Source organism: Dyadobacter crusticola DSM 16708 (assembly GCF_000701505.1).
GTDB classification, from domain to species: Bacteria; Bacteroidota; Bacteroidia; order Cytophagales; family Spirosomataceae; genus Dyadobacter; species Dyadobacter crusticola.
The window spans coordinates 362,772-420,442 of sequence record NZ_KL370787.1 but is presented as its reverse complement, the minus strand read 5'-3'; the positions used below and the strand labels follow the sequence as shown (position 1 = coordinate 420,442).

Genomic DNA, 57,671 nt, shown 5'->3' with positions numbered 1-57,671 from the left:
TGAGACACTGTATGTGAAGATTATTTTCGCCGACTACAAGAAACGGTACGCGGTGATCGAGATGTTCGGTGAATGGAACGACGCGCTTCACAATGATATCATGTTCTTCAAAAGGCAGGTGATAGACCCGCTCGTGGATGAAGGTATCAACCAGTTTATCATGATCGGCGAAAACCTGCTTGACTTCCACGGCGGAGAAGACGATTACTATTCGGAATGGTTTGATGATATTGAAGACGGGTGGATCGCAGCCGTCAATTTCCGGGAGCACGTGGAGGAGCAATGGAAGAAGTTCCGGCTAGACTATTTTATCAATTTCGGCGGCACGCTGCACATCGGCAACTGGCGCACATTGCAGCCGGAGCCATTTTTTGAGCTGGTTAAAAATTTGATGGTTAGAAGGTTAGAGTGAAAGAAAGCAAGTGCATTTGTTTGTAACATCCAAACTCCTTTGTAGCTTACAACGCTAAGTAAATCAACTTTTTACCTTAAACCTGTTAGCAATGGCCGAAAACGACAAACCACTTCCGGAAGATGCAGAAGAATCGCTGGGAACTACAACACAACAAATCAAAGCTACGACCGCAGAAGCAGAAGATGAGATAGTGGAGGAGGCGCAGGAGGAGGAGGCAGCAGCAGATGGGATCGAAACAGAAGTTTATGAAACGACGGACGACCTGAAAGCCGAAGCTGAAATGGCCATTCAAGAAACGAAGGATTCGGTCGCGGAGCTTGAAGAAGAGGCTACCGTCGAAGTGGAGGAGGTAAGAGCGGCGGCAGGGGAGAAGGTAGAAGAAACAGAGCGTAAAGCAGGTGGGATTTATGAAGACTTGACTGAAAAGGCTGCGGACCTGAAAGAAGCGGCAGTTGACAAATATGAAGACTTGAAAGAGGATGCGGAAGAAGCTTTCGAAGAGGCGAAGGAAATAGCTGCTGAGAAACTTGCCGAAGCGAAGGTCAAAGCCGCAGAACTGAAAGCAAAAGCCGAGATAGAGATGGAAGAACTGAGGGAAGCCGCTTCAGAGAAAGTTGCCGAGACCCGGACGAAAGCGAAAGGATTTTGGGCGAAGCTTTTTGGTAAATAGTGAATGTTAAGAGCACAATGTAAAGTGCCCGGTCCAAAGCCGGGCACTTTACATTTAATGTGTTTCGTTTACAACTAATTAGCACAGTTTTTCATCTTGATCAGGTATTCCAATTCACCTTATCAATATTCACATGAAAATCTCAAAACCAGTACTTCAGGCCGTTGCCGTTGCAGTTGCACTGAGCACAATTACCGCTTGCGCCGACATGGATATTAAACCTGAAAAGGATAAAAAAGCGAAGACGCGCACCCTGGATCCTTGCCCGGCCTGCGGAATGGGTTGATCGTTACTCCTATGTCGCAAATATTCTCCACAGTCGCCTGTAACCTCGACGCGCACATTCTGCAAGCGTCTATTCCATTGTTTGAAATGGAGCGAGTGGAGGCTATTGAATGGTCTTTCGATGCGCTCTTCAAAGTGGATGTGATACCGGAATGGTTTACTGATTTTATAAAAGAATTCAGTGACCAGAACAGGCTGATTGGTCACGGCGTTTACTTTTCGCTGTTTTCGGGAAAATGGTCGGCAGAGCAGCAAAAATGGCTGGATCAGCTCAGCAAGCTCTGCGACCAGTTTCAGTTTGATCACATCACGGAGCATTTCGGCTTTATGACCGGTTCTGACTTCCACAAAGGCGCGCCGCTCGGCATTCCCTTCAATGCATCTACATTAGCAATCGGAAAAGACAGGCTGGCGCGCATTCAGAATGCGTGTAATTGTCCGGTTGGATTGGAAAACCTGGCTTTTTCCTATTCACTGGATGAGGTAAAACGGCATGGAGACTTTTTGGCCCAACTGGTGGAAAGTGTCAACGGGTTCATCATCCTCGACCTGCACAACCTGTATTGCCAATGCCATAATTTTGAGCTCGACTTCATCGATTTCCTTTCGTTCTATCCACTTGAACGCGTGCGGGAAATGCATATCTCCGGCGGGAGCTGGGACACACAGATTCCGGGAAGGGTAGTACGGCGCGACACCCACGACGAGGCAGTACCATCGGAAGTATTCGAATACCTCAGGCAGGCAATCCCGCGCTGCCCTAACTTGAAGTTTGTAGTAATGGAGCAGCTGGGCACAGCACTCGATACAGCTGAAAAGCAGGCTGGGTTTCAAAAGGACTTTCTTGAAATGGACCGCATTGTCAAATCCGTCGGAGCAACCCTGCCCGATTCAGTAAAGAACTTTCAGCCTCTTTCACAACAGGTGCAAATTGGCCCGCCGATCGAAGACCTTACTTTGCACCAGCAGCAAATGCAATTGTCGGAAATCCTGGAAAAAGCACGGGACCTGCATGAGGCAAAAAACCTCTTGCTTGCGTCTGACCTCAGCAATACAGACTGGCACATTGAACGTTGGGAGCCGCACATGCTGCAAACAGCGATGAACATTGCGCAGAAATGGAAGGCAGGATTTTGAAATAGGTTGATTAACTTGATGGCACAATTTTGTAATCCGTATACTGCCGGTTCGGCTGTCTATTTTCAACAAAACTCCTAGCAATGGTTAAGTCCACGTTTTCACTCCCTTACAAACATCCTTTTACCCCGGATAATCAATACAAAAAATCAGTTGCATACTTTTCAATGGAATTCGCTGTCGACCAGGCGCTGAAAATCTATTCAGGCGGTCTGGGCTTTCTGGCAGGCTCGCACATGCGCAGCGTATATGCATTGAAGCAGAACCTTATTGGTGTTGGTATGCTCTGGAAGTACGGCTATTACGATCAGGGCCGCGCCAAGGACGGGAGTATGCAACCCGAGTTTCGGGAAAAAATGTATTCCTTTTTGACTGACACAAAGATTCGTTTTCAGATACCGGTAATGGGCAAAAAGGTTTGGGTCGCCGCCTATTATTTGGACCCAGAAGTATTTAAAACTGCTCCAATGTTCCTGCTGACGACAGATACGGATGGAAATGATGATACTACAAGAGCAATCAGCTACTCTTTATACGATGCAGACCCAACCTACAAAGTAGCGCAATGCATGGTGCTGGGGATCGGCGGGGCGAGACTTTTGGAAGAGCTGGGATATGAACCCGAAGTATACCATCTCAATGAAGCCCACGCGGTTTCCGCCGTTTTCTCCTTATATAAAAAGTACGGGAAAGTGGATGAAGTGAAGAAGCGGGTTGTTTTTACAACACATACCCCGGAAGAAGCCGGGAACGAGAAGCACGAGATCGGTTTCCTGGATAAGCTCGGGTTTTTCTCGGGACTGGATCTGGCGACGGTTAAAAAGATCAGCGGGATGAAGGATAATATCTTTAACCATTCGCTGGCAGCCCTGAGTCTGAGCCGGAATGCAAATGGCGTTTCCAAGCTGCACGGCGAAGTGTCGCGCGGAATGTGGAAAGCTTATCCTGGTATTGCTCCGATCGGCCATATTACCAATGCACAAAATAATACGTATTGGGTTGATCCACAGCTGGAACAAGCCAGGATCGATAAGGATACTGACCGGATCGCGGCACGGAAGAAGGAGCTGAAAGCTGTATTGTTCAAAACCGTAGCCAATCAATGCGGAAAGATCTTTGACCCGAACGTACTGACGATTGTGTGGGCCCGCAGGTTTGCAGCCTACAAGCGTCCTGATATGCTTGTTTGGGATATGAGCCGGTTCACGAGAATGATGAACAACATACAGCAGCCGGTGCAGGTGATCTGGGCAGGTAAACCTTATCCGAAAGATGAAGACGCTGTCAATACATTCAACCGGCTTTTCTATCTGAGCCACCTGTATCCTAATCTGGCGGTACTGACAGGTTATGAATTAGCGCTTTCAAAATTGTTGAAAGATGGTTCTGATATTTGGTTAAATACGCCCGTAGTTACCCGCGAAGCTTCGGGCACCAGCGGAATGACAGCGGCAATGAATGCATCACTTAACCTTTCTACATTCGACGGCTGGATTTGTGAATTCGCAAAAGACGGCGAGAACTCATTTTTGCTGCCTGTCGCAAAAGGTGACGGTATTAACAAGCAAGATTGCGACAACCTCATGGAGAAGCTCGAACGCGAGGTGATACCAACCTATTATAATGGTCAGAAAAAGTGGAGAGAAATGGTACTCAACAGCATGAACGACGTGAATGAGCCATTCAATTCCGATAGAATGGCGAGAGAGTATTATGAAAAGTTGTATTAGGCCGCAGGATCATTGGTAAAAATAATTGTGAAGCAGGAACTGTAAATTGCTTTATAAAAACTTCCAGATGTTGAAAATGAACATGCCAGCTATCCTAGAAGGTGGGAATCTGATGAGCGAGGATGAATTCTTCCTGTTCTGTCAGACGAACCTCGACGATACGCTCGATTTTGAGCGCGACAGTGAAGGAAATGTCATCATTATGTCTCCATCTGGAAGTTTTACAGACAATTTTACATCTAATATTCTAATCCACTTTGGCAGTTGGTTGCGGAATGAGAAAATTCCAGGGAAGGTTTTTGGTTCCTCGGCTGGTTTTACACTGCCCAATAGTTCTGTTAGATCGCCTGATGTATCCTGGATTAGGCTGGACAAATGGGATTTGTTGCCGGGAACTGATAAAGAGAAATTCGCACATATATGTCCTGATTTTGTGATCGAGGTACGGTCAAAGTCGGACAGTGTGAAATATCTCAAAAACAAAATGCAGGAATACCTGGAAAATGGTTGTGAACTGGGCTGGCTGATTGATCGATTTAATCAGAAGATCTACGTTTACCAGCCCGGGCAGCCTGTTATAGAACATCACCACTTTGACTTCCACCTTTCAGGAGCACCTTTGTTTCCCAGTTTTGAAATCAATTTGCACGAGATAGAAAACTCGTGACTATCCTATTTGCTGCGCCAGCAATGCAATTCCTTCTTTGAACGAATGCGGTTCGTAGCCTAAAATGCTACGTGATTTACTGAGGTCGAAACCGGTACGCGGCGGGCGGCGGGCGGGCTGGGTGAATGCGAAAGCGTCAGTAGGCGAGATCAATGATTTATCAAGATCAAAGTACTCCGCTGCCATGATCGCCATTTCGAATGGGGTTAAAAAGTCTTTTCCGGAAATATGGAAAATTCCCTCGGCTTCTTTATCTGCGATCAGAAAGCAGCCTGTTGCAAGATCTTCGGCGAGGGTAGGTGTGCGAAACTGGTCTGTTACAACCTGGATACTCTTACCAGCTTCCAATGATTTTTTTACCCAAAGAATGATATTGCTCCGGCTCATATCGTGCGCTATCCCATATACGAGTACTGTTCTGGTGATCGCAAAGCGGATATCCGAGCTGAGTACCGCTTTCTCGGCTGCGTATTTGCTCCAACCGTAAAAGCTGATCGGGTTAGGGAGATCTTCCTCCTTGTACGGTCCTGATGTTCCATCAAAAACAAAGTCCGTAGAAAGATGTTGCAGAAATACATTGTACTGGCGGCAGGCAGTGATCAGGATTTCGACGGCAGTTACATTCAGCTTCCAGCACGCTTCTTTTTCCAGCTCGCATTGATCCACATTGGTCATTGCTGCCGTGTGGATAATTACGTGCGGACGAACTTCTCCCACAATCGCATCTACCTGCGCGGGATCCGTAATATCCATTTCAATGTACCTGTAACCTTCCCGAAATGGCAACCGGTTTGCGCCTTTGGCTGTGGCAATAGTTTCAATGTCAGACTGTCGAACAAGCAGCTCGATCAGCTTTTGTCCCAGCAGTCCATTGGAGCCGGTGATTAAGATTCGTTTTTTCAATGGTAAATCAAGCCTCGTATTTCCAGCCGTATTTTCTGGTGATCTTTTTCTTTTTCATGTTCTTGACAGAAACCTTCATGGCAATATCCTTTTCCGGCCGGTCTCTTTCATTTTTATCAACAGAAGCGATCTTGTCAATCACATCCATTCCATCGATCAATTGACCGAATACGGTGTAAGAACCGTCCAAGTGCGGGGTTCCTCCTACGGTTTCGTATACTTTCCGCTGTGCGTCAGTGAGCTTGCGGGCTGCGCGCGAAGCTTGCTTGTCCAGGTCGTTTTTGCTCCATTTTCGGCCTTCTACTACATAAAACTGACAACCGCTTGATTCTTTCGCTGGATTATTATCACGAGCAGCAGCAAGTGCGCCTTTCTGGTGGAACAATTTCGGACTGAACTCAGCAGGTATCCGATACCCGTTTTCTCCATTGCCCAGGTTATCATCAGGTTTTGCATTCTTCGATTTTGGATCACCGCCCTGGATCATGAAATCGTCAATCACCCGGTGAAAAAGTACGCCGTCGTAAAAGTTTTCCTTGGCAAGCTTGATGAAGTTGGCTTTGTGTTTGGGAGTCTCATCAAACAGGATGAAACGCATTGTCCCTTTATCTGTTTCGATGGTAACTACCTCGTCTTTTTTGGATTTCTTTTGGGCAAATGCATGAACAGAAAGCAGGCATAATGCTGCCAGAATAATCGAATTTTTGGTCTTCATAAACATTAGTTTGCGGCCAGTACGTTTTTGTTTGTTGGGTAAAACTGGAATTTCAACCCGTAATCTTTGCCCTCGGAAACGTCCTCCATATTCACGCGGACGGTTTTTCCATTCCAAACAATTTCCTTAGGCTCCTCTTTGGGGGTATCATAGGTTTTGCTGAAATGACTTTTCCCTGCCCGCCAAAGCTGTTTTGTCGCTTCGGGGCTATTGAGATAAACATCGACTGTAATCCTGTTTACCTTTTTGGTCTTATCAAAAAAATATTGAATATCAATCGTTTCGAGCCTACTTGTTTCAAGCGTATAGCCCAGGTGATCAGGTGTTTCTTCAAACATTTCAAAAGTTTCGGCAGCTTTCACTTTCGCCACCGGATCCCCGAATGCAACTCCTCTCAATACAGTTTGCTCCGAATTGTCAGTGGACCCAAGTATCGTTTCCAAAAGCTCCGACTGGTCACTGTTAAGATCGGGCGCCGACGGCTTTTCCGCAATAACGGAGTCGGTTGCAGCTTCGGTTTTTTCGTTCGTTTTGGTATCGCAGCTAGCCACAGCAATCGCGAAGAGCAGGATAGCGGCCCGGTATGTACAATATTTCATGAGCGTAAACTTAATTTTCATCCAGTTGGGTTAAAGTGAGGTAAAATAGTCGTGCCTTCACCAGGTGATTGGTCTGCCAATGCAATTTAATGATAAATACAAATTCTGAAAACGCGCTAAAATTCTCTTGAAACATTGAAAAAGAACCGGCGTTCGCCTTCTGCATTGAGTGTTACATTGAATCTGGCTACAATATTATAAAAAGTTACCAGGTCGAGCCCCGCTCCGGCACCGTAGAGCATAGAGTTGCCAAGTTTCGTGTTACTGAACTCGGGATAGTTGTTTTTGACATAACCCGCGTCGGCAAAAGTGTTGAGATAAGCCGCAAGCGGAATGGTGTTGAACTGCCTGATCGGAATGAAAGAGAGCTGTTTTTGAAATGAGAACAGCCGGTACTTCAGCTCGTTTTTAACAAGGGCATAATCCTGTCCGTCTACCACGTACAGCTCATATCCACGCACGAGATCGTTCCGGTAGCCGAGCCCGATAGTTTGCATATAAGGTTGTTTCTTGGGGAAAGATACCCTTCCTTTGATGCCGGTGTTGAAGTAGAAATTCTTGCCCAGCGGTAAATATTTCCGGTATGAGCCGTAGAAGTACAGCGTGTTCACATCATCGCCGGGCAGGATACCCAGTTTTGAAACCTGTGCGGAATAGCTCTGGCCCTGCAATGCGTATTGTACATTGTCGCGCTTATCGTAGCTGAAAGTATAGGTAAGCTGCACATATTGCTGCTGTTTCCGCCCGTCGAGCATGTAGTTCGGGTTCAGAATTGCGATAGTATCGGAGATCCGGGACTGGCTCCATCTGAGATCTACCGAATGGAATGCATAGTACTTGTTACGGCGGGTGAGGCTCACGTAAGTATAGAAGCGCCTTCGGTTCACATCCTCGCTGGCGAGGTATTGCAGCTTGTCGTTCCAGGTCCTGAATGCGGTGGTTTTATTAATGGAAAACGAAGTACCTATCGTGATCCCGGTCTTTTGGGCCTTGTCCAGGTAGGGCAGGGTATAAGCAATTTCAAACTTGGGGATAAAGCCGAATTCTGCCAGAAAACGGAGCTTATCGGCGCGCCCGGTTACATTGCCATAACTGAAATAGGCCCCGTACGTTGTTCTCGAAAGATCGCGCTTGCGTTCATACCACCATTCATTGAAATTACGGTCGGCAAGCTGAAATACGGGCAGCGCAATGAGGTACCATCGCTCTTTCACAACGATCACGATATCCGTATGCAGCGAATCGGGATTAGGTTTGGGAAGCAGCTCGACGGTAATAAAAAGGTTGGTATTGATCACCTTGCGCCTGTCAATTTCCAGCTTCTCTCTCAGGAGCGCCGCGGGGATCACGTCACCGGACTTCACCGCCATTTCGCGCAGGATAATGCCGGCGCGTGTTTTATGATTCCCTTCCACGCTCACTTCACCAATCACGATTGTGCCGACACTATCAGTTGCAACCTCTTGTGCGTAAGTTGCTTGTGTGTAAGTGAGTAAAAATAAAATAAGGGAGATGCAGCTTTTGACAGAATTCATCCTTCACAACCGGGTTTCTGTAAAGAAACGATACTTTCCTTGAATATGGTGAAAAATGATTGAAAATAGGCCGTAGCCTAACTTTTACACTCCCGAAAAATAGATCGCATAATCAGTAGTCCTTTCCCGCGCCTTGCCAGTATCCTTGACATACATAACAAGCCAGAACCATGTCACTTTCCCGGGCGGAAATATTGATAGAGAAGCTCATCAGCAACAAGCTTTCAGGGGAAGAGCTTTCTGAACTGCTTGCCGGCATTACCAGCGAAGAGCAGCAACAGGAGTACTCAGATGTTTTGGAAGCCTATTTTAACCAGCTCCTGAAAGAGGGGCAAAAGCAGAAAAAATGATTTTTAAACAAAACGCAACCTATGTTTTTAACCACTACCAACTTAATATTATGAAACCGAAAGCGACTTTGAAAATAGCGGCACGATGTATGCTCGCTCTGCTCTTCTTCTCCGGAACGGACATCTCCGCGTTTGCAACCGGGATCGTGAAAATTGAAAATGACAATGCATTTGCCCGGATCAGGGGAAGAGTTACATCCGCAGTCGACGGGGCTCCGCTGCCAGGTGTGAATGTGCTGATCAAAGGCACACAAATCGGTACTACCACTGACGCCGCCGGTGCTTACACCATTGATGCAGACGGAAGCAATGCGGTACTCGTATTCTCCTATATCGGCTTCAATACCATCGAAATGGAGGTACAGGGAAAAAGTGTAGTGGACGTGGTCCTGGAAGAAAACGTAGCTACATTGCAGGAAGCGGTTGTAACGACAGCTCTTGGTCTTAAAAGAGATGTACGCTCGCTGGGCTATAATGTAGGCAAAGTAGCAGCTAAGGATATCGCCAATGTAGCCAACGAAAACGTACTTACTTCACTGTCTGGCCGTGTTTCTGGTGTCTCTATCAACCAAACAAGCGGCATCGGGTCTTCTATCAGCATTGTTATCAGGGGTGCGGCTTCACTGAAAAACAACCAGCCGCTGTTTGTGGTCGACGGTGTTCCCCTTGCCAACAGCCTTGCCAACGTAAGTGAAAAAGGAAGCGGTAACAAAGTCGATTATGGTAATGCGATTTCTGATATTAACCCTGACGATATCGAAAGTATGTCGGTATTGAAAGGACCAAGTGCAGCAGCACTTTACGGTTCGCGTGCAGGTAACGGGGTAATCCTGATCACCACCAAATCGGGTAAAAAAGGCAAAGGGTTGGGTGTTTCTTTTTCAACTTCCAATGTTTTCGAAAAACCATACCGCTATCTCGACCTGCATTATAAGTACGCAAACGGGGAAAGGCCTTTCCAGCTTGACGAATCTTCCGCTTACTGGGGCGGCTTGCCGCTGGATCAAGGCATTAAGGAAGTGCAATGGAATAGTCCGCTGGATGCAAACGGGCAGCCGATCCCGACTGAGCTGAGATCATACAAGGACAACATGAAGAACTTCCTGCAAACAGGTATCACTTCGACCAATAACCTCACTGTTTCAGGTTCTACGGACAAATCTACTTACCGGGTTTCTTACAACAACATGAGCAATCGCGGACTGATCCCGAATTCGGACCTTTACCGAAATTCATTGTCAGTGGCAGGAACGTTTGATATGCACAAGAATCTGAAATTGAGCACCAATGTCAATTTTGTAAGATCCAACTCCAACAGCCGCCCACAGACATCTGAACGTGACGGAAACCCGCTGCAGGCAGTATATTACTCCCCAAGTTACAATATCGATGACCTGAAAGGTGTCTGGAAGCCGGGATTGGAGCAGATCGAGCAGCTCACTGTGGCAAAAGGCGAGACAGACAATCCTTACTTTCTTGCGAAGTATCTGACGAATGCGTATACACGTGACCGTTTATACGGAAACTTAAAGCTGGATTGGACCATTGCGCCTGGCCTGACTGCATTCGTTCGCTATTCACATGATATGTATGACGAAGACCGTGAGACGAAAATTCCTTGGAGCTACAAAAGCATGGCGAAGGGTGGTTACTACCTCGAAAACATAGGTCGCAACGAAGGTAATGCTGATTTCTTGATCACCAAATCAATTAAAACTGCCGGGTTCGACATCAGTATTTCGGGTGGTGGTAACATGATGAAGCAGCATGGTAACAGTTCCAACCTGGGCGGCCGTGATCTGTCTGTCCCCGGATTATACAACATCTCCAATATTCCTGTGGGAAACCGGATTGTAGGAAACGGAAGCTACAAGAAGGCGATTTACAGTTTGTACGCACTGAGTTCTATCGGGTTCAAAAACCAGCTTTACCTGGATTTGACTGCCCGCAACGACTGGTCAAGTACATTGCCTGAGAGCAACCGCTCATACTTCTATCCTTCTGCTTCTTTGAGCTGGCTGGCGAGCACAACATTTAATATGCCTTCTTATGTGTCTCTTTTGAAACTCCGCGGAGGCTGGGCGCAAGTGGGTAATGATACCGATCCTTATCAGCTCTATCCAAATCTCGGCACAGGAAACTGGGGAGATCTGGTAACCGCTAATCTGGGCGATGTTTTGTTGAACCCGACATTGTTGCCGGAGATAGCAACATCTACCGAGGGAGGTATTGATTTTAATCTGTTCGACAACCGCCTTCGTTTTGACCTTACCTACTACGACCGCGCCAATACAAACCAGATTTTCAGCGTACCAATGGCCCCTTCTACGGGTTACGCCAGCAAGAATATCAATGCAGGAAAGCTGGTGAGCCGCGGCTGGGAAATCGGATTGGGCGGTACGCCTATCAATAACCTGAATGGTTGGAGCCTGGATCTGAATGCGAATTTCAGCCGCAACCGCGTGACTGTTAAAGAACTTGCTCCTAACTTCCCTTACTTCGAGCAATGGAGTGAAAACGGCGCAGGTGCCTATACTTACGTAGGTGAGCAGATCGGTAACATTTACAGCCGCGGGCATGTAACAGTAACAGATCCGAAGTCGCCCTACTACCGCTGGCCGATTATTGATTATAATGGTGAGAAGGGTGATATGGACTGGCAGAGAGCCGGCGGGCGCGAGACCAACGTGAAGGTTGGAAATTATAACCCCGATTTCCTGCTCGGAGCGCAAGCGACGCTTTCTTATAAAAGATTTTCACTCGGCCTGAGCTTTGACTGGCGCCAGGGAGGAGAGTTTATGTCATTTACTTATCGTTATGGAGAATCAGACTGGAAATCACAACGCCAGATCGACAACCTGATCCCGGGAGGCCTGTACAGTCCTGATGAGCTGGTAGCCCTGCTGAAATCCGACCCCGAGAAATACATTATCCCGCAGAACGGTAACTTCCCTCGCGTAGGGGGGCACACAGCAGCTACCGGCGGTTTCGGGGAAGATGGTGACGGGGTATTCATCCCGGGAGTATGGAAAGACAAAGATGGTAACTACCACGAGTGGCTAGGCGGCCCAGGCACGAAAACAATGCCGATCACCAATGCCTACCCATGGGATTACAACCAACAGATCACATTCGATGCTTCTTTTGTGAAATTGAGAGAAGTAACATTGAATTACAAAATTCCTGTACTATTCGGTACAATCCGCAACGCGAACTTTTCTGTTTATACAAGAAACATCATGTTGTGGACAGCCGCGAACATCGGTATTGATCCCGAAAGAGCATTCTGGGCTGATCCTAACAGGGGCGGATTCCGCCAGGGAATTGAGCGGCAGAATGTAATGCCATGGACCATTCCATTCGGTTTCAAGCTTAATTTCGACTTTTAACGTTCAAACGCTTATTCATACTTAATCATAAAGCGATGAAGATTTTTAAATATATACCTCAAATAGCATTCATGATCATGCTGCTGGCGGTGACTTCCTGTAACGAGTCACTTACAGAAATCAATGAAAATCCCAATGGGATAGATCCCAACAGCGCCAATCCGAACCTGCTCATGCCGACCGTCATGACGGGCGTTGCCAACCAGTACCTTGGGTTGGGATACGGCCGCATCGCCGGTGTAGTTCAGCACACGCAGGAAGATGCCTGGAAGAATAGTTTTAACGACTACGACTGGTCGGAAGAAGATTCTGAGTGGACTGCGTGGTACGGCTTTCTCCGCAACAATAACCTGCTTTACAAAAGGGCAGTTGAGACAAACTCAAAGTTCCATCAGGCGGTGGCCCTTACTATGAAGTCCTTTATTTTTGGGACTATCGCCGATCTCTGGGGCGACGCGCCTTACACGAATGCACTTAAAGGTGACGAGGGCGAAATGCTTCCTGCATTTGATAGCCAGGAGGTGATTTATAAAGGTATTATTGAAGATTTGAAAACAGCTTCTGCCATGTTCGCAACCGGCGACGCGGGTACCTATGCCCCGGGTTATGACGTGTATTTCAATGGTAATACCCAAAAGTGGCAGAAGTTTGCGAATACATTGTTGCTGCGTTATTATATGCGGGTTTCGTCCAAGCTTCCTGATTTAGCAAAGGCCGGAGTAGAGTCAGTTTATGCTTCGGGGATTTATATCAAAGAGGCTGGCGATGATGTGGTGATGGAATTTATCGGGACGGACAAAGGCAATTCCTGGCCCAATGCAGTTGCTTACGATGTAAGTGAGTCTAACTGGCGGAGAAGAAGACCGGCAGCTACATTGATGAACAACCTGCTGACTAACAGTGATCCGCGTTTGAAAGTGTGGTTTCTTCCGGTTCACGTCAGATGGGTTGCAGATCCGACACTTGCGACCGGAATGGATGAGTTTATTCGTAAAAACGGTGTGATCCAAACTGGCGTAAAATCGCTTACCGAGCAGGAATTGAAAGCAGGTATCGCAGCCGGAAACAAGTATACCCGCCATTTTAACCCAAATACCTACAAACCAACGCGTCCCGATTTCTTCAATGGGCCGCTTAACACCGCTGAGTATGTTGGCGTTCCTACAAGTATGAAAGATCCGACTTACTTCAATGAAAACCCGACGACCGGACAGCAGGTACAAAATCAGCATGCGTCGCAACTGAGCTATACTTACCAGGGCCAAAAAGGAGGAATACTCAAAGCGAGACTGGCCTCTGCTTCCGAAACTTCATTTATCCTGGCCGAAGCAGCGCAGAAAGGCTGGGCAGCCGGGGGAGCAGAAATGCATTACAATAATGCAATCAAGCAGTCGCTGCAAACCTGGGGCGTTGAAAACCAGTATGACGCCTTTATCAAAAACGTAGCCTACAAAGGGACTTTAGCTCAGATCATCGAGCAGAAGTGGGTGGCCAGCTGGACAATGGCAACCGAAGCCTGGTTTGATTTCAGAAGAACCGGCTTACCGGCGCTCGTTACAGGTGAGCAACCTTCGGCCCGCGCACTTCCATTGCGTTTCATTTATAGTAACAACGAATTGAACAACAATGGCGCGAGCGTAAAAAGTGCTATCGAAAAGCTGGAAGAAACAACTTTCTCTGGTGCTCGTAAAAAGAACAGCCAGTGGTCCAAACCGTGGCTGGTACAAGGAACCGGAAAACCCTGGTAATTGAAAATTGTTGAACGTAAATAGACTTAAACCGGGGCCGTCGCGTCGACAGCTCCGGTTTTATTTTGGTAAAAAATGAAAACAAAACTAGTTGGAGCAGCGCTAATGCTCACTTTTTGCGTTCTCGCTGCTTCCTGCAAAACAGAACAGGCGGTGCGGGAGGGGTCGGTGAAGGAGGTTGTTGACAATGCAGTAACCCGGCTTTATAAAACACTCACACCTGCGCAACTCGATACGATCTCAGAAAAGTACATACTCAATTTTTTAGATAAAGCTGATAAGGAGATCCTTGCCCGGACCTTCTGGACGTTCCAGGTCAATGTGCCGGTCACCGTATCCATCATGCGGCATGTAAATCAGAAAGTTGTTCCGTTCTGGCTGCCGGAAAGTGGTTTTAAGAAAACTGACCTGCTGGTTAAGAATGAAGAGTATACCTACGAAGTCTGGCAAAAAGACTTTGACAAGGGAGAAGTCGGCCTGGGAATCAATGGTTTTGATGAGCACCGGCCTGTTTACTTTGTGAGCGTTGGACCACAGAATAAGTCAGATAAGCTGGAAGTTGCCGACGTGAAACCTTCGCAATATGCGTTGAGCACGATGAAAGCAGGTGCATTTACGTATCACGATTGGGACGGGTTGACGTTGACCGAAGTGCCGACTGAGCTCACTGGCCAGGTACTATTTACAACCGTGCGCGGCAGAGCGCGGGAGGCGCATTTGGTAAATGCATTCCGAAGTACAAAAACGCCTTCGTCTGAGCAGCCCGACCAGGTGCTGCTCACATGGAGCGGTGATCCCGGAACTACCCTGGATATCCAGTGGCGGGCAAGCGCAAAAACTAAACACGGAAGGGTGAAATATTGGCTTCCCGGCAGCAGTGACACGCTCTTTGCTGATGCAGCAGTATTCAAAATGGAAGATCGTCTGCTGCAAAATGATCGGTTTGTTAACCGGTTTACTGCAAAACTAAAAGACTTGAAACCGGGCAGTACCTACCAGTATGCATTAAGAACGGACGAAAAAAGCTGGGTAGAACAAGCTTCATTCGAAACTGCAGGAGCAAAAAGCGAGGGTTTCTCATTTGTTTGGTTTGGCGACACGCACTATTCGCCCATTTGGGGCGCGATGGCGCAGAAAGCTTTGCAGAGGCACCCGAAAACTGCATTTTTCTCGATTGCGGGAGATCTGGTCAGCACGGGCCTGCATCGTGACGAATGGGACCACCTCTGGAATTACTCCAAGGGTACTTTTACCACAAAGCCGCTGATGCCGGTACCTGGAAATCACGACAGCCAGGACGGACTTGGTGCATGGATGTACAAGGAAATGTTTAGTCTGCCTGAAAACGGGCCGGCAGGACAGCCTTCTGAAATGACCTATTCATTTGAATACCAAAATGCATTGTTCCTGATGCTGGATGCAACATTGTCTGTTCCCGGCCAGAGCGCTTGGGTGGAAGCGCAGCTGAAAAAAAGCACTGCAAAATGGAAGTTCGTCATGTTCCATTTCCCGCCCTACAACTTGGAAGAACCTTATGAGGAGATTATGCGTGAATGGTGTACGCTATTTGATAAATACCACGTGGATATGGTCATGAATGGACACATGCATTACTACCTCCGGACTAAGCCGATGAATGCAGGAAAGCCGGTCGCCAGTCCGGCGGAAGGAACGATTTACACGATGTCTATCAGCATTCCGGGTAAACAGGAGCAGTGGCCTGATGAAAGTTATGCGGCTGTGCGCTACAAGGATGGACCTCTATATCAGCATATTTCGATAAAAGGTGGGGAGCTGCATTACCAGTGCCTTGATCCCGCCGGGACGCTGAAAGATGAGTTGATAATCCGTAAATAGTCGCTCAGAAGCGGCTTTGTGCTCCGTGAAGTGCTTCATGAGAACTGATTGCAAGTGCAGTCAGAATAGCCAGGAATGCCAGGAAGAAGAGAAGATGCACAGTCCAGCGCCTGACATTCAGTCCCCGGTCAGAGAACATCGGACGGGGTTTTTTGATCAGCCACGCAACTGCGGCTAAATTCACGGGGTATAGATATTGTTCGATCCTGTGAAGGCTCATGAATGCACCGGTAATCAGCATGCTGAAAACGATGAACAGTGCGAAATAGGAGAGGTAGAGCTGGTACAAGCTTGTTTCGCCAAGTTTCGATAATCCGGGTTTGTTGAAATACAAGTAAATCCAGTAGGTAGCAAAGGCCGGAACAAGCAGTAATGCAGTCCACTGTATCGTTTGAACAATGAATGCTGCGTCAGCTACCGGGTCAATGGCAACAGTTGTTTGCGTGAGCCGCTCGGTTTCAAATGATTGATCCCAGACAATCAGCGGAATAAAAAGTACTAACAACAGAAGCGGTGCGATTGCCGCATTGCGATCTGAATCACTGTTTCCGGTTTCCCATTTGGAAGTGAAAGTCCCGTAGGCCATTCCGATTCCGCCAAAGAAGCCGATCGAATACTCCATCACATTCCAGAAGTTAAATCCGATTTCGGCCGCGTTTCCCATTACCTGTAAAAAATTCCCAAAGGCAAACCCGAACCCGGCTCCGAACCCAGCCATGATTGCTACCCTTAATGCAGAATACTGCCTGTTTCGCAGCATATACCAGAAAAGCGCGACCACTATACCGAAGCACGCAGCCCAGGCTTCTGAGCGGGGCGGTGTCATGAGCCAGCCCATTTCTTCTATCAAAAAGTAGTAAAACAGGATTGCGCCTGCGACCATTTCGACTATGAGTTGCGGCCATTTGACGGGGTTAGCGCGGGTGGAGGCGAGTGTCAGACCGAAGAGACTGCCGCCGATTACGCCGAAAAGTCCTCCTATGACAAACAGCATGAGCAAACCATAATACACATTGCCGAAATCCAGCCCGCGACCGTAACCTACTACCATTCCGTAGCTGATAATCCCGCCCACGCCCCAGCCAACTGCCGAAGCGAGCGTGACTTGCAATGCTTTGGCGTACCAGTCTTTTCGTTTTGAAAGTAAAACAATGCTCAACCCGCCGATACCCGCTGCCCAGGCTGCACCTTGTTCATGACCGAATTGCCCGCGAACAGCCCAGGCAGTTCCAAAAGACAAACCTGCGACGAGCAGCGCCAGCAAACGAGGTCGGTTGTTCATAGTTCGGGATTTGAGAATTTGTTTGAAAAATACTGGTATGCCGGTGAATCGGACTATCCTGCCTGTCACAAAACTGGAGTAGCCCAAAAAGGAGATCAGCTAGTATATTATTTGATAAAATGAGTAACAGACACCATTATGAGCGAACAACTGGCGATCCACGGCGGTCCGAAATCCATTGATAAAGTTTTTAACTGGCCTGTTTACGATGAGCAGGAGGTAAATGCAGTGAAGGAGATTGTTGCTAGCGGGAAATGGGGAAACCCGGATTGCGGGGATGCAGTGGCCCGGTTTGAAGCGGAATTTGCAGCTTATTGTGGTAGTAAATATGCGATCACCTGTGTCAATGGTTCGGTTTCGTTGCGCCTTGCATTGATTGCATGCGGCGTGAAGCCCGGAGATGAAGTGATCGTTCCTCCTTATACGTTCATTACAACAGCCTCCTCCGTTATTGAATGTAACTGCGTACCCGTTTTTGCGGACATCGATCCCGACACTTATAACATTAGCCCGACTGCGATTGAAGCCGCGATTACCGAACGGACAAAGGTAATTATCCCGGTGCATTTCGGTGGGCTGGCCTGCGATATGGACGCGATTATGGAGATCGCTGAGCGGCACAATTTGAGAGTCATTGAAGACGCCGCCCACGCGCACGGCGCGGAATACAAAGGTAAAAAGTTGGGCTCTATCGGGCATGTAGGCAGTTTCAGTTTTCAATCTTCCAAAAACCTGACTGCCGGCGAGGGTGGCATTGTGATCACGGATGACGATGCGCTTTACGCAATGATGCATTCGCTGCGAAATGCGGGACGGATTGAAGGCGGGCAATGGTATGATCACTACAATCCTGGCTGTAATTATCGGATCACGCAAATGCAGGCGGTGTTGCTCTCGGCCCAGCTGAAAAGACTGGAAGCACAAACCCGAAGGCGCAACGAGAATGGGATGTATCTCAATTCATTGTTGGAAAGAGTGACCGGTATCCAGCCTTTGACACGTGACGAGCATATCACTTTGCATTGCTATCATATTTATATTTTCAAATATGATGCTGCCGGTTTCGGCGGATTGTCTAAAAACGAATTCGCTGAAATGCTCGCTGCGGAAGGTGTGCCTTGTTTCAAAGGTTATCCGCACCCGCTGTACAGGCAGCCACTTTTCCAGAACAAGAATTTCATGTGTTACGCCATTCCCGAGTATGTTGATTACACAACAGTCCATTGCCCGGTAGCAGAACAAGCTTGCAGCACAGACGCAGTCTGGATCCTGCAGCATGCCATGTTAGGAGAAAAAGAGGATATGGAGCGGTTTGTGAATGCGATTTTGAAGATACAGCGGGCAGCTGTTTAGGATAGTCTCATAGATCAAGTATGCCAAAGGCCTCATTATACGGAATTGCTAAATCCAGAAATTGAAAATGTGGGTTTAACTCTCGCTGAAGCAAACTATATATTTTCTTGCTTTCGGTATCAGAAGAAAGGAAATAGTCAACTGTTGAATTAAGGTCAGCTTGCGCAAAGAGCTTTGTGTCATTTGGGATAATGCGTCTCTCTTTGATTTGTAAAAGTCCCCTGTTTTTAAAAATCAATCTCGCAAACTCACTTGTCCTTAGTGCGTGATCCAAGTTATACGGAACAACCTGCAAGTTTCTCATGGGCAAGTCGTGAACATCTCCACCTACACAGTATTCTGCGATAGCGATGGTACTGATAAGTAAGCCGAAATCATTTTTAGTCAGGTACTTGAAGTAGCCTTTCGCATTCAAGTGCAGCGGGTCTTGCTTGTCTAAGAGCCTTATGAAGAAACTTGTGTCGCAGAATACTCCTCTACATTTCATAGTTTCCGCGAATTTGTTCTAGCCAATTATTCTTATCACCTACGTGAGACCAGTTTGCTGAGGCTCTGTCAATCAGGCCGTTTAGGTAAGCTTCGTCGTATTTGGGCTGATAGTTTACCAGCTCAATAAATTTCAAGCTTGAAGTATCAATTTCGCCCGTTTCTGAATGCTGCTTTCCTGAAGCTCTTACCCCAAATGTTTTATACAGCAAATTGTCGGAATACTGTTCGAGGAAGCTTATGGGTATTTGCACACGTAATGTGCCGAGATCTTCGGTATACAAGTGAATATTAGCTTTATCCTTGCCTCCCGCATTGGTTAGTTTGCCATAAAAGTAGAATTCAGCGTCCGCCCAAATGGATTCTGAACGCGTATAGCTGGTGTGCCGGTTAATCAAGAGCTGGTTAGAGTTTGGCATGGAGGTTTTTATAGTAAATCTATAATCATGTTTTTTTGCAAGATCCTGGAAGTTCTCTATAGCCCGCGCTGTTGCAAGGTCAAGAAAGTCGATGCTATTCATCTGACTTATCTGCGCTATTACTGCATTAAGACCAACTATGTACTGGATAGAAGTTTTAAATACGTGCGTCACGGAGCCTCCCTCAATCTTATAGCTGATAATTGGACGTTCCTTCTTCTCGAACGGAACCAGAAGATCTTCTACATTTTCAAGAACTGAAATAATTTCCCGGATATCATAATTGTCTGGTGACAATTCGAGATTACCCTTTGACCCGGTTATATTTATCTGTATTTGACCCACGTTTTCCATTACATAAAAGTAGCCAAAATAAGCATGTTATAGAATTGTTTGCACCTATATATGCCCATCCTACTTCGATGTTCAGAAAAGGCTTAAAGTTCAGCTACCAAAGCTAATCACAGCCACTAACCGCAAAATCTCGGCTTCAAGCCGCTTGTTGATCCATTCAACCTGTTCTTCGGTTAGTTCTTCTAAAATCCTGTTGTGTTGCAGGTTGAAGTCAGCAAGTGCGTCGCTTAGGAGTTCCGAGGTGATCTGACGCTGGTTGGCTGGATTAAGTCTCCCGATTTTAGAAATGGCGCTGTTAAGCCGGTTTTCATTGATGTAATATCTCAACTCGACCAATAGAAATTCTAAATCCAGCGACAGACTACTTACGTTGGGTATAAAAGACCATTTCTGCGCCTGATGGTACATTTGGGTCTCTTCAAATTCCGGATTTTTCAGTTTGAGGATCGGGCGGAATGTTATTTCATTCGGTAGCTGGCCAAAAGGCTTGATTACGACACCTTCAATCCAATTGTTTTCAATTCCAGGCAGACCGAGGTCGACGGGGATGCGGCTTTCCCTTCGCAAATTCATGTTCAGCAGATCTGTGAGCTTACCGGTTTTTAAAGGCTTTGCACAAAGGATATTGAAACGAGCGAAATAAGTCAGCGCTTCTGCGTAGTTCAGGTAAGTTTTTTTGTCAGCCCCATTTTCAAATGCGATATCATAGGCACAAAAGAGAATGTCGGGTGAATAGTAAATACCTGTTTGAATCGCATCAATGTGCTCGCAGACAGCGATATCGGGATGTGGATACAACCCGCCGAATAGCTCTCCGTAAATGACAATAGTATCAGCCCCGAAGTCAAGCGATAACTGCTCGAACAAAGCAATGATTTGCGACTCCATTGCTGCGGCCACTTTTTGGAAGCCAAAGAAATCATCTTGCCAATCGAGCAGCTCTTTTCTTTTACCAAAAAACAGCCTTTTGCCCTGATAAATAAACCTGAAATTGGCACCGTGGATTTTCTCTGTCGCAACCCAATCGAGCTTGTTGAGGTGATTAGCTATGCGTTCATCAGCAATGAATTCTTTGAGGCTCGAAGGGATCTTCTCGTATTCTAACCGGTTGTCAGTGTTCATAGATTCATTTTCCAATACTAACCCTGATTCCCTCGCTGTGCGCTGTGAACTCTGGTGCGTACATGCATTGAATGCTCGTGATCCCATTACTGAAATCGCCCTCGTGATTGACAAAAAGCGGGTATTCAAATACGTAAGTGCCTTTCATCAGCCGGTCAAAGAAAAAATTGGTACTGGCATCCTTTGTGGATTCATAGTATCCCAAACCACCCTGCCATTTGTAGCCGCTGAGTACATTTACCGGTTCCAGTGCAGCAGCGCGCATATCTTTCATGTGCACATATTCCATGTCGCGGTCCACATGCAGCTCAATGCGCACGATAATCTTGTCGCCTACTTTCAGGCTTTCACCTTCATTAATCGCCGATAACACAGGTCCGCGATCCGTCTTTTTCTCGACGAAGAGCTTTTTGGTCAGTTTCAAAGGTGTTTCCGAAAAGGTGATTTTATCCAGATCTTCAAAATATTGCCAGTATACAGCACCCCAACTTGGCGATTTCAAGTTGCTGCCTCCAGTTATATTCACTTCAATTTTACCCATTTCAGCATTCACTGTGCTGCTTTCAAAAGACTTCTTAAAATAGCTGGTACCTGATTCGACAGCAGCGGGCTGTATCACCTCCCGCCCGAGTTGAACAACCGGTACTTTATCTTCATTAAGCCAGTTGTTTCCGGTCATCAACAGTGCATAACAAGCTTCGGCAGTTGCTTTGGTACTTTCCCAATGGTTGGTTTGCTTGTTTTTGAGTAACCAGGTTTTCAGTTCATCCACTGTTCCATTATTTCCCTCGATTTCATGGAAAGCTTCTATTAGAAGTGATTGCCGCTCAATGGGCGCTTCATACCACCACCAGCTCCTGGTGCTTTTCCAGTACATTCCCATTTCCTCGTTGCTGATCGCAGTTTCCCGGAGCGATTTCAGTATCGCTTTCGGCGTAGCTGCATCTTTCGAACGGTGCAGCGTAAGTGCAATCAGTCCTTGCATGTATTTGGACTGTTTTGGCCAGCTCGCCTTCGCACGCTCCTGGAAGAATTGATAAGCTTTGCTCGCGGTGCTTTCAACAGGCATATCGCTGAAACAGGATTTCATATACAGGTACTGTACCTGCTGCGATCCGGGTACGTATTCCTGCATATTGATCTGATTTTTAACCAGTCGGTCATAATCTTCTTTGATCTCGCGATCCAGATACGGGAACGCTTTTTCGAGTATCGCATTGAAATTATCATTCTTCGAGATAATTTTCTTTTGAAGCAACTTGCCTATCCCGGTGACAATGTATTGCGTGATATACCGGTCGTCACGCCCGCCTTTGAACCATGGAAATCCGCCACTTTCGTTTTGCATTTCTCTCAGTTTCGCGAGGTACGTATCCAGCTCGCCGCTCATTTTTGTTAAATCAAAAAGTAACGCGATGTTCCGCTTCTGTTCCGATTCGGATTTTGCTGCGAGTACCCACGGCGTTTCTTCAAGTAGCAAAGATTTCAGCTCCTGATTTTTTTGAAGATTGCTGGTCAATGCAGCGGTATCAGCTGTTTTCCAGGTATTGAAAATGGCCGCAATCTTGGGGGACTTGCTTACGATATTACTTGCGAGTGCATTGGCATAATAACGGTTCCAGGTTTGCTCGGCACATTCATGCGGATACTCCATCAAGTAGGGCAGTGCCTGCACCGCATACCAGGCGGGATTGCTGGTGTATTCAACCGTAATAGATTCATGAGACAGCGACTTTGAGTTCGCCGAATGGATCAGCTTTTCAAATCTGAATTCCTTTTTCCCGGAGCCACGCATCGTCAATGGCAAACTTTCAGTCACGAGCATTCGATTTGACAACACAGGTAAGGCGTTTTCCTCTCCGTCTGACAAGTCCGCAGCTTTCGCAACTACCCGCCAGGTAAGTGTGCTGTAGTAGCCCTTTGGCACATTCAATTGAAAATCGACAGTTGTACTTTGACCTGCTGAAATCGTAAAAGCTTTTTCAATGGAAGTCAACCCGAAGTATTCTGAAACATTTTCATTTGTGACGGGATCAAAAAGCTGCAAAGTCGCATTCCCGGATAGTGTTCTATCAGAGAGGTTAACCACTTTTGCAGGAAACATGATACGATCCCCTTCCCGCAAAAACCTCGGCGCATTAGGTTGTACCATCAGCTCTTTTTGCGTGATAATCTCCTTTTTGCTATAACCGAATGCTAATTCAGGTGTATGAGCCAGAGCCTGGAATTTCCAGCGGGTAAGTGCTTCCGGCAATGTAAACGAAAAGCTTATAGCACCATTCTCATCTGTTTTCAGATCCGGTAAAAAGAATGCAGTTTCGTTGAAGTTTTTTCGCGCTTCAATATTCAAGTTTGTTGAAACGCCAGGCTCTGGCTTTGTTTGTTCCAGCTGTTGCGGCGCATCTATCTCGCCAGAAACCATTTGAGCGGGCTCGGGCACCTCCAAATCCATTTTTTCTTCTTCCCGCACGGACTTCTTGAAAATAGCTTGGTCCCTGGTTTGCATTCGGCGGTACCTCACATTTCTCCCACCTCCACTTAGCATGCGGCCAGTACTCAGATAAATTAGCTGATCATACTCTTTGTTGTAAACTCTTTCAGGAATAAATCTAAAGTTGATGATTTCGGCATCTTTCGACGTGAAATTAATGCCATTATCCCAAGTATCAGGCATCAGTGCCACTGGCCAATGCGCAGGTGTGATCCATTGGTGCTGATAGAACTGATCAAGTGAGGCATCGTACATACTCGTCATCATTTCAGCTGCTACCTCTTCTTTTTTGTGGCTCAAAATCTTAATTTTCAATTGTTCCTTACTCCCTGGCAATGTTTTGTCGCGAAATGTCTCATATTCAATTTGAAGTTCCTTGTTTGTCCAGGGAACATTCACGAAGTTTTGTGCCTGATGAATACGATTGTGTTTTACAAGAACATAATCGATTGCATATCCGCCCCGGTCAGCTTCTTTTACCGGAATCAGGAAAGTTCGCTTTTCATTATTTAGTTTGAAAAAAGAGAAATTACTTGGAGTTTGACTTTTACCTGAACTGCTAATTACAAAAACGTCGTTAGCCGAAGTTGCCACTTGTACATTCGTTTCCCGTTGAGGCTCCGCTTCTGGGCTGCTTTCTGTCCATTGATATTCGGGTCTTAGAAGCCGCTTACTGTTCGGGTCCGTCAGTTCAATGAATCTGGTATCTTGAATAGTCTGCCCGTCTTCATGTTTTGTGCCAATATCAATCTTATAAAAGCCGGGCTCTAAAACAGTGTTAAGCGGAAGCGCTTCATTTTCGGTTAATTTTTCCGTCTGGTCAAAAAACGTCTGTTGTTCCGGCCAATTTTCGATTTCCGTTTCATTGTCGTATTCATCATTCGGGAAGCTCCTGATGAACTCAGGCTTGGTCATTACAAATAAGTCCGGGCGAGGCCAGTATCGCAGGCGGATCAGCCTGCTTTCAGGAATGAGACGGGTTGCCCGCACGTGAACAGCCGAAGCTACAAACTCACCATTCATGTTCTCCGTGCGGATTTTAAAGCTTCTCAAACTATCAGCTGCTACCTTTTCAGGGATCTCCGCCTTAATCAGCAGCGACTTGTAGCCGATTGAAATCGTCGTCTCTGCACTTCTCGTTTCTCCGTTTGTGTCCGTTACATCGGCGTAAACCGTATAAGCGAAGACAGGATTAAGGGCTTTATCGGTTTTCGAATTCGGTACTGCTTCGAAGCTCACCTGAAACTGTCCGGTTTGATCTGTAATTGTTTCTCCGTGTGCTATTTCTTTGGGCGGATTTTGAGGATAGTATCTGCCGCGGCGAGTACCTGGGTAGAGAAGCTGCTCGTTTCTTACTACTCTGTAAACCACTTTGGCACCATCGATCTGGTTGCCGGCGTAAGCTGTTCCATTCCCTGTTACACTGATCGTATCTCCCAGCTTGTAAGTGTTTCGAAGCGTATCAAAGCTGACCGCGAACCTGGGTCTCTTATACTCTTCAACATGGAAAGAAACAACATGCTCTTCGTCAGCAAGTATTGAAAATGCACCATTTAATCCGGTTCGCGGAAGTACAAAGGAGCCGGAGAAGCTACCGAAATCGTTTACAGTTTTGGAAACAGTCCCGACAATTTCGTGATTTGCATTTTGAAGTTTAATATTGATTTCCCTGGTCTGGTCAGTCAGGATACCATTTCCTTCCGCCACAATGCCTTTGAAGTAAACAGTCTGTCCCGGCCGGTACAAGCTCCTATCTGCGAAAAGGTAAATCGTTGTTTTTGCATCTTTCTCCTCTTTTTTATTGTAGTAGGTATTTATAGATTCCTGAATAAAAAGCCTGTCGTTCCCATGAAGTATCTCAAAAGATTCTGACTGCACCTGCGACTGGCTGGGCGTACCCTCTCTGAAATACCCGTTTATGTCTGTTGTATACTGCGCAGCCAGACTTTTCTTATAGGTTCGTGTCTGATAGTTAAATGCGGAATCCCACCTTTTCACGCTTGCTCCCGCGAGTGGCTGCCCAGTATCCCGGTGCAAAACAAAATAGTCGCGCTCACGCTGTATGTAGCTGATGTTACTCACATACAGTAGCCGCATGCCACAAATGGATTGTGTATTTGAAAAATCAGGACTTGTGCTAGCCAGCAGCATATATTCTCCCACAGGCAATGCATCTGCCTTGATCTCTACACTATGTTCCTGATAATCTTTGGTATCCGGCAGTCGTTGGTCCCAGTTTCGGAATGCAGGTGCTTTTGAAACAGTTCGCCAGAATGCAGTACCATTTCGTTTTTCAAAATCCGATAGCAGCACGGGAGTTGCTTTAACAATCCTGAGATAGAGTTTGTTAATGTTCTGATATTCTACAAACACCAAAAAAGGCTTCTCTGGGACAACTACGTGCTCTGCATTGAATTGCAGCGCTTTTTGACGAATCCTGTTCATTAAATTAGCTGCATGGATTCCGCCCTCCGTATTTGGATTTTGCTGGATGATGTCTTTACAAATTGATAAGGCCTTCACCTTTTCGAACCGATTCGTCGAATCTTCTTTGATTTTATAAGCAGTACCGCGATAAAAATGGTACTCGGCTAATAAGTACCACGCCTGGGCCGCGGCCGGGGTCTGCTGATACTGGTTAGCCACGTGGTTAATCGCCAAATAGTAAAGCTCGTCTGTGTTTTCATGCACAGATTTTTGCTTTACATATTGCAGGCGCAGCAGGTCCACATCGATCAATGCGTCGGGCGTGGGATCATTAAGGTGAAACGCAATCAGCTTCTGGTAAAGCTGCAATGCATATAGTTCGAGCGAAGAAGAATCCTTTGTTTCAAACTTGCGGTGTATAAAGTCTGCGGCAGGATCGAATGCAGCAGCTGAGCTGATTTCAAAAGCATATGCCGGTTTTTTCAACTCTCTTTCATCCGATGAGAAATAAGTTAATGCACTGTGGGCTAGTAAATCGTATAAAGTTGGGCGGAGCTGGCGGGTATTGCCTTTTTCGATAATTGCATCAAATGGTTCCAGTTTTGTCTGCTGTAACTCTTGCTCATTCCGGAGAGAAGCCAGGTACAGCTCAGCGATTTTACGATGGAAGTCGGTTGTTGACCAGGTATTGATATCTTCTTTTACAAAGCCGGTTGTTTCGCTACGCTGGTAAAGTTGCCACCTTTTGTACTGGTAATAACTGTAATAATAGCTTGCGGTAAGGCTGCTTAAAATGGACCTCACAACTCCCGAGCTGGCTGCGAGCTCTGCTTCAAGATCTTTGATGGAGGCGATCTCATTGTCTTCCCTGTTTTCATGCTGCAAGTCGATCATCGCGACCGCTGCTTTAATTACCTGCGCATCCTGTTTCTCCTGTTTCGCCTTCTGGTAAATCTCTTTGACGATTGTTAATGCCGATTTGTCAAGACCATTTGCCTGTAATTCGGCTACTTTTTTCCAATCGGCATCGTAGGTTTTAATTGCATTCTGGCTGTTCGCGTCCATTGGGATTAGTTCAAAGAATAGTGTGAATAAGAAAATGATAGTACCGGAGCAGGTTTTCATTTTAGTAATATGAAATTGTGAGGGTTTACTAAATATAGTTCAACGCAGGAAAGTCGGGTAAACGAATTATCAAAAGGGCAGATCTGGAAACAAAATGGTAACAGAACTTTCGCATTGCTGAATAGTATAAAAATTACTCGTTGCCGCTTTGTACAATATGAAGTATCTTTAATTAGGTGATATCAGGGAATATAAATTATCAGTATTGTTTTTGAACGAAATTTATTTAAAGTAAGATCATGCGTACAATTATGCTGGTGGGGGTGATCATTGTGGGGCTAGTGATAGGTAAGCTGTTTGTCTTCTCAAAACCTGGCACCGATGGTAGCCGCGATGTGAAAAAGGGTGCTGAGGGGAAAGGTGCCAAGTCTGCGGGCGGAGCTCCCGTGCCGGTGAATGTGTTTGTTGTAGAAAAAGAAACCATTGAAAATCAAATATTTGCTTCTGGTACCGTGCTGCCGAACGAAGAGGTAAACCTGATGGCAGAAACGTCCGGCAGGCTCGTAAAGCTGAATATCCAGGAGGGTGCGCAGATTGTGAAAGGACAGTTAATTGCAAAGATTAATGACCGCGAACTACAGGCGCAGCTGCAAAAGGTCGCCTATAACCAGGATCTGAGTAAGAAAATTGAAGCACGCCAAAAGAAGCTTTTGAATGTGGAAGCAATCAACCTGGAAGATTACGATGTGACTTCCAACAACATCCGCCTTTTGGAAGCTGAAAAAGAAGTGATTGAAGCCCAGCTGGAAAAGACTGAGATACGCGCGCCTTTCAGTGGTCGCATTGGATTGAAGTATATTAGCGAAGGTGCATATCTTGCTCCGGGTACGCCCATCGTAACCATTGTACAGAGTAATCCCATCAAAATAGACTTTACAGTTCCCGAGAAATATGCACCTAATATCCGCATTGGAAATACTGTTAAATTCAACCTGGACGGTGATCCCGTCAATTACAGTGCAAAAATCCTGGCGATAGACCCGAAGGTGGACGAAAACCTGAGAACACTCCGCGTCCGGGCCGTCGCACAGAATGCGGCGAACAGGTTTGTGCCCGGCATGTTTGTCAAGATACTGGCCGACCTGGAAGCAAACAAAGCGGCCATGATGGTCCCCACTGAGGCAATTGTACCTGTTTTGAAAGGCAAGAAGGTTTTTGTTATTAAAAACGGAAAGGCGCAGGAAGTAATGGTAACTACCGGTTTGCGGACGGACACGAAAATTCAGGTAATTGACGGCCTCCAACCCGGCGATTCGCTGATTACCTCCGGAATCATTGCCATCAAGCCGAATACACCCGTTAAGGTGAACTGATATCCTACCTACTATGAGCATTTCAACGCTTTCCATCAAACGACCGGTTCTCGCAATCGTGATGAACCTGCTGATCATACTTTTCGGGTTTTTAGGTTACAAATTCCTGGGAATGCGGGAATTTCCTTCTATCGACCCGCCCGTAGTTTCGATCAGGACAAGCTATACCGGGGCCAATGCCGACATCATCGAATCTCAGATCACCGAGCCGCTGGAAAAGCAGCTGAACAGCATTGAGGGGATCAAATCCATTAACTCCACCAGCAGTCAGGGTACCAGCCAGATCACGGTCGAGTTCGATATCGGTGTGGATATGGAGCGGGCTGCGAATGACGTCCGGGATAAGGTAGGCTCCGCTTCGCGGACTTTGCCACTGGATATCGACGGCCCGCCGGTGGTAGCAAAAGCCGACGCCAACTCAGAGCCAATCATTGTACTTACATTCAAAAGTGATACAAGATCACACCTCGAAGTAAGTGATTATGCCGAAAACGTAATTGCGCAGCGTCTCCAAACGATTGAGGGGGTAAGTGAAATCCGGATTTTCGGCCAGAAAAAATATGCAATGCGGATCTGGATGGATCCGATCAAAATGGCTGCACTGGGCATTACCACCCAAGATGTGAAAATTGCATTGGATAAGGAAAATGTAGAATTGCCAAGCGGCAAGCTGGCAGGAGACAATACAGAGCTGACGGTAAAAACAATTGGAAGGTTTCGCACGGAAAACGATTTTAATGAGATGATCATTAAAAATCTGTCCACGCAAACCATCCATCTCAAAGATATCGGTTACGCAACCCTTGGTCCTGAAAACGAAGAAACGATCCTTCGGTTAGACAATGTACCTATGATCGGCCTCGCCATATCTCCGATGCCGGGAGCCAACTACCTCAATATCGCCGAGGAAGTGAATAAAAGAATGGCCGATATCAAAAAGGAGCTTCCCAAAGATTACGAGCTGGATACTCTGATAGACAATACCATTTTCGTGGAACGATCCATTGAAGAAGTAGGGGAAACGCTGCTGATCGCGATTGTGCTGGTGGTGATAATCATTTATCTCTTCTTTAGAGACTGGCTGATCGCATTCCGCCCGCTGATAGATATACCTGTTTCACTGATTGGGACATTCTTTATCATGTATATAATGGGCTTCTCAGTGAATGTGCTGACGCTGCTCGCGATTGTACTGGCTACCGGCCTGGTGGTAGACGATGGAATTGTGGTTACAGAGAACATTTTCAAGAAGATAGAGCAGGGGATGAGCCCCATTGAGGCCGCGATCAAAGGTTCAAATGAGATCATTTTTGCGGTTTTGTCAACTTCAATTACGCTGGCTTCGGTGTTTTTGCCGGTTATTTTCATGGAAGGATTTGTAGGTAAGCTTTTCCGGGAATTCGGAATTGTGATCTCGGCGGCGGTATTGATTTCTGCATTCGTTTCACTCACATTGACACCCATGCTGAATGCTTACCTGGTTCGTAAAACGCATCAGAAAAGCTGGTTTTATGAGAAGACAGAGCCGTTTTTTGAAAAAATAACAGAGAATTACGGAAATGCATTAGGCAAATTCCTGAAAATGCGCTGGGTGGCGGTACCGCTGGTGCTGGTTACGGTAAGTATGATCTGGTTTTTTGGTAAAGACCTCCAATCTGAACTCGCACCTCTGGACGATCGTAACTGGTTTCGGATTAATATGACGACTCCGGAGGGTTCTTCATTTGAATTCACGGACAGGTATGTGCAGAATGTCAGTCAGATGCTGATGGATTCGATGCCGGGCAGAAAAGGACTGATGCTGATTACTTCGCCAGGTAACTCTGGACTTGGCGCTGCCAATACAGGCAGCGGACGGATCGCCCTGGTTGATAAGAAATTCAGGAAAGAATCGCAGCAGGAAATCGCCGATTACATCAATCAGCGATTAAAGCAAATGCCTGATGCAAAATCTTTTGTAGTGCAGCAGCAGACAATTTCGGTGGATTCGAGAGGTGGTTTGCCAATTCAATATGTCATTCAGGCGCCTGATTTCGAGAAACTGCGGGAGTACCTGCCTAAATTCATGGAGGAAGCTTCGAACGATCCGACATTTGCAATCACCGATGTTAACCTGAAATTCAGCAAGCCCGAAATCCAGATATCCATTGATCGGGAAAAGGCGAAGTCGCTCGGGGTATCGGTTCAGGATGTGGCACAAACTATGCAGCTTGCATTTGCGGGACAGCGGTTCGGCTATTTCACAATGAATGGGCGACAGTATCAGGTAATTGGTCAGTACGATCGTACAAACCGTGACGAGCCTTTGGACCTGAAAAGTATGTTTGTAAAAACGGGCAATGGAACGCTTGTACAGCTGGACAATATCGTGAAAGCGGAGGAAGAAAGCAGTCCACCGCAGCTATTTCATTATAATCGCTATATGAGCGCGACGGTACAAGCCGCATTGGCTCCTGGTAAAACGATTGGCGATGGAATCGCAGCAATGGACCGGATCCGCGATAAGTTGAAAGATGAAGCCATTCAAACTTCGCTCAGCGGTTCCTCGCGCGATTATGCCGAAAGTTCTTCCAATACCATGTTTTCCTTTTTCCTGGCATTGGTGTTGATCTATTTCATTCTGGCAGCCCAGTTTGAAAGCTTTGTGGACCCATTTATCATCATGTTCACCGTGCCGCTGGCAATCGGAGGCGCAGTTTTCTCGCTTTGGTTTTTTGATCAGACATTGAACATTTTCTCCCAAATCGGAATGATCATGCTGATCGGACTGGTAACTAAGAACGGTATTTTGATCGTGGAATTTGCCAATCAGCTGCGGGAACAGGGGAGGAGTATTCAGGAAGCTGCATTAGAAGCGGCTACATTGCGTTTCAGACCGATTTTGATGACAAGTTTAGCGACTATCCTCGGTGCATTACCGATTGCGATGGCGCTAGGCTCGGCCGGTAAGAGCAGGATGTCGATGGGAATTGTAATCATGGGAGGATTGCTCTTTTCGCTCGTTCTGACCCTATATGTCATCCCAGCCATTTACACATTCTTCTCACGACCAAAGAATTACGAGAAAATGCGAATGATCGAACGCATCGCGCACGATAGCGAGTTGGAGGAGCAGGCGCAATTTTGAGAATGATTTTAAATCTTGTTCAGTTCTAATGCTTTAGATTAATATAAGAAGAAGAGTTTGAGTTATATACTATTGTATTTCAGATCATGTATAAACTATAAGGTTGCCTTTCAAAGCAACCTTTTTTTATGTAGTTTGGAGTACAAACTCTACTCTCCTCTATATATGAATGTTACATTACTCCGTAAGGTTAGTTTAACCTATTTGTTATTCCCTAACATTATTTTTGTTTGCGGCTGGTTTAATCTGGCTATCGTGATTCCTCTGATTTTAACAATGGCCTATTTGCTTGTCAGAGAGTTAAGAAAGAGGAATGAAATAAACGAATTTAGGTTTCAGTTTTCTGATCTGATTTTTTTAGGTATCCTCTCAATGATCTGGACATTTTTGTCCGGCAATGGCGGGTATAGCTTCCAGATAGTCGATGCATATGGTCATAATGCGAAGTTTTATGACTTGAGTACGAGTGATTGGCCCTACTATTTTGAAGGTAGTAATAGGTTAATTCGCTATTACTTTGGTTACTATCTTGTTCCGGCCCTAATTTTTAAGGTCTTAGGTAAAATCCATCCAAGTGTCATTTTTATTTGGACCTGGGTAGGTTTTTTTATAGGTATCGCCTGGGCCTATGCGCTTTTGTTTAAAAGTAAGCCGCTTGTAGTTACCTTTTTGTTTATGGGGGGAATTGGGACTATCCTTTTCCGGATTATTTCGAAAATTTACTCATTTGAAACCGAGCAAAACACTTTCAATATAAATATCGGATCTGTTTTTGATCAATCCAGGTGGGTGCCCAACCAGCTAATTCCCAGTCTGATTGTAAGTTGCATAATGCTATATGACTTTGGTGTCAGGAAAAAGGTTGAAGAGAGTTTCCTTCCGATTTCTTTGTCACTGATTTGGGCCATCTTTCCTTTTATCAGCTTATGCATTATTCATTTGATTTACTTTTTTTCAGGAGTCAAATGGAAGGAAGTATTCACTGTTAAGATACTTCCTCTGTATTTGCTGCCAACATTATGCCTGGTACCCATTCTCATATACTTCGCTTCTGGTGAGAAGCCGCCGATTAACGGATTTGTCTGGGAGTTTCGCGGAGATGGGTCTTTTTTGCTTAGATATATTTTGGGTGTGTTTTTGGACGGACTAATTATTTGTTATGTGTATTACAAACTCCATAGTCCAAGCACATTGCTCCCTAATAGACTAATGGTATTCATTTTTGTTGTGTTCTTTTCTTTGTCCCTCTATGTAGTCGGGAAATGGAATGACTGGCTGACAAAAATGAATATTAGCTTTTTAGTGGTTTTCCTTATTATAAATTTAAGGTTCGTACACGAACGATTTATAAGTGGTCGGTGGATACCAAAACATTGGAGCGCTTCGGTGGTAGTGGTACTGTTTCTTTTCCTTAATTTTTTTCATCAATCACTTATTCTAATGCAGCCTTTACGCTCAAATGTCTTAACCAATCTGATCACAAAGGGATCCTTTACCGCATTTCCATTCCACAAATATGGTGACCTTTATTCGACCTTGCGAATACTGGGAAGTCAGGAGGAAGCTCAGCAATATATGGCTGTTAAAGATTCTTATTACGAGCGGAACCTGGCAAGGAAGCGGCCTGCTTCTGCGACTCTGGTGCGGTTGGGCCGGCGCTGAGCGGCTTATGACGGACCAACATCCTGATGACAGGTTGCCCTATAAAAAAAGGTTGCCCCATGACGCTGGGACAACCTTTTCTCCTTTTGTAATATTATTAAATCAAATAGAAAACTTCTCTTTGATCTTATCAACAAAGTCAAGTTTCTCCCAGGTGAAAAGTTCTACTTCAACCTCCTTCTCTTCTCCGTTTGCACCTTTGAAGGATTTCTTAACAATCTCGTTTTTACGTCCCATGTGACCGTATGCAGCAGTTTCTGAATACATTGGGTTTCGCAATTTAAGGCGTTGCTCAATCGCATACGGACGCAAGTCGAAGATCTCTGCGATTTTCTCTGCTATTACACCGTCGTGGTCAGCTACTTTCGCAGTTCCGTAGGTATTGATATACAAACCACAGGGCTTTGCAACTCCGATTGCGTAGGAAACCTGAACAAGTACTTCATCACACAGACCTGACGCTACCATGTTTTTAGCAATGTGACGCGTTGCATAAGCCGCTGAACGGTCAACCTTGGAGGGATCTTTTCCAGAGAATGCACCGCCGCCGTGTGCACCTTTTCCACCGTAGGTGTCAACGATAATCTTTCTTCCTGTTAAGCCTGTATCACCGTGCGGCCCACCGATTACGAATTTCCCGGTTGGGTTAATGTGATAGGTAATATCTCCTGTAAACAGTTTCTGCAGCTCAGGAGTCAGCTTAGACTTCACACGTGGTATTACGATGCTGATGATATCCTCCTTGATTTTCGCGAGCATTGCTTCTTCTGAGTCAAAGTCATCGTGCTGTGTCGAAACCACGATTGTGTCAATGCGCTGAGGTACATTATCGTCGCTGTATTCAATTGTTACCTGTGATTTCGCGTCCGGACGGAGGTAAGGGATCAGGCTAAGCTCATTGTTGCGGATGAGCGACATTTCCTGGAGTATCTTGTGAGCAAGGTCAAGCGCAAGCGGCATGTAGTTTTCAGTCTCGCGCGTAGCGTAGCCAAACATCATACCCTGGTCACCCGCACCCTGTGCATTTGCTTTTTCTTCGAAGCTGGAAGAAGATACTGCACGGTCAACACCCTGGTTGATATCAGCACTCTGATCATGAATGGCAGACAAAATCCCGCAGGAATTGGCTTCAAACATGTACTCGCTCTTCGTATAGCCTATTCGCCTGATTACCTCTCTAGTAATTTTCTGAACATCGAGATAGGTGTTGGTCTTAACTTCTCCTGCGAGCACTACCTGGCCGGTTGTTACTAAGGTTTCACAAGCTACCTTGCTATCTGTATCCCAGGCTAAAAAGTTATCAATGAGCGCATCTGATATTTGATCTGCTACCTTGTCGGGATGTCCTTCAGATACGGACTCCGAGGTGAATAAGTACGGCATAAACTAAATTGTTGAAAGTTAATCAGTCGAGACTGTAATGTAGTGTATAGACTAAAAGACAAAATTGACTTTTTTTAAGTCATTAACCAAATAAAAAAAACTGAAAAACTGCGCTAAAACTCGCTGTCGACTTTCTCTTTCCGGCAAAGCTAAAAACGAAAAAGCCTGCCTGGATTGACCCAGACAGGCTTTTTCGTTGTGCCAAAATCAGATAGGAACATTTACGTGTCTCTCTGCATGATAGCTGGAACGTACGAGTGGTCCCGACTCTACATATTTCAGACCCCGTTTCAGACCCTCCTCTTTGTAGTTTTCAAACATTTCAGGGGTGATCCATTCAATCACCTCGTGGTGCATTTTGGTTGGCTGCAGGTACTGGCCCAGGGTCAGGATATCCAGGCCATTTTCGGCCAGATCGTCCATTGCTTTGTACACTTCGTCCTGCGTTTCGCCGAGTCCCAGCATGATGCCGGACTTGGTTCTCTGACCGTATTCTTTTGTTCTTTTAATCTGTTCAAGGCTGCGCGCGTACTTGGCTTGCGGGCGCACTGCGCGGTATAAACGTTCTACCGTTTCCATGTTGTGCGACACTACTTCCTGTCCACCCTCAATCATCCTGATCAATGCATCCCAATTGCTTTTTACATCGGGGATCAAAGTTTCGATCGTTGTTTCAGGGGTGTTTTCCTTTACCTGTCTCACAGTCTGGTACCATATCTCTGCGCCCTTGTCTTTCAGCTCATCGCGGTTTACTGATGTAAGTACTGCATGCTTAACCTGCATCAGTTTAATCGCTTCTGCTACCCTTCTGGGCTCGTCGGTATCGTACTCGTTCGGGCGTCCTGTGGCTACTGCACAAAAGCTGCAGCTGCGCGTACAAACATTTCCCAGGATCATGAAAGTAGCTGTTCCTGCGCCCCAGCATTCTCCCATATTGGGGCAGTTACCACTTTCACAAATCGTATGCAGTTTATAGTTATCAACAAGCTGCCTTACTTTCCGGAACTCTGGTCCTGCGGGTAGTTTAACTCTCAACCAGTCGGGCCTTTTCTTGCGCTCCGATGGAATAACTGGTAATTCAATCATAAAATCTGTATTCTCTGGCTGGCCGGTTTCATTAACAACCAGCCGATTTGAAATGGGAACTAGCGTTTCTTGCTTCCGAAGTAAAGTGTAAGATAGCCCGAAGTAAAAACGCTGCGGTTTTCGGCAAATGCCATGATCTGCACTTTTCTGGTGAACGCTTCTGCAATAAAACCAATTTCAAGGCCGGTTACGTTCTCTCTGAATGCACTTAATTCAAAACTCATGGCTGTTTTCACGTGTAAGCCGGGTACCACCTTCATTTGACCAAAACCCTGAAAGAAGCTGCCCGCGCCTACAATACTTGTGCTCTGGGTACCTCCTGCATGTTTAGCCGGATCAAAAGGTTCGGTAATCACGCGCCCGTCCGATTCAAATTGCACCATGTAAGGTTTCTCAAAGCCGAGTGAAGGGCCAGCAGCGACAATTGCGCTAATCGAGATTCCTTCATCGTCCTGCCTGCTGAATAACGACAGCTCACGTCCGTATTCTGGCCTGACTACGAAAAGGTAGTTTTGCTTCCCGAAAACAAGGCGGGCACCTGTAACAAAATCCTGGGTAGATAGCTCCTTGGGATGTTTCACATTCACCACTTCCACGGCAAGGTATCGATATTGGTTTTTGCCAAAAAGCTTGGAAGGAAGCGCAGAAGACTGGCGGAAGACCGCGCCGCCCAGAATGCCCGAGTTTGTATTGGTAGTTATACCTACCGAAGTGAAAGATTTATAGCTCTCCTCACTGTCCTCATTCTTGCCCGCGCGGCGTTGAGCGTATATATCTGTTGATAGTGCAAACAGGATAGATACTGAAAGTAAAAGTTTTACACGCATCATTTCGTAAAATAAGTTCTCCGTGAATAGGTATGTGTCTTCTAAAAAGTGAAAATACAAAATAATCGCGTATGCATATCTTATGCCGACTCCACTTTAACGGTTTTTTGTACTTTTATGTTCTTTAAACGAGAAAAGAAGGAAAAAAGCCTGCCAGACCTCCTCAAAACTGAGCATTCTTGAAAACAATTTTTTTCTCTAATCCCCTTTTAATCAGATTCCTTGGGAAATTTAATTTATCAGATTGCCATGCGGTTTTTGGCGTCGGCTCTGAAAATTGCTGCACCTTTCAATCAAAAGATAAAGCTCGGAGTTGAAGGGAGAAATTCGGCGCTGAAAAGGTTGGAAGAGCTGTTTTCAAAACAGCCCCAAAGCAGGCCGGTTGCCTGGTTTCACGCCGCGTCTTTGGGTGAATTTGAGCAGGGGCGACCGGTTATTGAGGCTTACAGGATTGCGTATCCCGACCATTTTATTTTGCTGACATTCTTTTCTCCGTCAGGCTACGAAGTCCGGAAAAACTACACAGGCGCTGATTTCATCGCATACCTACCGATTGATACGCGCGCCAATGCCGCAGAATTTGTCAGGATCGTAAAGCCGCGCATTGCTTTTTTTATCAAATACGAATTTTGGCTGAATTACCTGCTGGAACTCAAAAATCAGCATTGCTATATCATTTCATTCTCGTCTATTTTCCGCCCCGGGCAGATCTTTTTCAAGCCGCATGGTTTCCTTCACCGCCAAATGCTGTCGAGCGTTGACTATTTTTTTGTGCAAAATGAAGCGTCTGTGCAATTGCTGAATACCATAGGTATCTCATCCTGCAGTATCGCAGGCGACACCAGGTTTGACCGTGTTCGCGAGATTGCATTGAACGCACGTGACCTGCCGGAAGCCGCGCTTTTCAAAAGCGATAAAATCTGCCTGGTGGCCGGCTCTGTTTGGGAAGCCGATATGGAAGTTTTAATTCCGGCTTTAAACAAGATCGGCCGCAGCTTGAAAGCTATTATCGCGCCTCACGAGATCAAAAGCGAGCAGATTGAGTCCTGGCGGAAGCAGCTTGCCGGGGAAGCAGTGCGCTATTCTGAGCTAAAAGCAGGTATGGACACAGCTGGGTTCGATTATCTTATTATCGACAACATTGGAATGCTATCGTCGCTGTACCGGTATGGGGAATTGGCCTACATAGGCGGATCTTTTGGAGCAGGGCTGCACAATATCCTGGAAGCAGCTACTTTCGGACTGCCGGTGATTTTCGGTAACAAAGGATATCAACGCTTTCAGGAAGCGCAAGATCTCGTGAAGCTAGGCGGCGCATTTGCGATTGCAGGTAGTACCGATATCAGCGCGCTGCTGGACAAAATGTTGCAAAATGAAGCTTATCGGACCCACGCTGGCAGCATTTCCAAGGATTACGTGGCCAGCGGAACAGGTGCTACCGCGATTATTATGGATCAGGTTAAAGAGATAATGGGCTGACCGCCGCCAGCCTGTATCTCAGGGAAATTCCTTTACAATCAGGTGCTCGAATAAATATGCCTGCGTACCCAGCAACCTGGCTTTTGCGCCAAGTTTGGAGATATGAATGGAAAGGGAATTCTTAAAATCAGACAGGCAGTATTTATTGATCGCCTGTTCAATGGGATTCGAAATAAACGGTCCCGCCTCTGCGAGCAAGCCGCCTACGATAATCACCTCCGGATTAAACAAGTGTACAGCAGTGGCCAGGCCTTTGCCCAGTTCTATACCCACATTACTGAGCAGGTCAATGGAAAACTCGTCTCCGGCGTGCACTGCTTCAATAATATGTGTAGTTTCCAGTAAGTTAAGGTCACCATTGACGATCTGCGTAAGGATAGTAGCTCGTCCGGCCGCAATGCCTTCCTTCGCACGGCGTATCAGCGCAATCGCAGAGGTAATCGTGTCCAGGCAGCCTACTTTGCCGCAATGGCATAGCATTCCGTCCGGTTTCACCTGAATGTGCCCCAACTCTCCCGCAAACCCGGAAGCTCCATTAAACACTTCTCCATTGATGATAATGCCCAATCCAACACCCCAGTCAATATTGATGGTAAGTACCTGGGATTTTTGCGCTGCCAGTCCAAACCGGTGTTCGCCGATTGTTGTGGCTTTGGTATCGTTAAACAGGCAGACCGGCAGCTTGAAATGCTTTTTCAATCGTACAATAAGCGGTTCTCCGGGGGCGGTCAGGTTTGGATAGGTCAGGTTGATGCCCAGCGAAGAATTGATCAATCCCGGCATGGAAACACCTATTCCCCAGAGTTGGCTGGTACCTATATTATTGGAGTTTAAAAATTCGTCGGTATGTTCAAAAAGCTGTTCCAGGAATGTTGTCGAATCTTCGAGGCGCAGGTCGACTTTTCTTTTGACAACTAATCGGTTATGAAGATCAAAGACAACCAGCTGCGTGTCGTGCCGGTTGATGTCCATGATCATTGTCAGGTACTTTTTTGCATTCAAACCGTAAAGAACCGGCGGGCGTCCGGCGCGTGCGGGGCCGGTACCTGTTTCTGTGACCCAGCCTTCCCGGATCAGATCATTGACTATGCCGGTTGCCGATGGGATACTGGCGTGAAAGAGCCGCGCCATTTTGTTAATTGATGTATCGCCATTTTGATATAAATGAAGCAGCAGATTGCTTTTGATGCGATTTTTGCGAATATCAATGACCGAATTCGGTTCTTCGGCAACTAAGTCCATCAAGGTAGAGTTCTTTTTTGTAGGTGTATTATTAATATTCTTTACGATAAATGCGAACTAATGTAGGAAAAAAGCAGCGCATGATCGATTTTTTTAAAAAATATTATTTAATGATATCCGTTGTGGGTAACCGGTGGATACTTGAAGGTGGTACTTACCACATTATCTGGGTACGGTATTTTGTCAGATAAAACCACTTAAAAGCAAAAACTACTGGATTATTGATGCTCAATTATTTTAAGTAGCATTAATTTCCGTGTGGTTTGGAAAACTGCTGTTTAATTTCTGTACTTAGTCGAAAAAACAAAGAATGAGCTTGATCAGAGGCTTAGTATTAAGGTCAACCGGTTCGTGGTATGACGTCCGCGACAGCCGCGACGGACATATCTGGCAATGCAGGTTGAAAGGAAAATTCAAGGCGCTGGGATTGAAAGTCACCAATCCGATTGCCGTAGGCGATTACGTCAATTTTGAAGAGGAAGACGAGGGTGAGAACTTTGGCATTATTCACGAGATCCTGCCCAGGGAGAATTATGTAATTCGTAAGTCAGTTCACAAAACGGCCCACGCGCATTTGATTGCAGCGAATGTAGATCAGGCCATTCTGATTGCTACGCTTGTATTTCCAAGAACATCACTCGGTTTCATTGACCGCTTTTTAGTTGCTATCGAATCGTTCAGGATACCGGGCGTTCTTGTTTTTAATAAACAGGATTTGTTGAACGATGAAATGAAGGAATTTCAGTCAGAGCTGATGGAGCTTTACAGCAGTCTGGGCTACCGCTGCCTGGCTACGACTGCTTTGAGCGAGCAGGGACTTGACAATTTTGCGGCATTGCTCAGCGGGAAAGTGTCGCTGCTTTCCGGTCATTCGGGTGTGGGTAAGTCTACGCTTGTGAATGCGATCGCACCCGATCTTTCCATTAAAACACAAGAAGTTTCCACATTTGCCAACAAAGGCGTACATACCACCACATTTGCCGAAATGTTCGAGCTGGAAGCCGGCACTTTTATCATTGATTCACCCGGCATTAAGGAACTGGGACTGGCGGATATGGAGGCTGAGGAGATTAGCCACTACTTCCCTGAAATGCGTGAATTGCTGAATAAATGTCGGTTTAATAACTGTCAGCATATCAACGAGCCGGGCTGTGCGGTGAAAGATGCGGTTTCCGAAGGCAGCATCGCATTCAGCAGGTACGAAAGCTACCTGAGTATGGTGGGTGGGCAGGATAATAGGAAGTGAGTCGAGTTTATGAGTTTAGAGTTTATGAGTTCATGAGTTTTAGAGTCATGAGTTTAGGGTTTCTTTTATGACAAATGTGGAGCATATTGGGATTGCGGTGAAGGAGCTGGCGGCTGCTGAAAAGCTTTTTTCAGCACTTTTTAATGTGCAACCTTACAAACAGGAAATCGTACCCTCTGAAAATGTGGCTACCTCATTTTTCAAAATCAACCAGACTAAAATCGAGCTACTGGAAGCTACGAATGCAAATAGCGCGATTGCGAAGTTTATAGAAAAAAAAGGCGAGGGTTTTCACCACATCGCCTTTGAAGTAGAAGATATACATTCCGAAATGCAACGTCTTCAAAATGAGGGTTTCATCCTCCTAAGCCCCGAGCCCAAACCCGGCGCTGATAATAAGCTCGTCTGCTTTTTACACCCTAAGAGCACAAATGGAATTCTAATCGAATTGTGTCAGGAAATTGGTTAAAAGAACATCAATGCAATTACCTCCAAATCCCAAGCTTTTGTTCAAGCTAAAAGCTAATAGCCAATAGCCAAAACCCACCAACCTCCACCAACTCAAAACGGCAACCCCACTGCAATATTCAGCACCAGGTTCTCGCGTCGCCACGCTTTGTCCCGGAAGTTGATTTCGTTGAAGACCCAGGGGTTTTTACTCAGGTATGGACCGTCGGGATTTTCAGGATTCCTGTATTGCGTATACCAGGGCTTCCTGAATGGCGTGGCAAGGTCAAGTCTGAAAACCAGGTAGGAGAAGTCAAGGCGCAAACCTATGCCGCCGCCGACTGCAACCTGTTTAAGAAAATCTTTACTGATTAGGGCTCGGGAATCAAATGCAATCCGAGCAGTATCTCCAAAAGACCAGATATTTCCAGCATCCATAAAGATCGCCCCATTGATGATATTTGTAAACTTGATCCTGAATTCAGTATTAAATTCCAGCCGAATATCAGCGAATTGCTGGTAACCTAACAGGTTGAAACTCGCTGTATCCGGCTCTACGCCGCCAGGCCCAAGAGAACGTGCGCGAAATGCTCTGATACCGGTGCTACCCCCACCGAAATACTGCTTAAACTGCGGAGTGGGCATTGTTTTAGCATTGCCGTAAGGTTTTATCATCCCAACAAGCAAACGGTTGGCCCATTTGATTGAAGGGGTAAGCGTGCGATAATACCGGATATCTCCATCCACTTTCACGTATTGAAAAACAGGTACTTTTAAAAATTGTTTTGGCAATGTATCATCTGGCGGAGGGGGACGCTTCGCCAATAGGCTCAGCAGGTTTCCGCCATAATCAAGTCCGCCAGTCAGAGCAAACTGGTTTTTGCTGAACGGACGCGGTACTGGCCGGTAGGAGATGGTATAATTAGATCCGGCAATAAAATAACGTGCATCGATAATCTTGAAAAGCCGATCAATGTCCAGCGGGTTTGTATTTGGACTAAAAATGATCTTGTCCAGATTTTCAGAATTAACACCTCCCGTCTGTACATAGTTAATTGAAATCGGTGCCAGCGTATGTACAACCGACGATTTTTTGCTCCAAACGTAAGACCAGTCTCCGCGGATTGAAGTGGTAGTGTACAATCCCCGCTGAACCCGCGCCTCGTAGTTGAGAGATAGTACCGTCTTGGGCAAAGCCTGGCTCTTTTCCGGTCTGATTCTGACAAAAGGAATGACAAAACGGGGAAACGACAGATCCGTCCGGCCTCCGTATCTGATATATTCATTGCCGATTTTCCTGAAGTCGGTATTAGTTGCACTTCGGTTGCCACCGAGTTGTACGTCAAATCCGAAGAACCCATTGACCGTCAGCATCTCTGCGCCTTTGAAGGTGTTTCTGTTTCGCCAGGTAACATCCAGCTGAGAACCGCCCAGGTTATTCGACTTTGTACTTGCACTGATCGTGGTTTGAAGTGACTTCTTCTTCATCGGTGCCAAATCGTAATACACGTCCAGCAATGCCGAATCGGAGCGGGGTACCAGATCAAAACGGTTTTTTACAAAACGGAAATTTTGCAAGTTGACAAGCCGCGATAGCGACACGTCATGCATTGTATTGGTGTACATATTGCCGTGGCGAAAACCAATGGCATCGTAAAAGATCCTCCTTTTATAAAGCTTGCCAGGATCAATCACCTTGATACCTCTGCGAAGCCGGCGGCGAGTTGTTGTAACTGTGTCGGTTGAATTGTTCTCCTCAGTACCTGTATTTACATATATATCATTGATGAAATACTGTTTCAAAGATGTTTGCGCGGTGCCCTGCTTAACTTCCAGGTAAATGTTAACCTGCTGCGCACCAAGCGTTGAATCGGCTCTTCCGATCGTTGAATCCACCTTTGCGATCAGGTAGTCGGGGTTGAAGAAGTAATAGCCCTTTCCTTTTAGCTCCTGATCAATACGGGTTCTTTCAGTCGTGACAGCGTCAAGTCTGATCGGATCACCTTTTTTCAACAGGGTTTTTTCCTTTGCTTTCACAAGATCTCTGCTAAACAGCGAACTGTCCGGCACCGAATAGCTGATTTCGTTGATCACATAACGCGGCATTACGTATACGTCGAACTCCATGATCGCAGTTCGCCGTTTTTTCTTCTTGCTCTCCACGATCTTACCTTCAGCAGAAGAACGGTAATAGCCCTCATTATCGAGAAAGGACACCATATTCGCTGCATTAATATCAGCTACACGCTCAGTAGCAAAACGCGGCGCCTCTCCAAGTTTATTCCTGAACCAGCTACGCAACCCGCCTTCATCTTTGGGCTCTCCGATCCAGTAATAAAACCAGACCTTCCATGCAAATCCAAAAAGCGTCTTATTAGGCGGTGGCTTGACCAATCCTTCCAGCTGGCTGCTTAATCCGGATATATTGGGTTTGGAAATGCTGTCTGGCTGTACATTTACCTTACTTCCTACATACAAGCTTTGTCCGGCAGGGACATATTTGTTTACCGAACATCCGCCCAGAAATAAGCATGTTACCAGAATGACATATAAACTATTCTTCATTTCTTTTTTTGAAAAATTCACGGAACAGATCGTAATCAGCTGTGATGATAAAACTTACACCGGTTTCGATGATAAAACCTTCCAGGATAGACTGATATTGATTTTTGCGGTAGCCCCGGAAAAGGTACCTGCCATCTCTTGTGATGGAATAATCCAGAGCGATGTTGTCGAAGACTTCTGTTGAATTCGCGGCATTGTTCTGACTTTCCAGCTCGAAGTTTTTACCAACTGATACCTTCAACCGATCATTTAAAAATGCTTTGCTCAAACCGAGGTTGAGGTCTGTGCGCGCTCCGGTTGTCTGATCAGCTGTCGAGTTCAGACCGATATCCAGATCCACGCCTTTAATCAGATCCGAAGCCAGATTGTTCAGCTGATCACTCAACAGCTGGCTTACGCTTTGGCGTGCTACTGCTTCCGCACTGGACCCCAGGTTGAAGCCGGGTGAAGATTGGTCCGTAATGAATTTGTTGGTAATTAGAAGGGCAAATGCCTGTTTGTTCATCTCAGAAGGGTTATTCTGCATATCTGCCCAGAATGTCTGATTTGAAATGTCGCTTCTGATCTGCTCGTCAATTTGTGTTTTTGGAAGATCTATATTGAACGTAATGTTCGGGGTTGTGAGATTACCAGTGATAATAATCTGTACTTCCACCGGAATCTTACTTGCACCCTGGAATTTGGAAGAAATGGAGCCAGGATCTACCATTACCGGGTAAGCGGCCGTGATGTTCAGGTCGGCTTTCATCGGATCGCCGGTCCATAGCAATGTACTTCCGTCTTTGATTTCAAACTGCCTTTTCAGGATCTGTAATGTCAGGTCATAGGAACCTTCCGTCAAATCGTATGAACCCAGCAGAAAAAGTTGACCATTTGGCGCGATACCGGTGTTCAGCTGCGCATTTCCTTTCAGCCTGATGTTATCTCCATTCAGCTCGTCAATCACCACTTTGAACTCCGACTTATCGTCCACAGCTACGTCGAGCGAGATCTGTGAGGCAAAGTCGACCACGATCTGCTGCGTCTTTTCTGCCGAGTCTGCTTGCGCCACCTGCGCGGAGTCGCTCATATCTACGAATTCGATCACCCCTTTTGTCGCGTCGCCTGCTTCCGTGGCATCGTTTGGCAGTACAACTGTAATATTGCTGCCCGGATCCACTTTCACACTTCCGTCAATCACCGATTTGCTGCCTACCCCTTTTACTGTCAGGTTAGCGTCAATGTTGGCTTTTCCGAAAAAGAGCTCGTTCTGTTTTTGGGTTGAATTAAGGACATTGAAATTCTTGGCCGAAATAGAAAGATCGTAACCCACATTCGGAATGTTGGCGATGTTTACATTGCCGTCGATCTTCATTTGCTGGTTCAGTGAATCGGCAATGGTGAAGTTGTTGAAGTTGATCGTCTGCCCGTTGAAATTAATTTTCTGGTTGCCCAGCGAGTAGCGCGAGCCAAGCTGGGTTGCATTGAATGCGACATTATCAAAATTCAATGCACCATTCAGTCGCGGACTGTCAGTTGCACCTGTTATCGCGATATCTCCGGTCAGATTACCTTCTGCGCGCTTCAATTCACCAAAACTGAATGCTTCAATGGTTTTTGCACTTAGTCTTTTAAGGTCCATTTTGAAATCCATTGGTGTTTCGGATTTCAGATTGTAGTTGCCGTCGATACTGATATCGTTCTGGTCGCTCACCAGCGACATAGCTACCCGGATCAGGTTTTCTGTTTCATTCGTTGATTTAAGCGAAAGGTTTCCAACCGGAATCGTTGTAACAGCAAGGTTGTCGATCATCAGCTCACCTGTGTAGACCGGAGCGACCATATAGTTGCTCAAAAGTATCTTTCCATTCAAAATCCCCGTCGCCATTGTGGAGTCGCGGGTCGCGATCTCGATCAGGTTACCAATAGAGATATTTGCCATTTCAACATTCAATGGGCTGTTCGGTACCGGCTCGGTAGAGCTGATTGTCAGTGACTGCTCACCGTTTTTGATCATAAAATCTTTGACATACAAACTGTCTGTCGCATACTGGATGTAGCCCGCGGTGTCTGTATCCCATTCACTGTAATTCAGGAGCAGGTTCTCACGGAGATTAAGTCGGTAGCTGTTATCGGCAACCGCGAGATCACCTTTGATCGCATGTCGTTCTGTGTTGACCGAATCCCGGACTACAAAATCAAACATGACGTCGTTATCGTCAATCTTGCTTTGCAATGAAGTGTTCTGGATTCTGAAACTTCCCGTATTCACCGAGCCGATATTTGCATTCAATGCGGCATTTTCTTCAACACTGCTCAAATCCACTGAAACGCGCTCTACCCGGATGCTGTCGTAATCCACCATCGGGATACTCAGCCGGGCAACGATGGACGAATCTTTCTGATTGTCCATTTTGGCATTAAACTGGACTTCATTCATTTCGCGCAGCTGCGGAACGAACATTTGCAGAACCGGGTGATTGGTAACTGTTGCGGCCAATGTAAAATTAACCGGCTTGGTCACTTCGGTGTAAGTCAGGCTCGGCGCTTTAAAGTGCTTTCCAACCTCGGTCAGCAGCGCGTCGCTGAGTTCAGTGTACGAATAATCGCCTTCCATTTTTACTTTCAAAAACGGCGAGTCGATATTCGCCTGCTTTTGTCCGCTTGAATCGGTTAGCGCCATATTAATGTCTGAAACTCCTATCGGGCGGCGGTGATGGGTTAGTACCAGGTTGTTGATGTTGACAGTTCCAAGCGGGTTTTCAGGATTGGTTGAAGGCATATCTACCTTAATATTTCCTTTTACCTGCAGGGAATCCGCATATAAATTCAATGCGGTCAAGTCCAGGTTATCGATCGAAACGTCCGCTTTAACAGTCGGGTACTCTTTGGAAAGATCCGCCTGTGCAGTCAGGTTCACGTCGATATTTCGATCCTGCATATCAGCAGTAATATTGGCCAAACCATGGTCAACATCTCCTTTCAGCTGTAAATTCTGGTATACATAACCTTTGATATCCGCACTTGCGATGGTGCCGTCAAGCCTCGCTTTCATCGTGGTAGGAGCATAACCAACACCTTCCAGATCGGTGCGTAGTGTCAGTTTGCCCATTTCCTGCGGCGGCTGCTTCATTAATTTGCCCAGGTCAAAGTCCTGGAATGCAAGCGTTCCGTTGTACTGTGCCCGGAGACTGTCGGTAATGTTTTTGAGATTTCCGGAAAACGTACCTGTACCAAACGAAGTGTTAATGGTGGTGGTCATCGTCAGGTTATCCATAGAACCTTTCACTTTGCCCGAGATCTTGACATTTTCCGGCAGTTCGATAGAAGCAGGTACTGCACTGTCGGGGAGCATTTTCATGAGATCCTGCCTGGTGGAAGAAATTTCGCTGATATTCAGATCCATTGCCAGCTTTTCTGCTTCCGGCAATCCCTGTACGCGGCCATTTACATTCAGTACCGTTCCGTTGAGCATCCGGAAGTCTGCTTTTGAAATCAGCATATCATCTACTGATCCGGTAATGTTGGCTGACCCTTGTACCACGCCGTTTGGTTCTTTGTCAAATGGCGGCGTTTTGGCGAGGTCGGGCATAATCAGCAGTACGTCGGCAAAGGATACCCGGCTGTTGGTAAGTCTGAGTTTGAGTTTAACCTTCGCAATATCTTTGGTGAGCTGGTCCATGTTTGCATAACGCAGGCTCAGCTCGTCGCGCAAAATCGTATTCGGGGTTCTTACGAGGAGGTTGCGTAAGTACGTTTCCTGTTCTCCGTATGCAAAATTGGTATGGAATTCCTGTAATTTGAACCCGCTTTTCTCATTGAATGAACCTGACTTCAATGCGCCTGAAATTACTTCGGGAGAGAATATGAAATCCTGCAGATCAATGTTCAGGTCTTTTACATTCAAATGTGCGAAGTCCAATCCTTTCGGCTGTGCGGGCGTGTTATTATCGTCGTAACGGATGTCATTATTCACCAGCCTGATCTGACCTACTTTTACATTCCAGCCCGGCGTTTTGGAAGCGGTTGTATCTGCATCTTTCTTCTCAGGAGTTTTAGCTTTTTTAGCAAACTCTGCGAAAAGCGACATGTTTTCCAGGTTCAGGTTTTTAACATCCACCTGCTGGCTTTCCATGAAAAGCTTGTTGATATGCCCCTGCAGCTTTCCAACAGATATCCCGTTTTTCAATCCTGAAACTTCATCGTCAAACTGGAATTTAAACTGACTGATATCTATATCCCCGAGTTTCAGATCCAGTGTATCGCCCGGCGCGGCCTTTGGTGGTAGCGGGCCGGCTGCTGCGCTTTTAAGCGGAGCATACATCCTGAGTTTCGCCTGACTGTTCAGCAAAGCCACCATCGTAGGGTGGTATTGAGAAAGTGTGGGATTAAATTTATCAAACTCAACGTGAGCTGAGTCGATCACAGCAATTGCGTCCATTCCTGTCACTGCGTCGCGGTAAGACAGGCGCACTTGTTTCAATGAGATCTCATCGAGGCGCATTTCCAGCGGAGCAGACGTCGTGTCCTCAACAGTTGTGGTGTCGGTACTGGCAAATGCATCTACGATAAACTGAAAGTTGAAAGTGGTATCCGGCAGCACCCGATTGATATTCGCATTGATACCTTCCAGTTCCACTTTGTTGATCCCGATGTTCCCTTTAATCAGGCTGAACATATCCAGATCTACATACAGCCGCTTGCCAAATGCCAGGGTATCGCCCTGAGTATCTTCCAGATATACTCCTTCCAGCAGGATCCAGTCAGGGATATCAAAGCGGACTTTCTCAATATTGACTTTGGTTTTTAACTTTTTACGCAAAAATGAATTCGCCTGGGATGTAAGAACATTCTGGCCGTAAGGTGTGGTAATTCCCCAGATCAGCACGCCAACCAGAATAAGTATTGTTAAGACTACGATTGCCAGTACCTTTAATGCTTTCTTCATCCCTCGCTTTTGATCCCGCCCTTATTTCAGGGCAGGTGATTTAAATTGCGTCCCTTTGTTATAAAAAAGCTGGACAGTCAAATCCATTCGACTATCCAGTTCATTGCGGTTAATTCCGGTAATTACCTTTTGAAAAGTTCTGCATTAACCGGTTGATTCACTGTTAATGCAGACTTGATCGTCACCGGCTTCTTGTCAGCTGTATTGATCTCGACCAGCTTGGAAGGGAATGAAATCCCGTAAGCTGACTTTGTATAATCCGACATATCGGTAGTAGTTTCCACCCCGCCATTCGTTTCCTTCTGGCGAACCAGCAAGCCGGTTTTGGCATCAAAATACAGATTGTACTTCACGCCTTTTCCCTGCAATTCGACTTGGTTTACCTGTACACCATTCAATGTTTCGGTACCAACGGTAGTGGCTATCAGCCCTCTGTTTTTATAGTCGATAAATGGCGCGAGCATATCATACATTTCAAGCCGCATGTTCTGCTGCTCGGCCTGGCTCAGGTCTTTTACATCCATTCGTTGTCCGAGCGGGACTTTGATCCAGCCCTGGTCACCTTTGACGGTATATACAAAGCTGCGCTTCATAATGGTCTTCGATTTATGAATGGACTGTTCGGGCAGGGAAACCGTAATGCTTGCATCGTAAGGAGTAGCAGCAGCAGCGCTATAACTTCTTTTCATGCTATAAGACTTTACACCATCCCAAAGCGCCTTACCACCGGTTGCCTTGTAAAAATGATTGAAAATAGAATCGGCAGGCATTTTTTGGGCAAAAGAAGCAGTATTGATCAGCATTAATGCGACCAGAATTCTCCAAGTGTTTTTCATTTGTGTCATCTTATTGTTGTTAAAAATGTGACGGGAATGTTCTTTTTGTGATCATCGCCCAATTTCAACATTTTAGATCGGTTTAGGTGCCTCAGGTTTAATCCCGCCTTATACGCCTGCCATTTTCCCAGAGTTGCAAAAACCATTCCATATAGTTCCCTTACCTGGAATATCCATGATAATATGGGTAAAACAAAAAAGGAAGAGCTTGGCGGCCCTTCCTTTCTATGTGTTTTGTGGTGACATTTTCTTATGCGTCGTCGCCGCTTGCGGAGATCTTGCCGAATCTATATTGGAATGTAAGGTTAACCTGGCGGTTTGTCTGCTGCCACAATGAGCTTTGAGAGTACGTCTCCGTCATCAGCTGGCTTTTGTAGGCTCTTGACAAGAATATATCCTGCACGTTAAACGAGATTGTAGCCTTTTTTTCCAAAAGATCCTTCCGGATTCCCATATTGGCGAGAAAAACACCTTCACGTGTACCTTGCGCAATTGCTCTCGGACCTTCGTAATTAACATAAGCCGATGCACGGAAGTCGGCGGGAAGCGTGATAAATGCATTCAGGTTGCCGGAGTAGCTCCACGTACGGTTGTCGATCTGCGCGATTTGTGACACTACCTCGCTTCTGAAAACCCTGCCGCTTCCATTGATTTTAAGTACATCCCCGATTTTCTTGGAAAAGTCCGTTTCAAAACCGTAGGAAAGCTCGCGGCCCACATTGTCGTACCTGGTCAATGAGATGCCTGACTCGTCAAGCGTGCGGATACGTGTGATCGCATTGTTACTGTAATCCATAAATAGTGACGGGCCAAAGCCGCCAGACTCTTCGTAATTCGAGTAGCCCATTTCTGCTTTGTGGGTAAATTCCGGACGGAGATTCGGGTTACCGGATTGGATGTTGCGCGGATCGGATACGTCGGTAAATGGATTCAGCCAGTCGGCCTCGGGACGCTGTACGCGGCGGCTGTAATTTAGTTTGAGCTGCGAAGCGTCGCCCAGCTTGCGGGTAAGCGCGAGTGAAGGAACGAGTGTAAGGAAATGTACGTCGAACTTGCGGTCAGCGCTGATCTGGTTGATTTCCTGGTTGTAATCTGTTACCCGCATACCAACCCGCATTCCCCAGTCGTCCGTTTTCTGAGAGAACGTCATGAAGCCGGTGTAAGTAGCATCGCGGTATCCGAAAATGTTACTGATATTTTCATCAAACACATAAGTGCCCGTTTCCAGGTTCTTGTTGTAAAATGAGTTGGTGTTGTCATTCGAGCTCATTCTCGTCCTGAACCCCGTTTCCAGTGTTGCTTTGGAAGTAATGGGCCAGGTGTAGTCTGCATTGACAAAAAGTGAGTTCCGGTTGTTGTTGCGTAAATTTTGCTGATCGCGCATCAGACTGTCGATTTCACTTTCCTGTACATAATAAGATTCGCCGTCCGACTCACCGATCGAGTAGCTCGTGGTAAAGTTGAACTGCTGGTCTTTTTTGTCAAACTTCTTGCGGTAATCCACATTGAAGTTCATGTTATTCCCATTTCCTGTGCTGTTATTCAGCCTGCGAAAGGTTTCAACTATGGCGCCGGACGTATTGCTGGTCTCGTTGAGCAGATTGCTGTTGTTGCGATTGCTATTCTGGGAATAATTCATCCCTATTTCCAGCGCATTCTTTTCGTTGAAATCATAATTCATCCCGATTCTGCCGAATGCATTGATTCCTTTGTTAGCACCGGTACCGCTTTGTTCCAGGTGAGCGCTTTCTTCGGAGAGGAAATTGTCGCGGCTCAAAGTTCGCTTCCAGGTCATGCCGCGACTTTGTCCGCTGAGCGATGCATTGAGCCCGAACTTGCCCGCCCGGTAGCTGAGGTTGCCGGAAACGTTATGGTTGTTTTTATTCCCCAGACCAATGCGAACGCCGCCGTTTGTTCCGCGGATCTTGGTTTTTTTGGTGATAATATCAATAACTCCCGATGCGCCTTCGCCCTCATACTTGGCTGATGGCGTAGTCATTACATCTATTCTTTCGATCAGGTTGGCGGGGAAGGATTGAAGAATGGTAGGTAAGTCGCTGCCGTAGAGGTTGGAAGGTTTTCCGTCGATAAGCACTACCACGTTTCCTTTTCCTCTAACCTGCGGATTACCGTTTTCGTCGAGTGAAACTGCCGGTACTTTTTCAAGCAGGTCGCTTACATTGTTGCTGGTCGCCAGCATATCTTTCCCGATGTTGACAATTTTTTTATCGATATCATCTACGATCATGCTCTTCTCACCTCGCACGACTACTTCTGCAAGCTTTTGAGCTTCCGGGATCAGCGTAATAGAACCGAGGTCGACGAGGTTGGCTTCTGGAGAGACGCGGATATTCGGGACAAACAGGGTCTGGTAACCCATATTGGTTATGCGCAGCAAGTAGCTGCCAGCCGCTACATTCGACATGGTGAATGCGCCATTTTCGTCAGTTACCACGCCATCGGTAATCGAAGAGTCGCGTGCGGCGAGCAGTGCAACTGTGGCAAAGCTCACGGCTGTATTGGCCGGGGATTCTACTACTTTGCCCACCAGCTTACCACCCTCAGCCGCCGGTGACGTTACCGGAACTGTTTCTGGAAGAGCAATGGAATGATTTGCAAAAAGGCTGATCGGGAATGCAAGAAAGACGATAAGGTTCAGAAAAGTAGATTTTGTCACGGGGTTAGGATTTTGATTTTTACCAGGAATTAAGTTGCCGCAATGCGATCGAAGGTAGTGTGGGAGTAACCCGAAAGAACCGGATTTGACCCGGGAACTGCAAAGTTACCTGAATATTGCTAACGTGCATTTCCTGGAAACAATTACATAAAATTATTAAAAAATTAAGATTAAGAAATATTCATAAACAATCCCGTGCCGGAAGTTCAGGAAGATTCTCTTTTAAGGTTTTTCAGTTTATTATCTTTGTGAAACAGCGATTACTCCGTTTTTCAGTTATGGAAAAAAAGAAAATCAGGTTTTATGATTCATTTGAAGAACTTGACGCAGATCAGCTCAGAGCAAATTTAGACTCATCGCTTGAAGAGCGTTGGGAGAAATTCTGGCAACTGAAAAAGCTGTACAAAGAGCTTTTTCCGTCGGAACACCGCTCTGTTTCTTCAAACACAAGCCGGAAAACAATCACCATCTTAAAACCTGAATGGATCTAGAAAATTCTGAGTTTCTGGAATTTGTAAAAGCGGCCGGAGAATGCGGGCTTGACTACCTGCTTATAGGCGGACTCGCCCTGGCAATGCATGGTATGCCAAGATTCACACATGATGCCGATGTCTGGATTCGTCCTGAAGATGATAATAAGCAGAGGTTGCTCCTAACACTTCAAAAGCTTGGCTGTGAGACAGAGGACCTCACGAAGTAGAAGAGCTGAATTTTTCTGAACCGCAATTATTAAGGCTGCACGGTCCCATTGATATCATGACTTTCATTCACTTGCGGATGGATTATAATCTTTGCCGCAGCCGGGCAAGGCCATTTAATACAACAATGGGAGAGACTTACTTTATACATATAAACGATTTGCGCGAAGCTAAGCTACTTTCCCGGCGCCCGAAGGATTTGAATGATGTAATTATGATAGATCAAATGCTGGAAGAGCTTGCCAAACGCAAAGAGAAGTAAGCCGCCACGGAAAGCCTGTTTGTCAAAAATAAATTCCTTCTGCTTCCACCCCTTGCTGCGAAACCACCTATTTTTGCAGCATGTATAAAATCCTCATTTCCCCTATACTTTTCCTGTTTGATGCGGAACGGATCCATTATTTTGTGACCGACCTGCTCCATTTTGCATTCAAAATCCCGTTTGTGCCACAGTTGATGCGGTCGATGTACACATTTGAGCATCCCGACCTGGTCACAGAAGTTGCAGGATTGCGGTTCAGGAACCCCGTGGGACTCGCGGCCGGATTTGACAAAAATGCCGAAATGGTTGATCAGCTTGAAGCGTTGGGTTTTGGTTTCATCGAAATCGGAACGGTAACACCACGCCCGCAGCCGGGAAACGATAAGCCGAGATTGTTCAGGTTAAAAAAGGACAAGGCGCTGATCAATCGCATGGGCTTCAATAATAAAGGCGCTGCCGTAGCTGCGGCTAAGCTCAGTAAACGCAAATCAGGGATTCTGTTAGGAGGGAATATCGGTAAGAACAAGGATACACCCAATGATCAGGCGCTGAGCGATTACCTGATCTGTTTCCGCGAGCTGTTCGATGTCGTGGATTATTTCGTTGTTAATGTAAGTTCGCCTAATACCCCCGGCTTGCGCGACTTACAGGAAAAAGCGCCTTTGACGGCATTGCTGAAAGAACTTCAACAAAAGAATCGCGAAAAATTTAGTCCGAAACCCATATTTTTAAAGATTGCGCCGGATCTGACCACCAGCCAGCTGGACGATATCATTGATATTGTAAAGGAAACCGGAATTGCAGGCGTGATTGCAACCAATACCACAATCGCCCGGGACAACCTTCGTACCAGCTCTGAAGAGATCGGCCAAATAGGTGCAGGCGGGCTAAGCGGGGCACCACTTACACATCGGTCAACGGAAGTTATTCGTTACCTTTGCGATAAATCGGGTCATGCTTTTCCAGTCATTGGCGTAGGCGGAATAGCCTCGCCCGCGGATGCATTGGAGAAGCAAAATGCAGGTGCCGCATTGATCCAGTTATATACCGGATTCATCTATGAAGGTCCGGGACTGGCGAAAAGAATTTGCAAGTCCCTGATCAGAAATAGGTAGAAAATTACCTTTCACGCATCCCAGAGTTGAAATAAATGTCTGTTAATAAGCCAAGAACAAACACACAACGTGCTAAAGCGGAGGAAGCTGCGGAGCCACGCATTCGCTTCTCTTTTGATTGGGAGCAAATTTTTTCAAGTCCCAAAGGCACTTTCTCCTGGGGGATCTTCTTCATTTTGCTTGGATTTTTTCTTGAAATCGCCTTTATCTCCTATATCGTTACAGGTATCGCCGATCAAAGTGTGATCGACGGACTTGGTCAGCAGTCCATTCGTGATGCGGGCCGGCAGACGCGCAATTTCTTCGGGGTACTTGGCGCAGTGATCTCTCATTTCTTTGTTTACAGATGGTTTGGCGTAGGTGCATTGCTGCTACCCCTTGTTCCTATTGTAGCCGGCTGGAAAATGGCTTTTGACAAAGAAATAATTCCGCTAAACCGTACTACCAAAGAGGTGATCTTCTTCACATTGTGGATCAGCGCATTGATGGGCTACGTGATTTTGATGAGCAATACAGAAAGTACCATGAGCTTTGTATCCGGCGGGATTGGTTACATGGTCAATGTGGCGCTGTTTGACTGGCTGAAATGGGGAAGTATACTCCCGATCATCTTTGCACTGTTTGTCTTTGCAGTCTTCTTCTACGATGCTCGCTCTGCTTACGAGGCCTGGCAACAGAAGAATGCCCGCCCTGAGGCAACGCCTGAATTGAATGGGGTTCCTGCGGCGGCTGAGGAAAAGGTAGCCGGAGAAAAGGTAGCTGAGCCTGCGAAAGGATTTGCAGCTGTGGTGAATGATACTTACGACGATGAGCTGGTTGCTGAGGAAGACGATGAGGAAGAATTATTAGAAGAAGAGCCTGAGCTCATACTCGAACAGGAGAAAGTGATCGCAGCACCCGCGCCGGTAGCGCCGCCTGTGCCTGTTCCTATTGCCCCGGTTGAAACCAGGCTCGAACTGGAAGTGGAAGATACCACGCAGGTAGCCGAGCCGGAGTCCGAAGAGTTTGAAGACGAAGATGTAAATGCGTCCATTCTCAGAGAATTCGGGCAATATGATCCGATGCTGGACCTGCCTTCCTATCAGTTCCCGAAAGTGGATCTGCTGAATGAGGTGGAAGATAACCACCATGAAAAGGTGAGTCAGGAAGAGCTGGAAAGTAATAAGACCAAGATTGTAGATACGCTGGGAAGCTACGGGATTAATATATCCAAGATCAAGGCCACGATCGGGCCGACGGTTACATTGTACGAGATTATTCCGGAAGCAGGTGTACGTATTTCGAAAATCAAAAACCTGGAAGGTGATATCGCATTGAGCCTTGCCGCATTGGGGATCAGGATTATTGCTCCAATGCCCGGCCGCGGGACAATTGGTATTGAGGTACCTAACAAGAATCGGGAGACCGTTTTTGCACGATCGGTACTGGCCAATGAACGTTTTCAGAAATCAAACTACGACCTGCCCATTGTTTTGGGTAAAACGATTTCAAACGATATCCACATTGTCGACCTTGCCAAAATGCCCCACTTATTGATGGCGGGTGCGACCGGACAAGGAAAGTCGGTTGGATTGAATGTAATCCTGGCTTCGCTGATTTATAAAAAACACCCGGCTGAGCTGAAATTCGTACTTGTAGATCCAAAGAAAGTAGAACTTACCCTGTTCAATAAGCTGGAAAGACACTTTCTGGCGAAGTTGCCGAATGCAGAGGAGGCGATCATTACCGATACTAAAAAGGTAATTTTTACATTGAACTCATTGTGTATTGAAATGGATTCGCGGTACGACCTATTGAAGGAAGCAGCTGTTAGAAACCTGAAAGAATACAACGCAAAATTTGCCCAAAGAAGACTGAACCCTGAAAAAGGGCACAGGTTCCTGCCTTATATCGTGCTTGTGATCGATGAGCTTGCCGATTTGATGATGACCGCCGGTAAGGAAGTTGAAACGCCCATTGCCCGGCTTGCGCAGCTGGCGCGTGCGGTAGGTATCCACCTGGTAGTAGCTACCCAGCGGCCTTCTGTGAAAGTAATTACAGGTTTGATCAAAGCCAACTTCCCCGCACGTTTATCATTCAGGGTAACTTCCAGCATTGACTCGCGTACCATTCTTGATATGGGCGGAGCGGAGCAGCTGGTGGGGCAGGGAGATATGCTGCTGGCGATCAACTCGGAAGTAATCCGTCTGCAATGTCCGTTTATCGACACCCGTGAAATTGAAGATGTCTGCGAATTCATAGGAAGCCAGCGCGGCTACGACGAAGCTTATGCATTGCCTGAATACGAAGGCGAGGATGCATCGGAAGGAAAAGCGGAGTTGAACCCGGATGATTTTGACGGCTTATTGCCCGACGCAGCACGGTTGATCGTCACGCACCAGCAAGGCAGTACTTCGCTGATCCAGCGCAAAATGAAGCTGGGTTACAACCGAGCCGGCCGGATCATGGACCAGCTGGAAGTACTCGGCGTGGTAGGTCCGTTTACCGGAAGCAAGGCGCGGGATGTAATGTTCCACGACCTGAGCGGACTTGAAGAGCACCTGCGTGTAATGGGCGTGAATTAAACCTTCATTTTCCGTGATGGTCTAAGTTTTGTACAACCTCAAAATCAATCTAACTTACTGAAACCTCAATATGAAAAATCTGAGAATAAACGCGTGCTTACTTTTTGCAATGTTGATCGCTGTCAGCTCTGCCGCATTTGCACAGGGTGATAAAAAATCATCTGCAATTCTGGAAGCAATGAGCAACAAATATCAGAAGATCAAATCCTTTAAAGCTGCATTCACTTACTCACCCGAAGGAGGCAAGCCGCTGAAAGGTGAAGCAACTGTAAAAGGCACAAAGTTCAGACTGAAAATGGCTGGTCAGGAGATCTTCAATGACGGAAAGCTTATGGCGACTTATATCAAGGAAACCAATGAAGTAAACTTACAGGATTTCGATCCGACTGCCGGCGGCGACCTTGACCCGACAAGAATCTATTCAGCTTATAAGAAAGGCTTCAAGTATGCATTCCTGAAAGAGAAAAAAGAAGGCGCCAAGTCTCTGGAAGTGGTGGAGCTAACATCTACCAACAAAAATAGCCAGGTAGATAAGGTGCAGATTGAAGTGAATAAAGCTGATAAATCCATTAACAGCTGGAAAATTTTCCAGAAAAACGGACAGCAGGTAACTTATAAAGTCGACCAGTTCCAGCCTGACGTGAATGTAGCCGATACTTACTTCACTTTCAATGCCAAGCAATATCCCGGCGTAGAAGTGGTTGATCTACGATAAAAGTGATAATATAATGGCTTGAAAATGAAAATGGCGAAATCGATAGATTTCGCCATTTTCATTGCTAGTGCGTGCTGGTGTGTTTTGGGGTTTTTAGCTGTTGATCGCCTGATGTACGTCGCGGTACTTTTTGATCAGGTTGTGTGATTCGAGCAGCTCCGCTTTTTGGTTAGCGATGATCTGTCTGACGTTTACCGGCAGATCTACGTCAGTTGCCAGTGCGTCATCGTAAGCTTCCTGTGCAGCATCTTCGCCATACTCACAGCTCTCCAATGCAGATTGTCTGTCGTGGCCTGTGAATGTAGCTTTGATATCCATCCAAACCCGGTAGATCTTACCTGAGTTTGTAGTGCCTGTTGCTACTTCCCCACCCAGGGATCTGATCTCAGCGCTTAGCTCATTGATATTTTCACGGCTCTCGTTAGCCATTTTCTGGAAAAT

General features: G+C 46.2%; 41 protein-coding genes (2 of these 41 cut by a window edge). 23 read left to right on the top strand and 18 right to left on the bottom strand.

The annotated features are described in order from the left end of the window. The 6 genes from Q369_RS0126565 to Q369_RS0126540 all read left to right on the top strand — a co-directional run. Nucleotides 1–412: the 3' portion of a hypothetical protein gene (locus Q369_RS0126565; RefSeq protein WP_031530744.1), read on the top strand. Its footprint begins 155 nt before the window's first position; the window shows 412 of its 567 coding nt (coding positions 156–567); its start codon lies off the left edge, out of view; the stop codon is at nt 410–412. Between the two features lie 91 nt (nt 413–503). Beyond that, nucleotides 504–1,085: a hypothetical protein gene (locus tag Q369_RS0126560; protein WP_031530743.1), complete on the top strand. Its 582-nt coding sequence runs from the start codon at nt 504–506 to the stop codon at nt 1,083–1,085. Nucleotides 1,086–1,218: 133 nt separating this feature from the next. Next, nucleotides 1,219–1,371: a chryseobasin-related MNIO class RiPP peptide gene (locus tag Q369_RS29215; RefSeq protein WP_157488328.1), complete on the top strand. Its 153-nt coding sequence runs from the start codon at nt 1,219–1,221 to the stop codon at nt 1,369–1,371. Between the two features lie 11 nt (nt 1,372–1,382). Beyond that, complete coding sequence (locus tag Q369_RS0126550) at nt 1,383–2,507, top strand: multinuclear nonheme iron-dependent oxidase (RefSeq protein WP_031530742.1); 1,125 nt, start codon at nt 1,383–1,385, stop codon at nt 2,505–2,507. Between the two features lie 83 nt (nt 2,508–2,590). Further along, on the top strand, nt 2,591–4,237 hold the full coding sequence (glgP, locus tag Q369_RS0126545) for an alpha-glucan family phosphorylase (protein ID WP_031530741.1): 1,647 nt from the start codon (nt 2,591–2,593) through the stop codon (nt 4,235–4,237). Between the two features lie 82 nt (nt 4,238–4,319). Beyond that, the gene (locus tag Q369_RS0126540) at nt 4,320–4,904 is read left to right on the top strand and encodes a Uma2 family endonuclease (protein WP_035333851.1); all 585 of its coding nucleotides are present in this window, start codon (nt 4,320–4,322) and stop codon (nt 4,902–4,904) included. Here Q369_RS0126540 and Q369_RS0126535 read toward each other — a convergent pair whose 3' ends face one another. The 4 genes from Q369_RS0126535 to Q369_RS0126515 form a co-directional block, all read right to left on the bottom strand. Further along, on the bottom strand, nt 4,905–5,807 hold the full coding sequence (locus tag Q369_RS0126535) for an SDR family oxidoreductase (RefSeq protein ID WP_031530739.1): 903 nt from the start codon (nt 5,805–5,807) through the stop codon (nt 4,905–4,907). Between the two features lie 7 nt (nt 5,808–5,814). Then, nucleotides 5,815–6,522, bottom strand: coding sequence for a peptidylprolyl isomerase (locus tag Q369_RS0126530; RefSeq protein ID WP_031530738.1), 708 nt, complete (start codon nt 6,520–6,522; stop codon nt 5,815–5,817). Nucleotides 6,523–6,527: 5 nt separating this feature from the next. Continuing rightward, nucleotides 6,528–7,142, bottom strand: a complete 615-nt coding sequence (locus Q369_RS0126525) for a hypothetical protein (RefSeq protein WP_031530737.1) — start codon at nt 7,140–7,142, stop codon at nt 6,528–6,530. Between the two features lie 95 nt (nt 7,143–7,237). Further along, nucleotides 7,238–8,656 carry a BamA/TamA family outer membrane protein gene (locus Q369_RS0126515; protein ID WP_031530736.1) on the bottom strand — a complete coding sequence of 473 codons (1,419 nt, stop codon included), beginning with the start codon at nt 8,654–8,656 and terminating at the stop codon, nt 7,238–7,240. Nucleotides 8,657–8,826: 170 nt separating this feature from the next. Here Q369_RS0126515 and Q369_RS0126510 point away from each other — a divergent pair, with 170 nt between their 5' ends. The 4 genes from Q369_RS0126510 to Q369_RS0126495 all read left to right on the top strand — a co-directional run bounded on the left by Q369_RS0126510 (nt 8,827) and on the right by Q369_RS0126495 (nt 16,000). Next, nucleotides 8,827–9,006 carry a hypothetical protein gene (locus Q369_RS0126510; protein ID WP_031530735.1) on the top strand — a complete coding sequence of 60 codons (180 nt, stop codon included), beginning with the start codon at nt 8,827–8,829 and terminating at the stop codon, nt 9,004–9,006. Between the two features lie 50 nt (nt 9,007–9,056). Continuing rightward, entirely contained in the window at nt 9,057–12,395 is a 3,339-nt protein-coding gene (locus Q369_RS0126505; RefSeq protein ID WP_031530734.1) for a SusC/RagA family TonB-linked outer membrane protein, read from the top strand. Between the two features lie 35 nt (nt 12,396–12,430). Then, on the top strand, nt 12,431–14,143 hold the full coding sequence (locus Q369_RS0126500; protein ID WP_031530733.1) for a SusD/RagB family nutrient-binding outer membrane lipoprotein: 1,713 nt from the start codon (nt 12,431–12,433) through the stop codon (nt 14,141–14,143). Nucleotides 14,144–14,218: 75 nt separating this feature from the next. Then, nucleotides 14,219–16,000 carry a purple acid phosphatase family protein gene (locus Q369_RS0126495; RefSeq protein ID WP_084165860.1) on the top strand — a complete coding sequence of 594 codons (1,782 nt, stop codon included), beginning with the start codon at nt 14,219–14,221 and terminating at the stop codon, nt 15,998–16,000. 4 nt (nt 16,001–16,004) lie between these two features. Here the strand turns inward: Q369_RS0126495 and Q369_RS0126490 are convergent, their stop codons facing one another. After that, the gene (locus Q369_RS0126490) at nt 16,005–17,282 is read right to left on the bottom strand and encodes a hypothetical protein (RefSeq protein WP_031530731.1); all 1,278 of its coding nucleotides are present in this window, start codon (nt 17,280–17,282) and stop codon (nt 16,005–16,007) included. Nucleotides 17,283–17,420: 138 nt separating this feature from the next. On the opposite strand from Q369_RS0126490, the gene Q369_RS0126485 reads away from it, so the two are divergent. Further along, on the top strand, nt 17,421–18,635 hold the full coding sequence (locus Q369_RS0126485; RefSeq protein WP_031530730.1) for a DegT/DnrJ/EryC1/StrS family aminotransferase: 1,215 nt from the start codon (nt 17,421–17,423) through the stop codon (nt 18,633–18,635). 7 nt (nt 18,636–18,642) lie between these two features. Here Q369_RS0126485 and Q369_RS0126480 read toward each other — a convergent pair whose 3' ends face one another. The 4 genes from Q369_RS0126480 to Q369_RS0126465 form a co-directional block, all read right to left on the bottom strand. After that, a complete protein-coding gene (locus Q369_RS0126480; protein ID WP_031530729.1) occupies nt 18,643–19,122 on the bottom strand; it encodes a hypothetical protein in 480 nt (159 codons plus the stop codon). Beyond that, a complete protein-coding gene (locus Q369_RS0126475) occupies nt 19,112–19,894 on the bottom strand; it encodes a hypothetical protein (RefSeq protein WP_031530728.1) in 783 nt (260 codons plus the stop codon). Before Q369_RS0126475 ends, Q369_RS0126480 begins: the two co-directional genes overlap by 11 nt. A 90-nt stretch (nt 19,895–19,984) precedes the next feature. Next, the gene (locus Q369_RS0126470) at nt 19,985–21,016 is read right to left on the bottom strand and encodes an RNA ligase family protein (protein WP_031530727.1); all 1,032 of its coding nucleotides are present in this window, start codon (nt 21,014–21,016) and stop codon (nt 19,985–19,987) included. A 4-nt stretch (nt 21,017–21,020) separates the two neighbouring features. Then, nucleotides 21,021–27,059 carry an alpha-2-macroglobulin family protein gene (locus Q369_RS0126465; protein WP_031530726.1) on the bottom strand — a complete coding sequence of 2,013 codons (6,039 nt, stop codon included), beginning with the start codon at nt 27,057–27,059 and terminating at the stop codon, nt 21,021–21,023. Between the two features lie 239 nt (nt 27,060–27,298). On the opposite strand from Q369_RS0126465, the gene Q369_RS0126460 reads away from it, so the two are divergent. From Q369_RS0126460 to Q369_RS0126450, 3 genes are all read left to right on the top strand, one after another. Beyond that, nucleotides 27,299–28,372 carry an efflux RND transporter periplasmic adaptor subunit gene (locus tag Q369_RS0126460; RefSeq protein WP_031530725.1) on the top strand — a complete coding sequence of 358 codons (1,074 nt, stop codon included), beginning with the start codon at nt 27,299–27,301 and terminating at the stop codon, nt 28,370–28,372. A 13-nt stretch (nt 28,373–28,385) separates the two neighbouring features. Beyond that, nucleotides 28,386–31,499, top strand: a complete 3,114-nt coding sequence (locus tag Q369_RS0126455) for an efflux RND transporter permease subunit (RefSeq protein ID WP_031530724.1) — start codon at nt 28,386–28,388, stop codon at nt 31,497–31,499. A 165-nt stretch (nt 31,500–31,664) separates the two neighbouring features. Continuing rightward, nucleotides 31,665–33,161, top strand: a complete 1,497-nt coding sequence (locus tag Q369_RS0126450) for a hypothetical protein (RefSeq protein WP_031530723.1) — start codon at nt 31,665–31,667, stop codon at nt 33,159–33,161. A 102-nt stretch (nt 33,162–33,263) separates the two neighbouring features. Here Q369_RS0126450 and metK read toward each other — a convergent pair whose 3' ends face one another. The 3 genes from metK to Q369_RS0126435 all read right to left on the bottom strand — a co-directional run bounded on the left by metK (nt 33,264) and on the right by Q369_RS0126435 (nt 36,460). Then, the gene (gene metK / locus Q369_RS0126445; RefSeq protein ID WP_031530722.1) at nt 33,264–34,544 is read right to left on the bottom strand and encodes a methionine adenosyltransferase; all 1,281 of its coding nucleotides are present in this window, start codon (nt 34,542–34,544) and stop codon (nt 33,264–33,266) included. 207 nt (nt 34,545–34,751) lie between these two features. Continuing rightward, nucleotides 34,752–35,630: a lipoyl synthase gene (lipA, locus tag Q369_RS0126440; RefSeq protein ID WP_031530721.1), complete on the bottom strand. Its 879-nt coding sequence runs from the start codon at nt 35,628–35,630 to the stop codon at nt 34,752–34,754. A 59-nt stretch (nt 35,631–35,689) separates the two neighbouring features. Continuing rightward, on the bottom strand, nt 35,690–36,460 hold the full coding sequence (locus Q369_RS0126435) for a hypothetical protein (protein WP_031530720.1): 771 nt from the start codon (nt 36,458–36,460) through the stop codon (nt 35,690–35,692). Between the two features lie 219 nt (nt 36,461–36,679). On the opposite strand from Q369_RS0126435, the gene Q369_RS0126430 reads away from it, so the two are divergent. After that, the gene (locus Q369_RS0126430; protein WP_157488326.1) at nt 36,680–37,936 is read left to right on the top strand and encodes a 3-deoxy-D-manno-octulosonic acid transferase; all 1,257 of its coding nucleotides are present in this window, start codon (nt 36,680–36,682) and stop codon (nt 37,934–37,936) included. 18 nt (nt 37,937–37,954) lie between these two features. On the opposite strand, the gene Q369_RS0126425 is transcribed toward Q369_RS0126430, so the two are convergent. Further along, complete coding sequence (locus Q369_RS0126425) at nt 37,955–39,178, bottom strand: ROK family transcriptional regulator (RefSeq protein ID WP_031530718.1); 1,224 nt, start codon at nt 39,176–39,178, stop codon at nt 37,955–37,957. Between the two features lie 310 nt (nt 39,179–39,488). Between Q369_RS0126425 and rsgA the strand changes: the two genes are divergently transcribed. Both rsgA and mce read left to right on the top strand, forming a co-directional pair. Beyond that, complete coding sequence (rsgA, locus tag Q369_RS0126415; protein ID WP_031530717.1) at nt 39,489–40,424, top strand: ribosome small subunit-dependent GTPase A; 936 nt, start codon at nt 39,489–39,491, stop codon at nt 40,422–40,424. A 67-nt stretch (nt 40,425–40,491) separates the two neighbouring features. Further along, nucleotides 40,492–40,893, top strand: a complete 402-nt coding sequence (gene mce, locus Q369_RS0126410; RefSeq protein ID WP_031530716.1) for a methylmalonyl-CoA epimerase — start codon at nt 40,492–40,494, stop codon at nt 40,891–40,893. A gap of 92 nt (nt 40,894–40,985) precedes the next feature. On the opposite strand, the gene tamL is transcribed toward mce, so the two are convergent. The 4 genes from tamL to Q369_RS0126390 all read right to left on the bottom strand — a co-directional run bounded on the left by tamL (nt 40,986) and on the right by Q369_RS0126390 (nt 51,876). Next, nucleotides 40,986–43,436, bottom strand: coding sequence for a translocation and assembly module lipoprotein TamL (gene tamL, locus Q369_RS0126405; protein WP_031530715.1), 2,451 nt, complete (start codon nt 43,434–43,436; stop codon nt 40,986–40,988). After that, the gene (locus tag Q369_RS0126400; protein ID WP_031530714.1) at nt 43,426–48,363 is read right to left on the bottom strand and encodes a translocation/assembly module TamB domain-containing protein; all 4,938 of its coding nucleotides are present in this window, start codon (nt 48,361–48,363) and stop codon (nt 43,426–43,428) included. Before Q369_RS0126400 ends, tamL begins: the two co-directional genes overlap by 11 nt. Before the next feature lie 122 nt (nt 48,364–48,485). Continuing rightward, nucleotides 48,486–49,199 (bottom strand): hypothetical protein, encoded by a 714-nt coding sequence (locus Q369_RS0126395; RefSeq protein WP_031530713.1) that lies wholly within the window; start codon nt 49,197–49,199, stop codon nt 48,486–48,488. 250 nt (nt 49,200–49,449) lie between these two features. Beyond that, complete coding sequence (locus Q369_RS0126390; RefSeq protein ID WP_229206955.1) at nt 49,450–51,876, bottom strand: TonB-dependent receptor; 2,427 nt, start codon at nt 51,874–51,876, stop codon at nt 49,450–49,452. A 278-nt stretch (nt 51,877–52,154) separates the two neighbouring features. On the opposite strand from Q369_RS0126390, the gene Q369_RS0126385 reads away from it, so the two are divergent. From Q369_RS0126385 to lolA1, 6 genes are all read left to right on the top strand, one after another. Continuing rightward, a complete protein-coding gene (locus tag Q369_RS0126385; protein ID WP_031530711.1) occupies nt 52,155–52,367 on the top strand; it encodes a hypothetical protein in 213 nt (70 codons plus the stop codon). Continuing rightward, the gene (locus Q369_RS0126380) at nt 52,358–52,576 is read left to right on the top strand and encodes a hypothetical protein (RefSeq protein ID WP_051664297.1); all 219 of its coding nucleotides are present in this window, start codon (nt 52,358–52,360) and stop codon (nt 52,574–52,576) included. The genes Q369_RS0126385 and Q369_RS0126380 overlap by 10 nt, the downstream gene beginning before the upstream one ends. A 77-nt stretch (nt 52,577–52,653) precedes the next feature. Beyond that, complete coding sequence (locus Q369_RS29210; RefSeq protein ID WP_157488325.1) at nt 52,654–52,836, top strand: hypothetical protein; 183 nt, start codon at nt 52,654–52,656, stop codon at nt 52,834–52,836. Between the two features lie 80 nt (nt 52,837–52,916). After that, nucleotides 52,917–53,951, top strand: coding sequence for a quinone-dependent dihydroorotate dehydrogenase (locus tag Q369_RS0126370; RefSeq protein ID WP_031530709.1), 1,035 nt, complete (start codon nt 52,917–52,919; stop codon nt 53,949–53,951). 35 nt (nt 53,952–53,986) lie between these two features. After that, nucleotides 53,987–56,515 carry an FtsK/SpoIIIE family DNA translocase gene (locus Q369_RS0126365; RefSeq protein ID WP_031530708.1) on the top strand — a complete coding sequence of 843 codons (2,529 nt, stop codon included), beginning with the start codon at nt 53,987–53,989 and terminating at the stop codon, nt 56,513–56,515. Between the two features lie 70 nt (nt 56,516–56,585). Further along, complete coding sequence (lolA1, locus tag Q369_RS0126360) at nt 56,586–57,230, top strand: outer membrane lipoprotein periplasmic chaperone LolA1 (RefSeq protein WP_031530707.1); 645 nt, start codon at nt 56,586–56,588, stop codon at nt 57,228–57,230. A 93-nt stretch (nt 57,231–57,323) separates the two neighbouring features. Here lolA1 and Q369_RS0126355 read toward each other — a convergent pair whose 3' ends face one another. Beyond that, nucleotides 57,324–57,671, bottom strand: the 3' portion of a protein-coding gene (locus Q369_RS0126355; protein WP_031530706.1) for a ferritin-like domain-containing protein. 123 nt of this gene lie beyond the right edge of the window; 348 of the gene's 471 nt are visible here — the last part of the coding sequence; its start codon lies beyond the right edge, outside the window; the stop codon is at nt 57,324–57,326.

Excerpts from the sequence above, each read along its gene's own strand:
- Q369_RS0126560 (WP_031530743.1), top strand. The coding sequence starts at position 504 with ATGGCCGAAAACGACAAACCACTTCCGGAAGATGCAGAAGAATCGCTG.
- Q369_RS29215 (WP_157488328.1), top strand. The coding sequence starts at position 1,219 with ATGAAAATCTCAAAACCAGTACTTCAGGCCGTTGCCGTTGCAGTTGCA.
- Q369_RS0126550 (WP_031530742.1), top strand. The coding sequence starts at position 1,383 with ATGTCGCAAATATTCTCCACAGTCGCCTGTAACCTCGACGCGCACATT.
- glgP (WP_031530741.1), top strand. The coding sequence starts at position 2,591 with ATGGTTAAGTCCACGTTTTCACTCCCTTACAAACATCCTTTTACCCCG.
- Q369_RS0126540 (WP_035333851.1), top strand. The coding sequence starts at position 4,320 with ATGCCAGCTATCCTAGAAGGTGGGAATCTGATGAGCGAGGATGAATTC.
- Q369_RS0126530 (WP_031530738.1), bottom strand. The coding sequence starts at position 6,522 with ATGAAGACCAAAAATTCGATTATTCTGGCAGCATTATGCCTGCTTTCT.
- Q369_RS0126525 (WP_031530737.1), bottom strand. The coding sequence starts at position 7,142 with ATGAAAATTAAGTTTACGCTCATGAAATATTGTACATACCGGGCCGCT.
- Q369_RS0126515 (WP_031530736.1), bottom strand. The coding sequence starts at position 8,656 with ATGAATTCTGTCAAAAGCTGCATCTCCCTTATTTTATTTTTACTCACT.
- Q369_RS0126510 (WP_031530735.1), top strand. The coding sequence starts at position 8,827 with ATGTCACTTTCCCGGGCGGAAATATTGATAGAGAAGCTCATCAGCAAC.
- Q369_RS0126505 (WP_031530734.1), top strand. The coding sequence starts at position 9,057 with ATGAAACCGAAAGCGACTTTGAAAATAGCGGCACGATGTATGCTCGCT.
- Q369_RS0126500 (WP_031530733.1), top strand. The coding sequence starts at position 12,431 with ATGAAGATTTTTAAATATATACCTCAAATAGCATTCATGATCATGCTG.
- Q369_RS0126495 (WP_084165860.1), top strand. The coding sequence starts at position 14,219 with ATGAAAACAAAACTAGTTGGAGCAGCGCTAATGCTCACTTTTTGCGTT.
- Q369_RS0126490 (WP_031530731.1), bottom strand. The coding sequence starts at position 17,282 with ATGAACAACCGACCTCGTTTGCTGGCGCTGCTCGTCGCAGGTTTGTCT.
- Q369_RS0126485 (WP_031530730.1), top strand. The coding sequence starts at position 17,421 with ATGAGCGAACAACTGGCGATCCACGGCGGTCCGAAATCCATTGATAAA.
- Q369_RS0126480 (WP_031530729.1), bottom strand. The coding sequence starts at position 19,122 with ATGAAATGTAGAGGAGTATTCTGCGACACAAGTTTCTTCATAAGGCTC.
- Q369_RS0126475 (WP_031530728.1), bottom strand. The coding sequence starts at position 19,894 with ATGGAAAACGTGGGTCAAATACAGATAAATATAACCGGGTCAAAGGGT.
- Q369_RS0126470 (WP_031530727.1), bottom strand. The coding sequence starts at position 21,016 with ATGAACACTGACAACCGGTTAGAATACGAGAAGATCCCTTCGAGCCTC.
- Q369_RS0126465 (WP_031530726.1), bottom strand. The coding sequence starts at position 27,059 with ATGAAAACCTGCTCCGGTACTATCATTTTCTTATTCACACTATTCTTT.
- Q369_RS0126460 (WP_031530725.1), top strand. The coding sequence starts at position 27,299 with ATGCGTACAATTATGCTGGTGGGGGTGATCATTGTGGGGCTAGTGATA.
- Q369_RS0126455 (WP_031530724.1), top strand. The coding sequence starts at position 28,386 with ATGAGCATTTCAACGCTTTCCATCAAACGACCGGTTCTCGCAATCGTG.
- Q369_RS0126450 (WP_031530723.1), top strand. The coding sequence starts at position 31,665 with ATGAATGTTACATTACTCCGTAAGGTTAGTTTAACCTATTTGTTATTC.
- metK (WP_031530722.1), bottom strand. The coding sequence starts at position 34,544 with ATGCCGTACTTATTCACCTCGGAGTCCGTATCTGAAGGACATCCCGAC.
- lipA (WP_031530721.1), bottom strand. The coding sequence starts at position 35,630 with ATGATTGAATTACCAGTTATTCCATCGGAGCGCAAGAAAAGGCCCGAC.
- Q369_RS0126435 (WP_031530720.1), bottom strand. The coding sequence starts at position 36,460 with ATGATGCGTGTAAAACTTTTACTTTCAGTATCTATCCTGTTTGCACTA.
- Q369_RS0126425 (WP_031530718.1), bottom strand. The coding sequence starts at position 39,178 with ATGGACTTAGTTGCCGAAGAACCGAATTCGGTCATTGATATTCGCAAA.
- rsgA (WP_031530717.1), top strand. The coding sequence starts at position 39,489 with ATGAGCTTGATCAGAGGCTTAGTATTAAGGTCAACCGGTTCGTGGTAT.
- mce (WP_031530716.1), top strand. The coding sequence starts at position 40,492 with ATGACAAATGTGGAGCATATTGGGATTGCGGTGAAGGAGCTGGCGGCT.
- tamL (WP_031530715.1), bottom strand. The coding sequence starts at position 43,436 with ATGAAGAATAGTTTATATGTCATTCTGGTAACATGCTTATTTCTGGGC.
- Q369_RS0126400 (WP_031530714.1), bottom strand. The coding sequence starts at position 48,363 with ATGAAGAAAGCATTAAAGGTACTGGCAATCGTAGTCTTAACAATACTT.
- Q369_RS0126395 (WP_031530713.1), bottom strand. The coding sequence starts at position 49,199 with ATGAAAAACACTTGGAGAATTCTGGTCGCATTAATGCTGATCAATACT.
- Q369_RS0126385 (WP_031530711.1), top strand. The coding sequence starts at position 52,155 with ATGGAAAAAAAGAAAATCAGGTTTTATGATTCATTTGAAGAACTTGAC.
- Q369_RS0126380 (WP_051664297.1), top strand. The coding sequence starts at position 52,358 with ATGGATCTAGAAAATTCTGAGTTTCTGGAATTTGTAAAAGCGGCCGGA.
- Q369_RS29210 (WP_157488325.1), top strand. The coding sequence starts at position 52,654 with ATGGATTATAATCTTTGCCGCAGCCGGGCAAGGCCATTTAATACAACA.
- Q369_RS0126370 (WP_031530709.1), top strand. The coding sequence starts at position 52,917 with ATGTATAAAATCCTCATTTCCCCTATACTTTTCCTGTTTGATGCGGAA.
- Q369_RS0126365 (WP_031530708.1), top strand. The coding sequence starts at position 53,987 with ATGTCTGTTAATAAGCCAAGAACAAACACACAACGTGCTAAAGCGGAG.
- lolA1 (WP_031530707.1), top strand. The coding sequence starts at position 56,586 with ATGAAAAATCTGAGAATAAACGCGTGCTTACTTTTTGCAATGTTGATC.